Origin of the sequence: Bradyrhizobium sp. S3.12.5 (assembly GCF_040548225.1) — a bacterium.
Lineage (GTDB): Bacteria > Pseudomonadota > Alphaproteobacteria > Rhizobiales > Xanthobacteraceae > Bradyrhizobium > Bradyrhizobium cytisi.
In genome coordinates this window covers 1-54917 of sequence record NZ_JBEPRF010000029.1, presented here as the reverse complement: position 1 = coordinate 54917, position 54917 = coordinate 1, and the positions used below count along the sequence as shown (strand labels likewise).

54 protein-coding genes, 1 tRNA gene and 2 pseudogenes (1 of these 57 running past the window's edge) are annotated in these 54917 nt (G+C 64.5%); 36 read left to right on the top strand and 21 right to left on the bottom strand.

Translation table 11 applies throughout. The features are described from left to right. The 4 genes in view from ABIC09_RS32315 to hisC are tightly spaced (at most 56 nt apart) and all read left to right on the top strand, a layout consistent with a single transcriptional unit that may run on beyond the window. A protein-coding gene (locus ABIC09_RS32315) for an SDR family NAD(P)-dependent oxidoreductase (RefSeq protein ID WP_354111817.1) crosses the window boundary here: on the top strand, positions 1 to 354 show its final stretch. It extends 435 nt beyond the left edge of the window; 354 of the gene's 789 nt are visible here — the last part of the coding sequence; its start codon lies off the left edge, out of view; its stop codon occupies positions 352 to 354. Between the two features lie 9 nt (positions 355 to 363). Then, a complete protein-coding gene (locus tag ABIC09_RS32310) occupies positions 364 to 660 on the top strand; it encodes a DUF1330 domain-containing protein (RefSeq protein ID WP_354111816.1) in 297 nt (98 codons plus the stop codon). 56 nt (positions 661 to 716) lie between these two features. Beyond that, positions 717 to 2033 (top strand): chloride channel protein, encoded by a 1317-nt coding sequence (locus ABIC09_RS32305; RefSeq protein ID WP_354036642.1) that lies wholly within the window; start codon positions 717 to 719, stop codon positions 2031 to 2033. After that, on the top strand, positions 2030 to 3088 hold the full coding sequence (gene hisC / locus ABIC09_RS32300) for a histidinol-phosphate transaminase (protein ID WP_354111815.1): 1059 nt from the start codon (positions 2030 to 2032) through the stop codon (positions 3086 to 3088). The genes ABIC09_RS32305 and hisC overlap by 4 nt, the downstream gene beginning before the upstream one ends. A gap of 63 nt (positions 3089 to 3151) precedes the next feature. On the opposite strand, the gene ABIC09_RS32295 is transcribed toward hisC, so the two are convergent. Beyond that, the gene (locus ABIC09_RS32295) at positions 3152 to 4165 is read right to left on the bottom strand and encodes a zinc-binding alcohol dehydrogenase family protein (RefSeq protein ID WP_354111814.1); all 1014 of its coding nucleotides are present in this window, start codon (positions 4163 to 4165) and stop codon (positions 3152 to 3154) included. A 121-nt stretch (positions 4166 to 4286) separates the two neighbouring features. Here ABIC09_RS32295 and ABIC09_RS32290 point away from each other — a divergent pair, with 121 nt between their 5' ends. Then, on the top strand, positions 4287 to 4673 hold the full coding sequence (locus ABIC09_RS32290; RefSeq protein ID WP_354111813.1) for a winged helix-turn-helix transcriptional regulator: 387 nt from the start codon (positions 4287 to 4289) through the stop codon (positions 4671 to 4673). Between the two features lie 39 nt (positions 4674 to 4712). On the opposite strand, the gene ABIC09_RS32285 is transcribed toward ABIC09_RS32290, so the two are convergent. Then, positions 4713 to 6329: an OprO/OprP family phosphate-selective porin gene (locus ABIC09_RS32285; RefSeq protein ID WP_354111812.1), complete on the bottom strand. Its 1617-nt coding sequence runs from the start codon at positions 6327 to 6329 to the stop codon at positions 4713 to 4715. 313 nt (positions 6330 to 6642) lie between these two features. Between ABIC09_RS32285 and ABIC09_RS32280 the strand changes: the two genes are divergently transcribed. From ABIC09_RS32280 to ABIC09_RS32255, 6 genes are all read left to right on the top strand, one after another. Beyond that, complete coding sequence (locus tag ABIC09_RS32280) at positions 6643 to 8049, top strand: DegQ family serine endoprotease (protein WP_187434739.1); 1407 nt, start codon at positions 6643 to 6645, stop codon at positions 8047 to 8049. Then, entirely contained in the window at positions 8046 to 9383 is a 1338-nt protein-coding gene (locus tag ABIC09_RS32275; protein WP_354111811.1) for a replication-associated recombination protein A, read from the top strand. The genes ABIC09_RS32280 and ABIC09_RS32275 overlap by 4 nt, the downstream gene beginning before the upstream one ends. A gap of 52 nt (positions 9384 to 9435) precedes the next feature. Next, on the top strand, positions 9436 to 10650 hold the full coding sequence (locus ABIC09_RS32270; protein WP_354083743.1) for an RluA family pseudouridine synthase: 1215 nt from the start codon (positions 9436 to 9438) through the stop codon (positions 10648 to 10650). 312 nt (positions 10651 to 10962) lie between these two features. Further along, a complete protein-coding gene (locus ABIC09_RS32265; RefSeq protein ID WP_354111810.1) occupies positions 10963 to 11757 on the top strand; it encodes an ATP12 family chaperone protein in 795 nt (264 codons plus the stop codon). Between the two features lie 55 nt (positions 11758 to 11812). Next, positions 11813 to 13438, top strand: coding sequence for a flagellar hook-length control protein FliK (gene fliK, locus ABIC09_RS32260; RefSeq protein WP_354111809.1), 1626 nt, complete (start codon positions 11813 to 11815; stop codon positions 13436 to 13438). After that, the gene (locus tag ABIC09_RS32255) at positions 13435 to 13698 is read left to right on the top strand and encodes an EscU/YscU/HrcU family type III secretion system export apparatus switch protein (protein ID WP_148750359.1); all 264 of its coding nucleotides are present in this window, start codon (positions 13435 to 13437) and stop codon (positions 13696 to 13698) included. Before fliK ends, ABIC09_RS32255 begins: the two co-directional genes overlap by 4 nt. Positions 13699 to 13942: 244 nt before the next feature. On the opposite strand, the gene ABIC09_RS32250 is transcribed toward ABIC09_RS32255, so the two are convergent. The 4 genes from ABIC09_RS32250 to ABIC09_RS32235 form a co-directional block, all read right to left on the bottom strand. After that, positions 13943 to 14302 carry a hypothetical protein gene (locus tag ABIC09_RS32250; RefSeq protein ID WP_354083740.1) on the bottom strand — a complete coding sequence of 120 codons (360 nt, stop codon included), beginning with the start codon at positions 14300 to 14302 and terminating at the stop codon, positions 13943 to 13945. Between the two features lie 279 nt (positions 14303 to 14581). Then, positions 14582 to 15574, bottom strand: coding sequence for a dienelactone hydrolase family protein (locus tag ABIC09_RS32245; protein ID WP_354111808.1), 993 nt, complete (start codon positions 15572 to 15574; stop codon positions 14582 to 14584). Positions 15575 to 15643: 69 nt separating this feature from the next. After that, the gene (locus ABIC09_RS32240) at positions 15644 to 16240 is read right to left on the bottom strand and encodes a hypothetical protein (protein WP_354111827.1); all 597 of its coding nucleotides are present in this window, start codon (positions 16238 to 16240) and stop codon (positions 15644 to 15646) included. Positions 16241 to 16403: 163 nt separating this feature from the next. Next, positions 16404 to 16808: a DUF4260 domain-containing protein gene (locus ABIC09_RS32235; protein ID WP_354111807.1), complete on the bottom strand. Its 405-nt coding sequence runs from the start codon at positions 16806 to 16808 to the stop codon at positions 16404 to 16406. Positions 16809 to 16957: 149 nt separating this feature from the next. On the opposite strand from ABIC09_RS32235, the gene ABIC09_RS32230 reads away from it, so the two are divergent. Further along, positions 16958 to 18490 carry an acyl-CoA carboxylase subunit beta gene (locus tag ABIC09_RS32230; RefSeq protein WP_354111806.1) on the top strand — a complete coding sequence of 511 codons (1533 nt, stop codon included), beginning with the start codon at positions 16958 to 16960 and terminating at the stop codon, positions 18488 to 18490. A gap of 103 nt (positions 18491 to 18593) precedes the next feature. Further along, positions 18594 to 18941 (top strand): hypothetical protein, encoded by a 348-nt coding sequence (locus ABIC09_RS32225; RefSeq protein WP_354111805.1) that lies wholly within the window; start codon positions 18594 to 18596, stop codon positions 18939 to 18941. An 80-nt stretch (positions 18942 to 19021) separates the two neighbouring features. On the opposite strand, the gene ABIC09_RS32220 is transcribed toward ABIC09_RS32225, so the two are convergent. Continuing rightward, the gene (locus ABIC09_RS32220; RefSeq protein WP_354083736.1) at positions 19022 to 19669 is read right to left on the bottom strand and encodes a glutathione S-transferase family protein; all 648 of its coding nucleotides are present in this window, start codon (positions 19667 to 19669) and stop codon (positions 19022 to 19024) included. A 196-nt stretch (positions 19670 to 19865) separates the two neighbouring features. Continuing rightward, positions 19866 to 21824, bottom strand: a complete 1959-nt coding sequence (locus tag ABIC09_RS32215) for an alpha/beta hydrolase domain-containing protein (RefSeq protein WP_354111804.1) — start codon at positions 21822 to 21824, stop codon at positions 19866 to 19868. Between the two features lie 341 nt (positions 21825 to 22165). Here ABIC09_RS32215 and ABIC09_RS32210 point away from each other — a divergent pair, with 341 nt between their 5' ends. Further along, on the top strand, positions 22166 to 22459 hold the full coding sequence (locus ABIC09_RS32210) for a twin-arginine translocation signal domain-containing protein (RefSeq protein WP_148750435.1): 294 nt from the start codon (positions 22166 to 22168) through the stop codon (positions 22457 to 22459). A gap of 135 nt (positions 22460 to 22594) precedes the next feature. On the opposite strand, the gene ABIC09_RS32205 is transcribed toward ABIC09_RS32210, so the two are convergent. The 3 genes from ABIC09_RS32205 to ABIC09_RS32195 form a co-directional block, all read right to left on the bottom strand. Beyond that, positions 22595 to 22840 carry a GCG_CRPN prefix-to-repeats domain-containing protein gene (locus ABIC09_RS32205; RefSeq protein WP_128966804.1) on the bottom strand — a complete coding sequence of 82 codons (246 nt, stop codon included), beginning with the start codon at positions 22838 to 22840 and terminating at the stop codon, positions 22595 to 22597. Between the two features lie 209 nt (positions 22841 to 23049). Next, positions 23050 to 24057 (bottom strand): alpha/beta fold hydrolase, encoded by a 1008-nt coding sequence (locus ABIC09_RS32200; protein ID WP_354111803.1) that lies wholly within the window; start codon positions 24055 to 24057, stop codon positions 23050 to 23052. Between the two features lie 106 nt (positions 24058 to 24163). After that, a complete protein-coding gene (locus ABIC09_RS32195) occupies positions 24164 to 24862 on the bottom strand; it encodes an ArsR/SmtB family transcription factor (protein WP_354111802.1) in 699 nt (232 codons plus the stop codon). A gap of 167 nt (positions 24863 to 25029) precedes the next feature. Between ABIC09_RS32195 and ABIC09_RS32190 the strand changes: the two genes are divergently transcribed. Genes ABIC09_RS32190 through ABIC09_RS32180 form a run of 3 tightly spaced genes read left to right on the top strand, consistent with a single transcriptional unit; the run spans position 25030 to position 26574 of the window. Continuing rightward, positions 25030 to 25338 (top strand): NIPSNAP family protein, encoded by a 309-nt coding sequence (locus ABIC09_RS32190; RefSeq protein ID WP_209959875.1) that lies wholly within the window; start codon positions 25030 to 25032, stop codon positions 25336 to 25338. Positions 25339 to 25362: 24 nt separating this feature from the next. Beyond that, positions 25363 to 25713 (top strand): antibiotic biosynthesis monooxygenase family protein, encoded by a 351-nt coding sequence (locus ABIC09_RS32185; RefSeq protein WP_354111801.1) that lies wholly within the window; start codon positions 25363 to 25365, stop codon positions 25711 to 25713. 51 nt (positions 25714 to 25764) lie between these two features. Then, entirely contained in the window at positions 25765 to 26574 is an 810-nt protein-coding gene (locus ABIC09_RS32180) for an isocitrate lyase/PEP mutase family protein (RefSeq protein WP_354111800.1), read from the top strand. A 163-nt stretch (positions 26575 to 26737) separates the two neighbouring features. Here ABIC09_RS32180 and ABIC09_RS32175 read toward each other — a convergent pair whose 3' ends face one another. Further along, positions 26738 to 27130 (bottom strand): hypothetical protein, encoded by a 393-nt coding sequence (locus ABIC09_RS32175; protein WP_148750373.1) that lies wholly within the window; start codon positions 27128 to 27130, stop codon positions 26738 to 26740. 165 nt (positions 27131 to 27295) lie between these two features. Here ABIC09_RS32175 and ABIC09_RS32170 point away from each other — a divergent pair, with 165 nt between their 5' ends. Next, positions 27296 to 27940: a trimeric intracellular cation channel family protein gene (locus ABIC09_RS32170; RefSeq protein WP_354111799.1), complete on the top strand. Its 645-nt coding sequence runs from the start codon at positions 27296 to 27298 to the stop codon at positions 27938 to 27940. Between the two features lie 112 nt (positions 27941 to 28052). On the opposite strand, the gene ABIC09_RS32165 is transcribed toward ABIC09_RS32170, so the two are convergent. After that, on the bottom strand, positions 28053 to 29264 hold the full coding sequence (locus ABIC09_RS32165) for a cytochrome c (RefSeq protein ID WP_354111798.1): 1212 nt from the start codon (positions 29262 to 29264) through the stop codon (positions 28053 to 28055). A gap of 281 nt (positions 29265 to 29545) precedes the next feature. Here ABIC09_RS32165 and ABIC09_RS32160 point away from each other — a divergent pair, with 281 nt between their 5' ends. The 9 genes and pseudogenes from ABIC09_RS32160 to ABIC09_RS32120 all read left to right on the top strand — a co-directional run bounded on the left by ABIC09_RS32160 (position 29546) and on the right by ABIC09_RS32120 (position 42621). Next, complete coding sequence (locus ABIC09_RS32160) at positions 29546 to 33037, top strand: indolepyruvate ferredoxin oxidoreductase family protein (RefSeq protein ID WP_354111797.1); 3492 nt, start codon at positions 29546 to 29548, stop codon at positions 33035 to 33037. Positions 33038 to 33417: 380 nt separating this feature from the next. Continuing rightward, complete coding sequence (locus ABIC09_RS32155) at positions 33418 to 34575, top strand: thiolase family protein (RefSeq protein WP_354111796.1); 1158 nt, start codon at positions 33418 to 33420, stop codon at positions 34573 to 34575. Then, positions 34575 to 34985, top strand: a complete 411-nt coding sequence (locus ABIC09_RS32150) for a Zn-ribbon domain-containing OB-fold protein (protein ID WP_354083728.1) — start codon at positions 34575 to 34577, stop codon at positions 34983 to 34985. The genes ABIC09_RS32155 and ABIC09_RS32150 overlap by 1 nt, the downstream gene beginning before the upstream one ends. 132 nt (positions 34986 to 35117) lie before the next feature. Next, positions 35118 to 35978, top strand: coding sequence for a MaoC family dehydratase (locus ABIC09_RS32145; RefSeq protein WP_354111795.1), 861 nt, complete (start codon positions 35118 to 35120; stop codon positions 35976 to 35978). Positions 35979 to 36146: 168 nt separating this feature from the next. After that, a complete protein-coding gene (locus ABIC09_RS32140) occupies positions 36147 to 37025 on the top strand; it encodes an SDR family oxidoreductase (protein WP_354111794.1) in 879 nt (292 codons plus the stop codon). A 72-nt stretch (positions 37026 to 37097) separates the two neighbouring features. Beyond that, the gene (locus tag ABIC09_RS32135; RefSeq protein WP_354111793.1) at positions 37098 to 38051 is read left to right on the top strand and encodes a dihydrodipicolinate synthase family protein; all 954 of its coding nucleotides are present in this window, start codon (positions 37098 to 37100) and stop codon (positions 38049 to 38051) included. 4 nt (positions 38052 to 38055) lie between these two features. Then, a complete protein-coding gene (locus ABIC09_RS32130) occupies positions 38056 to 38850 on the top strand; it encodes an NUDIX hydrolase (protein WP_354111792.1) in 795 nt (264 codons plus the stop codon). A 78-nt stretch (positions 38851 to 38928) separates the two neighbouring features. After that, positions 38929 to 39843: pseudogene (locus tag ABIC09_RS32125) on the top strand (DMT family transporter). A 90-nt stretch (positions 39844 to 39933) separates the two neighbouring features. Beyond that, entirely contained in the window at positions 39934 to 42621 is a 2688-nt protein-coding gene (locus ABIC09_RS32120; RefSeq protein ID WP_354111791.1) for a PAS domain S-box protein, read from the top strand. Positions 42622 to 42629: 8 nt separating this feature from the next. Here ABIC09_RS32120 and ABIC09_RS32115 read toward each other — a convergent pair whose 3' ends face one another. After that, positions 42630 to 42980 (bottom strand): GrlR family regulatory protein, encoded by a 351-nt coding sequence (locus ABIC09_RS32115; RefSeq protein WP_354036594.1) that lies wholly within the window; start codon positions 42978 to 42980, stop codon positions 42630 to 42632. 262 nt (positions 42981 to 43242) lie between these two features. Here ABIC09_RS32115 and ABIC09_RS32110 point away from each other — a divergent pair, with 262 nt between their 5' ends. Beyond that, on the top strand, positions 43243 to 43740 hold the full coding sequence (locus ABIC09_RS32110) for a hypothetical protein (protein WP_148750386.1): 498 nt from the start codon (positions 43243 to 43245) through the stop codon (positions 43738 to 43740). A 50-nt stretch (positions 43741 to 43790) separates the two neighbouring features. Here the strand turns inward: ABIC09_RS32110 and ABIC09_RS32105 are convergent, their stop codons facing one another. Beyond that, the gene (locus ABIC09_RS32105; protein WP_354111790.1) at positions 43791 to 44177 is read right to left on the bottom strand and encodes a VOC family protein; all 387 of its coding nucleotides are present in this window, start codon (positions 44175 to 44177) and stop codon (positions 43791 to 43793) included. Between the two features lie 152 nt (positions 44178 to 44329). Here ABIC09_RS32105 and ABIC09_RS32100 point away from each other — a divergent pair, with 152 nt between their 5' ends. From ABIC09_RS32100 to ABIC09_RS32090, 3 genes are all read left to right on the top strand, one after another. Then, the gene (locus ABIC09_RS32100; RefSeq protein WP_354111789.1) at positions 44330 to 44887 is read left to right on the top strand and encodes a hypothetical protein; all 558 of its coding nucleotides are present in this window, start codon (positions 44330 to 44332) and stop codon (positions 44885 to 44887) included. 163 nt (positions 44888 to 45050) lie between these two features. Next, a complete protein-coding gene (locus tag ABIC09_RS32095) occupies positions 45051 to 45566 on the top strand; it encodes a hypothetical protein (protein ID WP_354111788.1) in 516 nt (171 codons plus the stop codon). 157 nt (positions 45567 to 45723) lie between these two features. Beyond that, positions 45724 to 45800 (top strand) — tRNA-Arg (locus ABIC09_RS32090). A gap of 166 nt (positions 45801 to 45966) precedes the next feature. On the opposite strand, the gene ABIC09_RS32085 is transcribed toward ABIC09_RS32090, so the two are convergent. Together ABIC09_RS32085 and ABIC09_RS32080 are read right to left on the bottom strand one after the other, a co-directional pair. After that, on the bottom strand, positions 45967 to 46932 hold the full coding sequence (locus ABIC09_RS32085) for an AraC family transcriptional regulator (RefSeq protein WP_354111787.1): 966 nt from the start codon (positions 46930 to 46932) through the stop codon (positions 45967 to 45969). Positions 46933 to 47158: 226 nt separating this feature from the next. Further along, positions 47159 to 47428: a hypothetical protein gene (locus tag ABIC09_RS32080; RefSeq protein ID WP_354111786.1), complete on the bottom strand. Its 270-nt coding sequence runs from the start codon at positions 47426 to 47428 to the stop codon at positions 47159 to 47161. 96 nt (positions 47429 to 47524) lie between these two features. Between ABIC09_RS32080 and ABIC09_RS32075 the strand changes: the two are divergent. Further along, positions 47525 to 47665, top strand: a pseudogene (locus ABIC09_RS32075) (host attachment protein); the annotation flags it as partial. Between the two features lie 33 nt (positions 47666 to 47698). Here ABIC09_RS32075 and ABIC09_RS32070 read toward each other — a convergent pair. Further along, the gene (locus ABIC09_RS32070; RefSeq protein ID WP_354111785.1) at positions 47699 to 47962 is read right to left on the bottom strand and encodes a hypothetical protein; all 264 of its coding nucleotides are present in this window, start codon (positions 47960 to 47962) and stop codon (positions 47699 to 47701) included. Between the two features lie 308 nt (positions 47963 to 48270). On the opposite strand from ABIC09_RS32070, the gene ABIC09_RS32065 reads away from it, so the two are divergent. The 3 genes from ABIC09_RS32065 to ABIC09_RS32055 all read left to right on the top strand — a co-directional run bounded on the left by ABIC09_RS32065 (position 48271) and on the right by ABIC09_RS32055 (position 50518). Next, the gene (locus tag ABIC09_RS32065) at positions 48271 to 48717 is read left to right on the top strand and encodes a hypothetical protein (protein ID WP_148750393.1); all 447 of its coding nucleotides are present in this window, start codon (positions 48271 to 48273) and stop codon (positions 48715 to 48717) included. Positions 48718 to 48806: 89 nt separating this feature from the next. Further along, on the top strand, positions 48807 to 49685 hold the full coding sequence (locus ABIC09_RS32060) for a DMT family transporter (RefSeq protein ID WP_354111784.1): 879 nt from the start codon (positions 48807 to 48809) through the stop codon (positions 49683 to 49685). Positions 49686 to 49774: 89 nt separating this feature from the next. Continuing rightward, positions 49775 to 50518: a hypothetical protein gene (locus ABIC09_RS32055; RefSeq protein WP_354111783.1), complete on the top strand. Its 744-nt coding sequence runs from the start codon at positions 49775 to 49777 to the stop codon at positions 50516 to 50518. 53 nt (positions 50519 to 50571) lie between these two features. On the opposite strand, the gene ABIC09_RS32050 is transcribed toward ABIC09_RS32055, so the two are convergent. Both ABIC09_RS32050 and ABIC09_RS32045 read right to left on the bottom strand, forming a co-directional pair. Further along, a complete protein-coding gene (locus ABIC09_RS32050; RefSeq protein WP_354111782.1) occupies positions 50572 to 50868 on the bottom strand; it encodes a histone in 297 nt (98 codons plus the stop codon). Positions 50869 to 51074: 206 nt separating this feature from the next. Continuing rightward, positions 51075 to 51734: a peroxiredoxin gene (locus ABIC09_RS32045; RefSeq protein ID WP_129272345.1), complete on the bottom strand. Its 660-nt coding sequence runs from the start codon at positions 51732 to 51734 to the stop codon at positions 51075 to 51077. Positions 51735 to 52126: 392 nt separating this feature from the next. On the opposite strand from ABIC09_RS32045, the gene ABIC09_RS32040 reads away from it, so the two are divergent. Continuing rightward, positions 52127 to 52705, top strand: coding sequence for a hypothetical protein (locus tag ABIC09_RS32040; RefSeq protein WP_354111781.1), 579 nt, complete (start codon positions 52127 to 52129; stop codon positions 52703 to 52705). A 58-nt stretch (positions 52706 to 52763) separates the two neighbouring features. Here ABIC09_RS32040 and ABIC09_RS32035 read toward each other — a convergent pair whose 3' ends face one another. Continuing rightward, positions 52764 to 54620, bottom strand: a complete 1857-nt coding sequence (locus ABIC09_RS32035) for an alkaline phosphatase family protein (RefSeq protein ID WP_354111780.1) — start codon at positions 54618 to 54620, stop codon at positions 52764 to 52766. Between the last annotated feature and the right edge of the window lie 297 nt (positions 54621 to 54917).

Sequence of the window (54917 nt, the reverse complement as noted above, 5' to 3'; positions counted from 1 at the left end):
CCCGTCGAGATGATCCACTACGGCACGACCAAGACCGCGCAGCTCTCGGTCGCGCGGGGTCTCGCGCAGCTCACCCGCGGCACCGGCGTCACCGTCAATTCCGTGCTGCCGGGTCCGACCATGTCGGAAGGCGTCGCGACCTTCGTGAAGGATCTCGCCAAGCAGAACGGTCAGTCGGTCGACGAAGCCGCGGCCAATTTCGTCAAGCAGCATCGCCCGAGCTCGCTGCTCCAGCGCTTCGCCAGCGTCGACGAGATCGCCAACATGGTGGTCTATGTCGCCTCGAAGGAGGCATCCGCAACCAATGGCGCGGCGCTGCGCGCGGAAGGCGGCATCGTCAACACCATCGCGTGAGGCCCGCCTGTGTCGGCCTATGTGATCTCCGAGGTGGAGGTACGCGATCAGGCTGCTATGGAGGCCTATCGCACGCTCGCGGCCCAAACCATCGCGCAATGTGGCGGGTGCTATCTCGTCCGCGGCGGTCCGGCCGAAGTGCTGGAGGGCGGCCCGCCGCCCAAGACCATCATCATCGTGGAGTTTCCCTCGATGGCCCGCGCGCGCGAATGGTACGCCTCGCCGGAATATGCCGCGGCGCTGAAGCTGCGGCAGACGGCGCTGGAGCGGCGACTGTTGTTCGTCGAGGGCGTGATCCCGGCCTAGCTGGTCTGCCCACTTGCCGCTTCAATTCGGAGCGCGACCGGCTAAAACGGGGTTACATGCTCTGGCCCCTCTCGACCCGCCACAAACGCCTGTTCAGGCTGACATCCGCGCGATGGCAGCGGCGGGCGATCTTTCTGCTTGGCGGGATCGCCGTCGGCGCTGCGGCGGTGGCGCTGGCGCAGCTTGCCGATCTCGCCCAGCACGCCTTTGTGCTCCTTCTGGCCAAGTCGCGCTATGCCGTACTGGCGGTGACGCCGCTCGGCTTTATGCTGTCGGCCTATCTGACCATCCGTCTATTCCCGAACGCGCAGGGCAGCGGCATTCCGCAGGCGATCGCCGCGCGGCATCTGACCGATCAGGCGGCGCGCGAGAGCCTGGTCTCGATCCGGGTCGCGATCGGCAAGATGATCCTCACCCTGTTCGGGCTCCTGTGCGGCGGCTCCGTGGGGCGGGAAGGGCCGACCGTTCAGGTCGGCGCTTCCATCATGTTCGCGCTCGGCCGGGTCTCGCCACGCCGCCAGCCCGGGCTGATTCTGGCGGGTGCCGCCGCCGGCGTGGCCGCGGCCTTCAACACGCCGCTTGCGGGAATCGTCTTCGGCATCGAGGAGATGAGCCGCGCTTTTGAGACGCGTACATCCAGCCTCATCATTGCAGCCGTCATCGCGGCCGGCCTGACGTCGCTCGCGCTATCAGGTAATTACGCCTATTTCGGCAGCAGCGCGATGTCGCTGGCGCGTGGCGCCGACTGGCTGGCCGTTCCGCTTTGCGGCGTGGTCGGCGGCCTCGCGGGCGGCCTGTTCAGCCGCGTTGTCATTGCCATGGCGCGCGGTTTCAAGAACCCGCTCGGACGCGCGATCAAGGGCCACCCGCTCTGGTTTGCATTTGCTTGCGGCCTCGCTGTCGCGATTTGCGGCCTGATGTCGGGCGACACGATCTATGGCACGGGTTATGTGCAGGTGAGGGAGGCGCTGGATCACGGCACGCCGCTGCCGCGAGACTTCGGGGTTCTCAAGCTCCTGGCCACCACCTTTGCCGCGATCAGCGGTATACCGGGCGGCATCTTTTCGCCGTCGCTCGCCGTCGGCGCCGGGATCGGCAGCAATATCGCCGCGTTGTTCCACGACGCGCCGCTCGGTGCGATCATGCTGCTCGGCATGGTCTCGTATTTCGCCGGCGTCGTGCAGGCGCCGATCACCGCCTTCGTGATCGTGACCGAGATGACGGACAATCACGGCATGGTCGTGCCGTTGATGGCGGCCGCGCTGATCGCGCATTTCGTCTCGCGGATGATCTGCGAGGAGGGTATCTATCACGCGCTCGCCAAAGGCTTCGTCGAGCGGGCGACGCGTCCGCGTGAGGGGGAAGCAAGATGAGCCGTTTCTGGAGCAGCTTGACGCATGATTTGAAGCCCTACGTGCCGGGCGAACAGCCTCGCATCGCGGACCTGATCAAGCTGAACACCAATGAAAACCCGCTCGGTCCCTCTCCGCGTGCGCTGGAGGCGATCCGCGACTCGGCAGCCGATACCCTGCGTCTTTATCCGGACCCGCAGGCGACCGCGCTGCGGGCCGCCCTGGCCACCTATCATGGTGTGAGACCCGAGCAGGTGTTCGTCGGCAACGGCTCGGACGAGGTGCTGGCCCATGCCTTCGTCGCCCTGCTGAAGCATGATGCCCCGCTGCTGTTTCCCGATATCACCTACAGTTTCTACCCGGTCTACTGCCGGCTGTTCGGCATCGCCTACGAGACCGTGCCGCTCGACCAGGCCATGCAGATCCGCATCGCAGATTACCGTCGGCCGGCCGGCGCGATCATCGTCCCAAATCCGAACGCGCCGACGGGGATCGCGCTGTCTCGCGCCGAGATCGAGACACTGCTGGAGCAGCATCCGGATGTGCCTGTCGTCGTCGACGAGGCCTATGTCGATTTCGGCGCCGAGACCGCGATTCCGCTGGTTGCGTCCCATCGGAATCTCCTGGTCGTGCAGACCATGTCCAAGTCGCGCGCGCTGGCAGGGCTTCGGGTGGGATATGCGATCGGCGATGCCGATCTGATCGATGGGCTGACACGCGTGAAGGACAGCTTCAATTCCTATCCGCTCGGCCGGCCCGCTCAGGCCGGCGCCATCGCCTCGCTGGAGGACGAAGCCTATTTCCAGCAGGGCCGCGTTCGCGTGATCGAGGGCAGGGAGCGGCTGACCCGCGGACTGAAGCGAGCTGGCTTCGAGGTGCTGCCGTCCCTGGCCAACTTCGTCTTCGCGCGCCATCCCGCCCATGAGGGTGCCGTGCTCGCGGCAGCGCTGCGGGAGCGGGCGGTGATCGTTCGCCACTTTACAGCTCCCCGCATCTCGGATTTTTTGCGGATCACCGTCGGCACGGATGAGCAGATCGACCGGCTGTTGTCGGCCTTGTCGCGGATAGTGGCCTGACCGTGAAATCGTAGGGTGGCAAAGCGACTTGTTGCCCACCCTACGCACCGACGTCGTGGTTGCTTACCACCCCTCCAGCACGATCTTGCCGCGCGACTTGCCGCTCTCGAGCAGCGCATGCGCGCGCTTGAGGTTGGCCGCGTTGATCGTGCCAAAGGTCTGGTCGAGCGTGGTGCGCAAGACGCCCTTGTCGATGAGGTCGGCGACGTCGTTGAGCAGATGATGCTGCGCGATCATGTCAGGCGTCTGGAATGAGGAGCGCGTGAACATCGATTCCCAGTGCACCGAGATCGCCTTGCCTTTGAATGCGCTCACGGTGAACTCCGCGGGATCGTCGATCAGGCCAAACTTGCCCTGCGGCGCCATGAATTCGGCGATCGATTTGTAGTGCTGCTCGGTGAAGGTGAGGCTCGCCACTAGAGCGACCGGCGGCAGCTTCAGCTTCTCGATCTGCTCCTTCATCGGCTTGCCGTGGTCGATCACCGCATGTGCGCCGAGATCGAGGCACCATTTTTGCGACTCCGGCCGTGTTGCGGTCGCAACCACGGTGAGGCCGGTGAGGCGGCGCGCGAGCTGGATAAGGATCGAGCCGACACCGCCGGCGCCGCCGGTGATCAGCAGCGTGCGCGGATCGACGCTCTTGCCGGGCACGGCGCCGAGGCGGTCGAACAGCAATTCCCACGCGGTGATGGAGGTGAGGGGAAGGGCGGCGGCCTGCGCGAACGAGAGCGACTTCGGCTTGTTGCCGACAATGCGCTCGTCGACCAGATGGAATTCGGAGTTGGTGCCCTGGCGTTGGATTGAGCCCGCGTAAAACACCTCGTCGCCCGGCTTGAACAGCGTGACGTCGGGCCCGACGGCATCGACCACGCCCGCCGCGTCGAAGCCCAAAATCTTGGTCTCGCCCTCGGGCGGGGCGGCGCGTTTGCGCACCTTGTAGTCGACCGGATTAGCCGAGATCGCCTTCACCGTGACGCGGATGTCGCGCCCCTTCGGTTCCGGTTTGGTGGTCTCGAAATCGATCAGCGCGTCCTGATCCTCGATCGGAAGCGATTTCTTGTAGCCGACGGCCTTCATGGCTTGTCTCCATCAGATGGCGTATTCGCCTGCTGCTCTAACTGTCGCCCTGGCTCCCATTTGGCAAGTACTGTAAATTCGGGGATATAGTCCCTGTATGGATACTATTGGGAAAGCACGCATGAAACGACGAGATTTTACCCGTCGTCCCGGCTGCTCGGTCGAGGCGACGCTGGATCTGATCGACGGCAAGTGGAAGGGCGTGATCCTCTATCACCTCCAGAACGGTACCCAGCGCTTTGGCGAACTGCGTCGCAGGATGCCCGGCATCACCCAGCGCATGCTGACAAAACAGCTTCGCGCGCTGGAGGAGGACAAGCTTGTCATCCGCAAGGTCTATGCCGAAGTGCCGCCGCGGGTGGAATACACGCTGTCTGAGCTCGGCGAAAGCTTGCGCCCAGTGATCGACACTCTGAAAGCGTGGGGTGAGGGCCATCAGGAGCGGCTGTCCTGCGCGCCGGCGCCTAAGGTCGAGCCCGTCGTCAAGAAGCCGAAGCGCGCTGCTTAACTTCCGGGAGCGGCCACGCCGCCCCCGGAATTGATCGCGTCAGAAGGCGAACTGCGTGCGCATTGCCACGGCGTCGAAGTTCGAGCCCGTATTCGCGAATGCAGTTGGCGGCAGCGTCTGTTTGGAGACGGTGCCATGCAGGTAATCGAGCATGAAGCGGACGTTACCGTTGACGTACCAGTTGAGCGCAAGCGTGTAGACGTTCTGGCGCCCACCCGCGACGCCGTTGGCGCTCGCAAGCTGATCATTGAGGTCGATCGTCGAGAAGCGTCCCGCGATTTCCCACGCGCCCCAGCCGCCGCCGTCGAGCGAGAACGGATGCGCCGGCTTGACACCGTTATAAGCGGCGTTGGCAGCGTTGTAGGTGTGGGTCTCGCCCGTCAGCACGTAGCCGGCCTGCGCGTAACCGCCCTGGAATTTCAGGCTCGGCGCGCCGACCAGTGGCACACCGGTATTGGCGGTGCGGTCGACATTGTACCAGAAATACTCGCCCTGGAGGATCAGCGGTCCGTAGGTCGCGGCCGCCTCTACGCTGTAGACCTGAGCGCCCGAGACATTGGCAATCGCACCGGTCGACACCAGCGTCGTCGGGTCGAGACGCAATTCCGGACGGTCGCTGAGCGTGACTGTCTGCGTGTTGGCAATGAGATTGCGCGGCGGCTGGATCAGCCATTGCGCGTCGGCGCCGATATGCACCGAGTAGTCCTTGCCGCTGATCGGGTTGCCGGCAATACGCGCCACCGCGCCATATTGCTCGCTCGTTCCCGCCGGTGCCGCGCTCGAGGCGGAATGAATCGCGCCGGTCGACGGTCCCGTGACATAGCCGCCGATCCAGAGCTGGTCGTTGAACCAGCGCGCGCCCGCCGCGGAGCGGAAGTCGCCTGCAGCGATGTTGGTCGCGACCACGCCGGGCGAGGCGCGCTCCATGAACATGATGTCGTTGGAGCTCGTGGCTTCGTCCAACGTGTACGGCAGGTCCATGATGCCGGCCTCGATGGCCATCCGGCCGCCGAACGGCTTCAGGCCGGTGTAGCTGAGATAGGCATTCTCCAGGCCGGAGACGCCGCCGCCCGGCAGCGAGCCGGGCGCTGCGCCGCCAAAACCGTCGGACGAGCCGCCGAAGTCGTAGACCAGCGCGAAATTCCAGTCGTTGAAGAATTTGCCGGCGAGGCCAATGCGTGCGCGACGGACATTCTCGCCGCTGTCGAGCTTCTGCGGGACGGTTGACGCCGTGTTGGGACGATAGTCGTAGCCGCCGACATCCCAGTGGACGCGGCCGGTGATGGCAACGCAGTTCGCCCCGTCGGATGTGCAGATGGTCGGCCGGTTGTTCGGCATCGTCACGATCACGCCGGCTGTCGGCGGCGCGCCCTTGACCGGAAACGCCGCATTGGCATTGGCCACGACGGCCTTCGCCTCGGAGCGTGCTTCGGCTTTCGCTTCAGCCTTCGCCTCCGCTCTGGCTTTCGCGGCGGCCGCCGTGTTCGCGGCAGTCTGGTTCTGGAGCTTGTCGAGCTTCTGCTCCAGCATCTTCAGCTGCTGCTTCAGGAGCGCGATCTCCTGATCGCTGTTGCTTGCCGATTGGGCCTGGGCCTGCGAGCCCGCCAGCGCACCGGCGAGACCAATCGCCGCGGCTGTTATTCTTGTCCTGCTCACGTCATGACTCCATCGTTTGACGATCTTCCCCAAGTCGTAACGGGAGAGCCTAAGAACGATCGATGACTGCCCCGCGACGCTACGCTCCGGTTGCGTGGTTCCCACTGGTGCAAATTCGTCGCAACCGAATCCACCGCGGCATAGAATGCTGGATGATGCGCGTCATGCCAATCTGTCGCGCCAGGCGGCTTGCGATTTTGCACGAAGGCTTGCAGGCCGGACACACCGGGACAGGGCCGAATATTGCCGCCCGGCGCCCTTCTATTGGGGGGCGAACGCGCCTATATTCCGGCGTCTTTTCCAAGAGGTAGGAATGTTTCGAGCGAACCGGACCGCCGTCGTCACGGCATTGTGCATAGCCTTTTCGGCCCACTTCTATCCGGCTGCGGCGCAGGACCGTCGTGTCCCGTCGTCGCCGGCCGAGTTGCGGCTGTCCTATGCGCCGATCGTGCAGCGGGTGCAGCCGGCGGTCGTCAACGTCTATGCCGCCAAGGTGGTGCAGAACCGCAATCCGTTGCTGGACGACCCGATCTTCCGCCGCTTCTTCGGCGTGCCGGGCCAGCAGCAGGAGCAGGTGCAGCGGTCGCTGGGTTCGGGCGTGATCGTCGATTCCTCCGGACTCGTCGTCACCAACGTCCACGTCATCGAGGGCGCCGACCAGGTGAGAGTGTCGCTGTCGGACAAGCGCGAGTTCGAGGCGGAGATCGTGCTGAAGGACTCCCGCAGCGATCTCGCGGTGCTGCGTCTGAAGGATAGCAAGGAAAAGTTTCCAGCGCTCGAATTCACCAACTCGGATGAGCTGATGGTCGGCGACGTCGTCATGGCGATCGGCAACCCCTTCGGCGTCGGCCAGACCGTGACCCACGGCATCATCTCGGCGCTCGCGCGCACGCAGGTCGGCATCACCGACTACCAGTTCTTCATCCAGACCGATGCTGCGATCAATCCCGGCAATTCCGGCGGCGCGCTGGTCGACATGAACGGCCGGCTTGCCGGCATCAACACCGCGATCTACTCGCGCTCCGGCGGCTCGCAAGGCATCGGCTTTGCGATCCCCGCCAATATGGTGCGCGTCGTCGTCGCCTCCGCCAAGAGCGGCGGCACGGCGGTGAAGCGGCCATGGCTCGGTGCGAAGCTGCAGGCGGTGACGCCTGAGATCGCCGAGAGCCTCGGCTTGCGCTCGCCGACCGGCGCGCTGGTCGCAAGCGTCGTTCCCAACGGTCCTGCAGCCAAGGCGGGGTTGAAATCCTCCGACCTCATCACCGGCATCGACGGCCAGGCCGTGGACGATCCCAACGCGTTTGACTACCGCTTTGCCACCCGTCCGCTCGGCGGCACGGCGCAGATCGACGTGCAGCGCGGCGGCAAGCCGCTCAAGCTGGCGATCGCGCTCGAGACTGCGCCGGATATCGGCCGCAACGAACTCGTTCTCACCGCGCGCTCGCCGTTCCAGGGCGCCAAGGTCTCGACCATCACGCCGGCGCTTGCCGATGAGCTGCATCTCGACGCCGACACCGAAGGTGTCGTGATCACCGATCTCGGCGGCGACAGCGCGGCGGCGAGTGTCGGCTTCCAGAAGGGCGACATCATCCTGGCCGTCAACAACCAGAAGATCGGCAAGACCGGCGATATCGAGAAGGCGGCGGCCGTAAGCCAGCGGCTCTGGCGCATCACTCTGGTGCGCGGCGGTCAGCAGATCAACGTCACGCTGGGCGGATGAGTCCGAAGCGACCACAGGAGACGCCAACTCTCTTTGCCGCGGCGGGGCTCGATCACGACGCCCCGCATCCGCTGCCGGACCGGCTGCGGCCGCGTGCGCTGTCGGAGGTCGTCGGCCAGGATCACATCCTCGGCCCCGACGGCGCGCTGACGCGCATGCTCGAGACGCGCACGCTCGGTTCGCTGGTGTTTTGGGGGCCGCCCGGCACCGGCAAGACCACGGTGGCGCGGCTGTTGGCGGATGCGACCGATCTGCATTTCGAGCAGATCTCGGCTGTGTTCTCCGGCGTCGCGGACTTGAAGAAAGCATTCGACGCCGCGCGTGCCCGTCGCGAGATGGGCAAGGGTACGCTCTTGTTCGTCGACGAGGTGCATCGCTTCAACCGCGCGCAGCAGGATTCGTTTCTGCCGGTGATGGAGGACGGCACCGTCGTCATGGTCGGCGCTACCACCGAAAACCCGTCATTCGAGCTCAATGCGGCGCTTCTGTCCCGCGCGCGCGTGCTGGTGTTCCGCTCGCTCGATGCCGCCGCGATCGAAAAACTGTTCGCGCATGCCGAGGAGGTCGAGGGTCGCAAGCTGCCGCTCGATGAAGAGGCGCGCGCAGTGCTGGTGCGCATGGCCGATGGCGACGGCCGCGCGGCGCTCACGCTTGCCGAAGAGGTCTGGCGCTCGGCGCGGGCGGACGAGATGTTCAATGCCGCGCAGTTGCAGGACATCCTGCAACGCCGCGCGCCGATCTACGACAAGTCGGCCGACGGCCATTACAATCTGATCTCGGCGCTGCATAAATCGGTGCGCGGCTCCGATCCAGATGCCGCACTCTACTATCTCGCGCGGATGTTAGACGCCGGCGAGGATCCACTGTTCCTGGCGCGTCGCGTGGTGCGCATGGCGGTCGAGGACATCGGCCTTGCCGATCCGCAGGCGCTCGTCATCGCCAATGCCGCCAAGGACGCCTTCGATTTCCTCGGCCATCCCGAGGGCGAGCTCGCGATCGCGCAGGCCGTGATCTATCTCGCCACCGCGCCGAAATCGAACGCGGTCTATACCGCTTTCGGCACGGCGATGCAGGTCGCCAAACAGGCCGGCTCGCTGCTGCCGCCCAAGCACATCCTGAACTCGCCGACCAAGCTGATGAAGTCGGAGGGCTACGGCGCAGCTTACGAATACGACCACGACGCCCCCGACGCCTTCTCCGGCCAGGACTACTTCCCGGAAGCCTTGGGCCGCCAGACCTTCTACGACCCGCCCGAGCGCGGTTTCGAGCGGGAGATCCGCAAGCGGCTGGATTACTGGGCCAAGCTGCGCAAGGAGCGGGGTGGCTCGCGCTAGAATCGGCCATTTCGCCGTGACGGGAGCCGGCTTTTAGGGTACGCAGGCAACCATGAGCCGCCGTATCAAGAGAACCAATCAAGAGCCCCGCTCGCGCGACGAGCGCAAGGAATCGCGTCCGTTCAAGGCGCGTAGCGCGAACAAGGCTGGGCCGCGTCCAGGCAGGAAGCTTGGCGCCAAGCCGCCGCGCTTTGCGGGCGAGCGCGCCGAGCGGCGTCCGCCCAAAACGGAGCTGGAGCAGGCCGCGCCGGTAAAGCCGGTCGAGGTGCTGCTGCCGACCAAGGTTCAGACCGTCAAGGTGACGGCCGATGAGAACAACATGCGCGTCGATCGCTTTCTCGAAGCGCGCTTTCCCGGCCTGTCGTTCTCCCACATCCAGCGCGTCGTCCGCAAAGGCGAGCTGCGCGTCGACGGCAAGCGCGTCGACAGCAAGGACCGGCTTGAGGAGGGACAGAGCGTCCGCATTCCGCCGCTGAAGCTCGATACGCCGAAGGCGGTGGGCGAGTTGTCGGAGGCTGCGCAAAAGACCCTTGCCGCGCTGAAGGAGATGACGATCTACGAGGATGACGACGTCCTCGTGCTGAACAAGCCCGCTGGCCTCGCCGTGCAGGGCGGCTCGGGCATGACGCGGCACATCGACCAGATGCTGGAGGTGATGCGCGATTCGAAGGGCCAGAAGCCGCGGCTCGTGCACCGTATCGATAGGGAAACGTCGGGCTGTCTTTTGATCGCCAAGACGCGTTTTGCCGCCTCGCATCTGACCGGCGCGTTCCGCTCGCGCTCGGCACGGAAAACCTATTGGGCGCTGGTGCCGGGCCTGCCGAAGCCGAAGCAGGGCCGCATCTCGACTTTCCTTGCGAAGGAGGAGAGCGAGGACGACACCATCATGCGCATCGCCCAGCATGGCGACGAGGGCGCGAGCCACGCGGTGACGTACTACGCGGTGGTCGAGACTGCCGGCAACAAGCTGACCTGGGTGTCGCTGAAGCCGGTGACGGGGCGCACCCACCAGCTCCGCGCCCACATGGAGCATATCGGCCATCCCATCGTCGGCGATCCCAAATATTTCAACATCGAGAACTGGCAGCTGCCGGGGGGCCTGCAAAACCGGCTGCACCTGCTTGCGCGCCGGATCGTCATCCCGCACCCGCGCGGCGGCGTCATCGATGCCACCGCGCCGCTGCCGCCGCACATGCAGCAGTCGTGGAATCTGCTTGGGCTGGACGCGAGCCGGTTCGATCCGATCGAGAACGCGCCGGAGGAGTAGGGAGCGCTGCTAGCCACAGTCATCGCCCGCGAAGAAGGCGGGCGATCCAGTATTCCAGAGGCCGGCCTTAGCGAGCTCGCTCTCATCACATCCGCCGCGGAGTACTGGATGCCCCGCCTGCGCGGGGCATGACAGCGGTGATTGTGGTTGCGACCGAAAGCCAGCATCTCAATTCCGAAACTGCTCCAAAAACGTCCGCCACAATGCCCGCAAGTTCCCTCATGCCCGCTCGCTTTATCGGCCGCCGATCTTACCTTAAAAGCCGATCTTACTTCAAAAGCCTGCATTCAGCGGCGGAGACCGAAAACTCACATGCGCGAATTGTTCGAAGAAGCAGCCGGCCAACCCCCGCCGGATCCGCGGGAATCGGCGCGTGCGTCCGCGCGGACGCCGCGGCGCAAGCGCTTCTACAAGGATGTGGGCATCGCCGAGGTCGAGGGCGGGTTCGCTATCACGCTCGACGGCAAGCCGATCCGGACGCCGTCTGCCCGCCAGGTGGTGATCCCCGCGCGGGGGCTGGCCGATGCCGTGGCCGCGGAATGGGCCGCGCAGGGCGAGGCGATCGATCCCGTGACCATGCCGCTGACGCGGATCGCCAACAGCGTGGTCGAGGGCGTGGTCGACCGCGTCGAGCTTGTCACTGATGATCTCGCAAAATATTTGGAGACCGATCTGCTGTTCTATCGCGCCGGCCACCCCGAGGGGCTGGTCGCCCGCGAGGCCGCGCATTGGGACCCCGTGCTGTTCTGGGCGGCGGAGGCGCTGGGGGCGCATTTCATCCTGTCCGAGGGGATCGTGCACGTGAGGCAGCCGGACGAGGCGCTCCGGGCCGCCCGCGCCGCGCTGCCGGGGGATGCCTGGTCGGTCGCCGCCCTCCACATCGTGACGACCCTGACCGGCTCGGCGTTGCTGGCGCTGGCGCTGGCCCATGGCGTGCGTGACGCCGGCCAGGTCTGGGCCGCCGCCCATGTCGACGAGGACTGGAACACCGACCAGTGGGGCGCGGACGAGGAGGCGGTCGCCCGCCGGGCTACCCGCCTCAGGGATTTCAACGCCGCCGCGGCGGTGCTGGCGGCCGTGAACCCGCCCGCGGCCAAAGGTCCTTAACGAGAGGTTTACGAGGGGACCTTAGGGTGGGAACAGCACTCCCTGGGCCCCTGAGATGCCGACGCCGATAAGCTCGATCGTTCCCGTCAGTGCCGCCAGCCCCTTGGCTGATGCGGCGACGCCCGATCTTGTGCTGCAGGCCGGCAGCGTCGTCGATGCCAGGGTCATCAGCGTGCTCGCCGACAATCTGGTGCGGATCGCGATCGCCAATCTGTCGATGGACGTGATGTCCGAGGTGTCGCTGACCCCAGGGCAAAATCTTCAGCTCGCGGTGTCGCAGAACGACGGCACGATTCGTCTCGCTGTGGTCAACGGAGCAGGCGAGGCAAGCGCCGATCAGGTCACGCTGACGCCGACGGCCGCCACGCTGGTCGACAGCCCGTCGCTTGCGCCATCCGCGACCGCGGCCCGCAATCCCCTGACGCCGACCGAGCAGGTCGCCGTCACCGCAGCATCGGCCGAGGCCGTGACCAAGCAGGGCAGCCAGGCACCGCTGTTCGCCAATCTCGCCTCCGTCGTGACCGGTAGCGATCTGCCTGATGGCCTGAAGCAGGCCATGCTGGACGTACTGGCGCAACAGACGCCGCTCAACACCGCGCTCGGTGGCGACGATATCGAATCCGCCTTCCAGAAGTCCGGCCTGTTTCTCGAGGCCTCGCTTGCCGCAGGCACGATGCCGCCGTCAGGCGCGGTGCCCGACCTGAAGGCAGCGCTGCTGGTGCTGCGCCAAACGCTGGCCGCAACATCAGGCACGCTCGAGACCAGCGCGCCACCGACACAGGCCGTTGCTGTTGCGACGAACGCCGTCACTACTCCGCAGGCCGAAAGCTCGCCGCCTCAAGCTGCAGGCGAGGCCGTGCAAGCGCCGCTGCCTGACGCAGAGATAGCCCAATCGCTGCAAATGCAGCGCAACGCCAATGTTGCGGCCGCCGTGCTTGCCGACATGATCGACACATCGCAGGCAGCGTTGCCGCGGACGATCTCCGCAGGCCTTGCCGCGAGCCTGCTGCAAGAGGTCACGCAAAACCTGCCGCGTCTGATCGGGAATGTGCCGGGCGCCATCAAGGCCGTACCTGACGGCCACGTCTTCGAAGCGGCCGCGCGTATGACCACGCCACCGCCGTTCCGCGGCGCGTTGCCGTCGCCGCAAGCGGTCGCCTCGCCATCGATCGCGCCGAATGCGCCGCTCGCCGCGACCGTGCGTCGCCTGCTTGACGACACCGATGCCGCGATCGCGCGGCAGACGCTGCTGCAGGTCGCCTCGCTGCCCGACCGGGCCGATGCCAGCGGCCATCGCATCGATCCGAGCGTGCCGCAATGGAATTTCGAGATTCCGTTTGCGACGGCGCAGGGCACCGCGATGGCGCAGTTCGAGATCTCGCGTGATGGCGGCAACGAGCAGGCCGATTCCGCCAAGCGCGCCTGGCGCGCACGCTTCACGCTCAATGTCGAGCCGAGCGGACCCGTGCACGCGCTGATCACGCTCAACGGTGACAAGACTTTCGTGCGGATGTGGGCCGAGCGGCCGGCGACGGCGCAGCAACTCCGCGCCGGGATCGGCGAGCTCAATCAGGCGCTGACCAAAGCCGAGCTCAAGCCCGGCGATATCGTCGTGCGCGACGGCACGCCGCCGCAAGCACCGCCGGCGCGTGCCGGGCATTTCCTGGATCGCGCCACATGAGCGAGGAGTCCAAGCTTGCAATCGCGCTGCACTACGAGAAGGGCAGCGGCGCGCCTGTTGTCGTCGCTAAGGGCAAGGGTACGATCGGCGCCAAGATCGTCGAGATCGCAAAAGCCCACGACATCCCGATCGAGGAGAACGAGATCCTGGCCGGCGCGCTCTCGAAGATCGAGCTCGGCGAGGAGATTCCGCCTGATCTTTATAAGGCCGTGGCTGAGGTTCTCGTATTCGTGCTGCGGCTGTCGGGGCGGGTGCGCTAGCGCATGAAGCTGGCGCGCATCTCTCCGCGCGTCATTGCGAGCGCAGCGAAGCAATCCAGAGTCCCTCCGCGGAAAGATTCTGGATTGCTTCGCTGCGCTCGCAATGACGGAGCATGTGGCCTCTATCCCAGCTTGAACAGAAGTGGGGTGCGCAAAGGCGCGTAGCGCTGTGCCCACCATGCCGCTGACGCAAGCGTGCCTTGCCGATATCGGCGCGATCTAGCTTAGCGGCGGCAGCGCTGGGCTAACGCCGTTCCAGCGCCAACGAAACGTTCGTGACGTTGGTGCCCTGCGGACGGATCGATACGGTTTGCCGTCCGCCGCGCGTTGTCAGGGACAGATTGGCGGAGAAGTTATCGCCCCGTGCGGCCGCGTCGACATGATCGCCGCTCGCGCGGCCCGAGATCGTGCCGGATGCGTTGCGGGTGGCTTCGCGCCACGACCCGGAAACGGCGCCGCCCTGATACTCGACGTCACCGGCGAGATCGAAATTGTAGCTCTCGCTCGCGCATCTCAGATTGAGGCCAAGCTGGGCGCTGCCGTTGGCGACATTGTAGGTTGCGCGGCAGCGCAGCCGCTCCTGCCCGCCGTCCGTCGTGCTCAATACTCCACTGCCAGACCATGAGCCGGCCATGGCGGCGAAGGGGGATGCGGCGCTGGCCGTACCAAAGGGGAGGCACAACGTCACCACAACTAACCCTGCTCGTGCGATAGTTGACCCAGACATCGCAGGATCTCCTGTCTCGATTGATGATCGTTTCAACGCGCGGAACCCGAAGCGGTTTCTCGGAGTTCCACGGAAGTCCGGCTGGATGGCGAGACGATTTGACCGCGCGGTCGATGCCCGGCTTCCCCCTGCGTACGTCGGAAGACCGGCGTCCGGCTACCCCAGCTTGAACAGCGCCTGGAGGAAATCGACCACCGCCTTGCGGGCCTCGGCAGCGGTCGCGGGGTTGCCGCCGACATGCGGGTTGAGCTCGAGGCAAGTGTCCTTGTAGGTGAAGGGCGCATTCGTATCGCCGTTCATCAGCACGCCGCTGTCGCCTTCCCTGATGTGGCAGTTGCGCACGGTCTGCGCGTTGGCCGACACCGTAACCGCGTTGACGCCGAGCAGGCCGCTGTCAAAGCCGTGCGCGCTGTCGGGGTATTCCGTGAGCACGACATCGCGCCCGGCCGCCTTGAGCCGGTCGACGAAGGCCTTGCAGCTCTTCACGGGATTATAATCGTCCGGTGTGCCGTGGAAGATGCGGATCGGGCGCGCCGCGACCTCGGTGTCGGTCTGATAGGTCGTCGAGCAATCCGGATAGAACGGAATGTAGGCCGCGAACTGCACGCCGGACTTGTTCCAGAGCTTGTTGAAGCGGTCGAGGCTCGCATACAGAGCCGCCTGTCCTCCGCGTGAAAAACCCATCAGCACGATGCGGTCAGGATCGACGCGGGGATGCTTCGCCAAAATCTCCAGCGAGTGGTAGATGTCGATGATCAGATTGAGCCGGCCGAGCAAGGCCTGGTTCGGCCCCGTCACCGTCAACCCGCGGCCGGTGAAACCATCGATCACGAAGGTCGAGATGCCCATGGCATTGAATTCGTGCACCCAGGCTTCGGTGGTGGCGCCGACGCCGCTCGAGCCGTGCATCAGCACCACGACCGGCATCTTGCCTGACCCTTGCGCGACGCGAAATTCGCCCGCAACCGTGACCGGCTTGCCGGCCGCGGCATCGCCGCTGAGGAATTGCTGGTCGGAGAGGGTGAGGGACGGGATCGGGAATATCTCGGTTCGGGCCGGAGCTTCCTTGGGAAGCGATTGAGCGCTGGCGAGCACGGTGGAAGCGCAGAGCGCAATGATCGCTGCAGCGACGCGGAATGCTGTCGGCATCGGATCCTCCCCTATGATCTGGGAAGTAGATCAACGGGAGCGCGCGCTGTCAATTTGCGCGCGGGCGCCTCACGTCTTGTCGGCCGTATTCTCCGCGGTCAGCGCCTGGTCGATGGCGAAGCCGCCGATCTCGCTCATCGCCTGTGAGATCACGTCGCCCTTCCGCGCAAAACCGCTGGAGAGATAGTCGAACTGGGTGCGCGCCAGCCGCAGCACCTCGATCGGCACGGAAACAACGGTCTCGTTGAAGCTGTCGACGGAGGCGCGCAGCGTGTCGAGCTCGGTCGAGAGCTTGCCAATATGGCTTTCCGCATTTTGCATCAGGCCGATCAGCTTGCCGCGCTCGGCGTCGAACGTGGCCCGCTCGGCGGCTGCGACCGAGGTCACCTCGGCAAGCTGCGCCCGCAGTGCGGCGATCTGGCTGACCATGGCGTCGGAGGCGAGCTCGGCGGCCTCGCGCAGCTCGGCATGGCGCGTGTTCTCTTCCTGTTGCTGGTGATAGAGCCGCTCAGCCGTCATCGCCCGCTGCGCCAGCGACTCGATCAGGCTTGCCGCGCGCAGCAGCATCTCGCCGTTCCGCCCCGACACCATGCTGGCCATCCGCCGCAGGAAACCGGTGGTCTCGGACGCGCTGTTCGGAAGCAGGGGAACGACCGTGGCGGACATGAGGTGATGCTTGCAGCCGGACGTGATGACCGCCGCCGTACCGACTGAGCTCACGCAACATTCGGCGCCTGATCGAAAGGGGAGCAAGCCTGAATCGGCAGGCCCGGTCAACCGGCCAGCGGCGACAAAATGGCCGCCATCCCGCCGCTAAAGCGCGCAAGCCTCAGGCGTCTTTCTGCCGGCCGATCCGCCCGAGATGAGTGAAGCCGAAGCCGGCCGAATATTTCAGGCCATAGCCCAGCGCCCGGTCGATGCCGATATGGGCGAGCCAGATCAAGGCGATGGACAAGGTGAGGGGCGAGGCGAAGCCGAAGCCCAGCGTCATCAGCGTCACCGGCGCCATGTAGCTGTGGGCGGCGTTGTAGACCAGCGCGCCAAATCTGGCGTCGGACAGATAGGCCAGGAAGCTCAGATCTGGCACGAAAAACAGCAGGGCAAAGACCAGCCAGGCGCCGCCCCAGACCGCGTAAAGCATCACCATCCCTACGAACAGGGTCAGCCCCTCCACGCGGAGCAGGATGTTGACGCCGCCTGTCGCAGCCCCGGTCTCGGCAGCTTGCTCGTCCATGGTCGCCTCCCAGGCAAAACTTTGTAATTCCTTGCGCTTTCACGCTGCGGCAAGGCAGCCCTGCGGCGCCGAAAGCCGCTTTCCGGCTTACAAAATGCCGTGTTAGAACCCCCGGCAATCGCATTTAGGCTAAGAACTGGCGGGAGCAAATGAAGAATATCCTGGACGCCCTTGAAGACCGTCGTGCCGGCGCAAAGCTCGGCGGCGGCGAGAAGCGCATCGAGGCGCAGCATGCCCGCGGCAAGCTGACCGCGCGCGAGCGCATCGAGCTGCTGCTCGACAAGGGATCGTTCGAGGAGTTCGACATGTTCGTCGAGCACCGCTCCACCGAGTTCAGCATGGAGAAGAACAAGATCCCCGGCGACGGCGTCGTCACCGGCTGGGGCACCGTCAACGGCCGCAAGACTTTTGTGTTCGCGAAAGACTTTACCGTATTCGGCGGCTCGCTGTCCGAGACCCATGCGCTGAAGATCACGAAACTCCAGGACATGGCGATGAAGGCGCGGGCGCCCATCATCGGTCTCTATGACGCGGGTGGCGCGCGCATCCAGGAAGGCGTCGCCGCGCTTGCCGGCTATTCCTACGTGTTCCGCCGCAACGTGCTCGCCTCGGGCGTGATCCCGCAGATCTCCGTCATCATGGGGCCCTGCGCCGGCGGCGACGTCTATTCGCCGGCGATGACCGACTTCATCTTCATGGTGAAGAACACCAGCTACATGTTCGTCACCGGCCCCGACGTGGTGAAGACCGTGACCAACGAGGTCGTTACCGCCGAAGAGCTCGGCGGCGCCTCGGTGCACGCCACGCGCTCCTCGATCGCGGACGGCGCGTTCGAGAACGATGTCGAGACGCTGCTGCAGATGCGCCGCTTGATCGACTTCCTGCCGTCGAACAACACCGACGGCGTGCCGGAATGGCCGAGCTTTGACGACATCGGCCGCCTCGACATGTCCCTGGACACGCTGATCCCCGACAATCCGAATAAGCCCTACGACATGAAGGAATTGATCCTGAAGGTCGTGGACGAGGGCGACTTCTTCGAGATCGCGGAGAGTTTTGCCAAGAACATCGTCACCGGCTTCGGCCGCATCGCCGGCCGCACCGTCGGCTTCGTCGCCAACCAGCCGATGGTGCTGGCCGGCGTGCTCGACAGCGATGCCTCAAGGAAGGCCGCGCGCTTCGTGCGCTTTTGTGATGCCTTCAACATCCCGATCGTCACCTTCGTCGACGTGCCGGGCTTCCTGCCGGGTACGAGCCAAGAATATGGCGGCCTGATCAAGCACGGCGCGAAACTGCTGTTCGCCTACTCGCAGTGCACGGTGCCGCTGGTCACTATCATCACCCGCAAGGCCTATGGGGGCGCCTTCGACGTCATGGCCTCCAAAGAAATCGGCGCCGACATGAACTACGCCTGGCCGACCGCCCAGATCGCGGTGATGGGCGCCAAGGGCGCGGTCGAGATCATCTTCCGCTCAGACATCGGCGACCCCGACAAGATCGCCGCGCGCACCAAGGAATACGAAGACCGCTTCCTGTCACCCTTCATCGCCGCCGAGCGCGGCTACATCGACGACGTCATCATGCCGCACTCCACCCGCAAGCGGATCGCGCGGGCGTTGGCAATGCTCAGGGATAAGAAGGTGGAAACGCCGGCGAAGAAGCACGACAATTTGCCGTTGTGAGGGGAGCGTAGGGCGAGTTAGCGAAGTGTAACCCGCCAACTTATCTGAATGAGGCGGATTACGGCTGCGCCTAATCCGCCCTACCATTGGCATGCTCGATCCAATGACCGAAGACGATCCGACCGACGAAATCTCCGACGTCGAAGCGCGGATCGAGGCACTCGCCGAGGTCGCGGAGCGCTGCCGGAAATACATCCTGGCGTCCAGGATCGCCATCGCCAGCGGTGCGGCTCTGCTGTTGATCACGATCCTAGGGCTGTTTGGATTTGGTCAGACCGCGGCGCTCGGATCGATCGCATTGATCCTGGGCGGCATCGTCTCGCTCGGCTCGAACGTCAGCACGTTGCGGCAGACGGATGACGCTATCCACGCCGCGGAAGCGCTTCGTGCGCAATTGATCGGCAGGATCGACCTTCGCGTGGTCGAAGACGCGCCGCTCAAGCTGATGTGAGGCGCCGCTGCGCGCCAGCCGCGATCGTTTCACCTCGGATGGCCAATCGCCGGTTCGTGATGAAATGGGCTAACCGGGCACTATATTTCGTCTGCCGCAGCGAAATGCGCCATCTGATCCGCATGGGCCTTCGCGAAAGCGGGGCGGCCCGTTGCTCGCGCCACGTACGCGCGGCAGGCGGGGCTGTCCGCGAGCCCGTCGAAGCGATCGACGAGGCGCAGCACGTCCGACATCAGGATGTCGGCGACGGAGAAGGACCCCGCCAGCCACTCGCGGCCCGCAAGCACCGGCTCGAGGTGCTTGAGCCGGTGGGCCCTCAGGAAGTCGTCGAAGAACTTCACGGCAGGCGAACCATCGTCGTTGCCGGTGAACTTGAAAAGCGACCAGGGCAGGCTTGCCATCTCCACGGAGTTGAGCGCTGCAAACAGCCATTCCGTCGCCTCGTTGCGACCGCGAGGATCGGTGGGCATCAGCTTGGCGCTGCGCTCGCCGAGATGCAGCAGGATCGCGCCGCTCTCGAAGATCGAGATGTCGCCATCGGTCAGCCACGGCACCTGGCCGAACGGCTGGTGCGCGAAGTGCTCGGCGTTTCTGGCGCGGAACGGCACGCTCGCGACGCGATAGGGCAGATCGGCCTCTTCAAGGGCCCAGCGCACGCGGAGATCGCGCACGAAACCGCGCGGGGCTTCGGGAACCCAGTCGAAGGTGGTCAGGGTGAGGTCGGGCATGCCGTGTCTCCGTGGTGTTTTGGCATAGGACGGATGGAGCGGGCGCGTTCCGACAGCGTGAGACCGTTTTTCTCCGCAGGCAAAGACCGGTAGGGTGGGCAAAGGCGCAACTGCGCCGTGCCCACCATCTGTTGGCCGGTGTCAGAAGAGGTGGGTACGCTCCGCTTTGCCCGCTCTACGGGGCACTGGGTTTTGCTTACTGCCCGAGCTTCGCCAGCTTGCCTTGCTTCGCCGCCTCGACCGCGCGCTCCGCGTCCTCGGGCAGCAGGATCCGCTCCGCCACCTGCCTTGCCGCCTCACGCTTTACCGCCGCCACATACGCGCCGTCATCGGCATAGCGCTCCGCGATCGACAGTCTGGGATCGTGCACTTCCTTGCGCGCCGCTTCGGTCGGTGCGAACGGCACCACCGCGCCTTGCAATGGATAGAGTGCGGTCGGGCCGAATCCTGTCGCGCGCGGATTCCAGGCGGTGTAGGTCGCGCGCGGTACGGCGAGCGCGAGCTGGCGAATGCCCGCGATCGCCATGCCGTCATCGTCTGCCTTGGGCACGAACACGGGATAGCGGCCGATCTCCTTCGGCGGCAGCACGCTCTGGTCGGAGAAGGCGGCCAGCGTATGGATGCCGGCATAGGGCAGGCCGGGGATGTCCGTCGGCACCGCGCCTTGCGCCGGCACCAGCGTGCCGTGGGCGCGCATGGGGACGCGGCTTGCGGGCGGTCTTGTGCCGTCACTGATCCATGCGTTGAGGTCGGTGAGCAGCGCGCGCATCGGCCCGCCCGCATGCATCGGGTTTTGCGGCAGCGACATCGCAGGCAGGCCTCTGCGCATGATATCGGTGGGTTCGGCGAAATGCGGTGTGCCTGATATCATGTAGGCGCGGACATTGTCGGGGAGGTCGAGGTGATTGCCGGCGAGATCGGTGACCAGCAGCGAGGCGTGCGAGGCCCACCATTCGTGCTCGCTGTCGGTCTGCATCACCTTCGGGCACGTCGCCGAGAGCGAGCAGCGGCGCAGCAGGCCGTCGGTCTTGCCGGAATAAGGATCGCTCAGTGTTGCGTAGGTGAAGGGGAAGAGGTCGGCCTGCCACGCCGGGTCTTGCATGTGGCGCGGGTTGCGGCCGGGCAGGCCGAAGCGGACATTGGTCGCCATCCGCCGCGTGCCGGCGACATGCGGCATCAGTCCGTCGAACACCGTGCGCCCCGAGAGGTCCTCGTTGAAGCCGAGATAAAGGAAGTCGCGCAGGAAGCGGCCGGATTGCGAGACGCCAAAACCGATGGCGCGGCTGACCGACGGATGCAGGCCGTCGAGCAGCGGATTGGCCTGCGTCTCGTCGTGGCGAAGGAAGCTGACGACGTCGCGCACGGCGGCATAGCCCATGCCGAGCGGCACCGGATCGTGCGCGGTGTAGGTGATCTCGTAGAGCGCGCCGGCGTCAAAGCCGTCGGGCCGGGAGATCTCCAGCGTCGAGGGATCAATAAGCTTGGCGGAGAGGCCGGGCGGCGTCTGCCGCGGATCGGCCCAGGCGGCGCGCACGGTGACCTTGAGGTTGGCTGCATCCGCAGCGGGCCAGGTCAGCGTCGCGCGCACCGGGCTGGTCGTGTTGTCGAACACGACTTCTTCGCGCGCGGGGCCGGTGACGCCCTTGAGCGCCGGGGCGGCCATCGCGAGTTGTCCCGGCTTGGAGAGGATGTCGCCCTGCCAGCCGACCCAGACCATCGTGTAACCTTGCCGGTGCAGGAAGCCGATGCCGGCATCCTCGGCCTTGTCCGCATTATTGGCGCCGGGCTGGGCGGAATCGTCGAACAATTGCGGCGCGAGCTTTCTGCCGCGATTGGGCACGTCCAGCAGCAGCGTGCCGTTGCCATGGGTGGGATCGGTCGGACGCAGGATCACGACGTCGGCGGTGGCTTCGACCTTGCCGTCGGCGTTGCGCGGAGCGAGTGCGAGATCGGTGATGACGGCATTGCGGTCGTCGGCCGGGTTCAGCGCGAAGGTCGCGCGCGCGGTGATGCGCTCATAGGTGCCGACGCTGCCAAAGCTGCGCCCCGAGAAGGCGGGCACGCGTTCCGTGATGTCGAAGCGGACGATCTCGGCGCGCGCAGCGAGGGGGAAGACGCTGGCGATCGCGATGATGCCCGTGATGATCCTGCGCATGGCCGGTCCTTCCCCGATGTCGCGCGCTCCTCATGTTCCGTCGCGCGGGCTTTTTGTTGCCGGCACTATAACCAGCTATGCTCTGGCCAAACAACAGGAGGAAATCCGATGCCCGCCGCCGACTTCGTCGTCCGCGCCATTGTCGCCGATGCCAGCAAGCGCGCCGCCTTCGTCACATTGAAGCGTTCGCGCGAGACGCTGGTGCTGGCGCAGGAATTTGCGAAGTAGGACGCGCTCCCGTCGCCTTTGCAATGAACCTGAACGCGCGATTCAGCAGCAGTTCATGTCGCGAGCCCGACACTTCCTTTGCATCACTTGATCGACCAAGCGGAGGACATGTCATGGAGCGCCGGAGTTTTTTGAAGCTAGCTTTGAGTGTCGCGGCCGGTGCCGCCACGTTCACGGCCGCCGCACAGGCGGCGCCATTGGCGCCCCAAATGCTCGGTGATCCCCGCATGCCGCAAGGCAATCCGGACGCTCATCCTGCCGTCACCAGCAGCGAGGAAGCAGCCCAACTCAAGCCGGAGCAGGTGCGCTGGGGCCACGGCCACTGGCATCATCGGCACTGGGGCTGGCGCCATCGTCATTGGGGCTGGCGCCGTCGCTGGCACCGCCGCCACTGGCGTCGCTGGTAACGCCGCGCCTGGACTGAAAAAGGGGATCGCGATTGCGATCCCTTTTTTGCTATGGGCGAATTGCTATGGGCCAAGCCTCTCAACAAAAAAGGCCGCGCAGCTTTCGCCGCGCGGCCATTTCGCAAGTGCGAGAGATCAGAATGGGCGGCAGCGACCGGCGTACCAGCGGAAGCCATAGGGGCACACGCGCGGACGCACGACGACGACCGGCGGAGCGACTACGACCGGGCCCGGGGCTACGACGACCGGGCCGCGCATCGGACGGCAGCCGCCATAGGGACCGCGGTACCAGCCTGGGCCGCAACCACCGGCGGCACTGGCCGCCTCGCTGAAGCCGACGACCGCGCTGGCGAGCATCACGGCGGCAAACAGATATTTCATTTGATCTTCCTTCTCGTCCTTCGGGGCAAGTTTATGGGGGTAGATTGTAGGGTTTGCGCGCTTGTGGCGCACAATGAATCAAAAGATACGATTCGACATGTTAATTTTTGCGACATGTCGGCACGGCGCGATCCAAACCTGCCAATCATGACCTGAATGCGGCATGAATATTCGCTGCGTACGGCCTTGCGCGACATGAATGGCGCTAGCTAGCGGCCGAGAAAGCCCAGCACCAACTCCCGGTACTTCTCCGGCGCCTCCAGGAAGACGAGGTGGCCCGTGTCCGGAATGACTTCAGCCCGCGCATTCGGCATCTTCGCCGCGAACGCTTTTGCCAGCTCGGCGTTCTGCCCCATCTTCGGCCGCAGCGCCTCCGGTGCGTTGGGCCGGCCCGGTGCGTTGTGGTCATCGGCGCCCATGATGAACAGCGTCGGCTCGGTAATCAGCGGAATCTCGTGCGCGACCGGCTCGCGATAGATCATCTGACCCGAAGAGACGAAGGCGCGCAGCCAGCGCGGATAATCCGGGCTGCCCTTGATATTGAAGCGGGCATCGATGAACGGCGTGATCGCATCGCCCGGCAGCTTGATCGCGTAATTGGTCTGGAGCTGTTTTCGATAGCCGTCGGCGGTAAGCTTGTCCTCGGTCTCGATCATCTTCTCGGTCGGCGTCGGCGGCACGTAGAGGCGGTAGTCTTCCAGGCCGATCGGCGCGGTCAGCACCAGATGGGCGACGCGGTCGGGATAAGCGCGCGCGATGCGCACGCCGAGCATGCCGCCGAGCGAATGCGCGATGATGTCGGCCTTGTTGATCTCCAAGTGATCGAGCAGCGCAATGGTGTTGCGCGCCAGCGTGTCGAAATGCAGTTCTCCCACCGGCTTGGAGGATTTTCCGAAGCCGATCTGGTCCGGCACCACGACGCGATAACCGGCCTCGTTGAGCATCTTGATGACAGGGGCCCAATAGCTCGACGGAAAATTGCGCCCGTGCAGCAACACCACGGTGCGGCCGTTCGGCTGCGCCGGCGCCACGTCCATATAGGCCATGCTGAGCTGCTCGCCGTCATTGACGACCGGAAGCAGGTGCACGGGATAGGGATAGGCAAAGCCTTCGAGCGCGATGCCGTAGGGCTCGCGTTGAGGCGTGTCGGCCGCGCGGGCGGCGAGTGGGAAAACGAGCAGGGTGGCGGCGAGGGCGGCCGGGAGGATGCGGATCATGGAGGTCTCTGACGGTCACGGAATGACCATTCGCATAAGCGCGTGCATGGCCGGGTCAAGCCCGGCCATCATGAGAGTGGAAGCTCACACGCAATTGTGTGCGTGATCACTCCTTCTCGCCGCCGAACAGCGCCGCAAACTGCTTCTCGCCCGTGCGGGTGAAATTCACCACGCGGCTGCCGGGCGTGGCGTCGCGCGCGGCCCATTTCAGCTCGGCGAAACGCTGCATCATCGCGGCACCTAGTGTGCCGGCGAGATGGTGACGCCGCTCGCTCCAGTCGAGGCAGGCTTTGCACACCGGGCGGCGCGGATGGCTGAGCATATCGGTCGAGATCTGCAAATTCTTGGCGAGGAAGCGCTCGCCCTCGGCGGTCAGCTCGATCTCCTGCTTCTTCTGCTTGACCAGGTTTCGCGTGCGCAGGCTATCTAGCATCTGCACGCCGAGATCGCCGGCCAAATGGTCGTAGCAGATCCGCGCGCGCCGCAGCGCCGGATCCTTCGGCCCGGTGCGCACCCGCATGTGCCCGGTGCGCGCCGCAAGGCCGGCAAGGCCTTCGAGCACGCCGGCGACGTCGTCGTCGGTGAGGCGGTAGTAGCGGTGGCGGCCCTGCTTCTCCGGCTCGACCAGCCTGCCGGCCTCGAGCTTGGCCAGATGCGAGCTCGCGGTCTGCGGCGTGATGCCGGCCTCCTGGGCGAGTTCGCTTGCGGTGAGCGCGCGTCCGTTCATCAGCGCCGTGAGCATGTTGGCGCGGGCGGGATCGCCGACCAGCGCGGCGACCATGGCGATGTCGGGTCCTGATTTCATGCTTCGATGGTAGCCGAAGCATTGCGGTCGGGCAAGGGCGTAGCTTTTCACCAACTCGTCATTGCGAGGCGCGCAGCGACGAAGCAATCCAGACTGTCCCTGCAGAGGGATTCCTGGATTGCTTCGCTGCGCTCGCAATGACGGAGGAAACATCAGGAGAGCCCCACATGTCCGTCACCGTCTTCATCCGCTACCAGCTCGATCCGTTCAAGCGCGCGCAGTTCGAGGAGTACTCGAAACGCTGGCTCACCATCATCCCGAAATGCGGCGGCGACCTGATCGGCTACTTCATGCCGCATGAGGGCACCAACAATATCGCGTTCGCGCTGATCAGCTTCGAGAGTCTAGCAGCTTATGAGGCCTATCGTGCGCGGCTGCGGCAGGATGCCGATGGCATGGCGAACTTCCATTTTGCCGAGGACAACAAATTCATCCTCGCGGAAGAGCGCACCTTCCTGCGCAAGGTGGTAGTGTAGGCCATCAACGATAAGGAGCCGCCCATGATCGCCGTGATCTTCGAAGTCTGGCCCAAGCCGGAACATCGCCAGGACTACTTCGACCTCGCGGCCGATCTGAAGCCGATCCTGCAAACCATCGACGGCTTCATCTCGGTCGAGCGCTTCGAAAGCCTGACCGAGAACGGCAAGGTCCTGTCGCTGTCGTTCTGGCGGGATGAGGTCGCGGTGCAAGCCTGGCGCAACACGATGGAGCACCGCCGTACGCAGGCCAAGGGCAGGGCGCAGATTTTTGCCGACTATCATCTGCGCATTGCCAGCGTCATCCGCGACTACGGCATGAATGATCGCGCGCAGGCGCCAAAGGACAGCCGCGCCGTGCATGATGCGCACTAGCGCTCGTGGGCGCGTGTGCCTATCTCTGCGCGGCCAACCAGGGAGAGAAACATGCATGTGACAACTGCTGACAAGCGCGCGAATTTCAGGAAGATGCACGAGAGCGGCTGCTTCATCCTGCCCAATCCGGTCGATGTCGGCGGCGCCAAGGCGTTGCAGCATCTCGGTTTCAAGGCAATCGCGTCGTCGAGCGCAGGCTTTGCCTGGACCATCGGCAAGGCCGACAACCGCGTCACCGTCGAGGACGTCTGTCAACATCTGGCGGCATTGAGTTCCTCCGTCGACATTCCCGTGAATGCGGATTTCGAGGGTGGCTTCGCGGTCGAGCCGGACAAGGTCGCGGACAATGTCGCGCGCGGCGTGCGCACCGGTGTCGCGGGCCTGTCGATCGAGGATTCCACCGGCGACAAGGACAAGCCGATCTATGATCGCGCACTTGCGATCGAGCGTATCAAGGCTTCGCGCAAGGCAATCGGCGACAGCGGCACGCTGCTGGTCGGCCGTTGCGAAGCGTTCTTATGGGGCGTGACCGATCTCAAGCTCGTCATCGATCGGCTCACGGCCTATGCAGATGCCGGCGCCGACTGTCTTTACGCGCCGGGTCTGAAGACGCGCGAGGACATCGCCGCCGTGGTGAAGGCTGTCGCACCAAAACCTTTCAACCTGCTGATCGGCGGCTCCGGCCTGTCATTGCAGGAAGCCGAGGATCTCGGCGTCCGGCGCGTCAGCGTCGGCGGCTCGCTCGCCCGCGCCGCCTGGGGCGGGTTCATGCGCGCCGCAAAGGAGATGGCGGAGAAGGGGACGTTTGCCGAGCTCGCAACCGGTTATCCCGGCGGCGAGCTGAACAAGATGTTCAGCTAGATAGAAACAAACAGCGGCGGGATGTTGTGTCCCGCCGCTCTTGCGTCCGCTCGACGTCATGCCCGCGAAGGCAGGGCATCCAGTAAGCCGAGGCCTATCGATCAATCGCTGCCGTCTCGGAGTACTGGATCGCCCGGTCAAGCCGGGCGATGACAGTGGTGCATTACTTGGCGCCGTCCGACGGTGCCTGAGTATCCGGGGCCGGCTTGCTTGGCGCCGCACCGGTGGTCACGCCCGGCGCGGTGTTGTTGCGCGGGGTCGCGTCACGCATGCCAGGAGGCGCAGCCGGGTTGGTCGGCGGCGCCTGCTGTGCGGTCTGGTTTGCCGGCGCGTTACTCGCCTGGTTACTGGTGCTGGTATTATTCAGCCCGTAGAACACGGCGCCCAGTATCAAGGCGACGGCCACGGCAAACAGGGCAACCTTGCCGCTGGAGGCGGGGCCCTCGCCAAGCTCGGGATCGGCCTGCAGGTCGGCGTCCCGGCGTGCCGCGCGAAGATACTCATCGTCGGCGAAGTTCGGGCGATACGGATCGTTGGGAAAACGGTCGTCAGCCATCGATTGGGTCTCCTCGATTATTGCGGCGAGACAACCCGGAGATGCGAGATTCTGTTCCGCGTCCCTTTATGCTTTCGTCGTATGTTGCCTCGCATCGGGAATCGGGAACCTGTTCATCCGGGAACCCCGACATAGGTTCCACTGCGGGACTGAGGGAACAAAGCGATGTGGAGCCTGCCGCCGAGCGATAGCGTGCTGCATTTCCTCTCCTTGGTCGCGGTCGCCGCGCAGGCCATGACGGCTGCACTCTCGGCTGGCCGCCGCAGCATGGATTGGTTAGGTGTCTGCTTCCTCGGCTGCATCACCGCGCTCGGTGGCGGCACGCTGCGCGATCTCTTTCTCGGGCATTATCCGCTGGCCTGGGTGCAAAACCCGATCTATCTCGCGCTGGCCGGCAGCGCCGCCTTCGTCACCATCCTGTTCGCCCGGCTTGTGCACCGGTTCAAGCTCGCCTTCATCGTGCTCGATGCCATCGGCCTCGTCGTCTTCACCATGACCGGCTGCGACATCGCCTGGCAGATCGATGCTTCGCTGCCGATCGTCATCGTCTCCGGCATGGTGACGGGCTGCGCCGGCGGGGTGTTGCGCGACGTGCTCTGCAATGACGTGCCGCTGCTGTTCCGCTCGGAGCTCTACGCCAGCGTCTCGGTGGTGACGGGGCTGTTCTATGCCACCGCTTTCGGCCTCAATCTCAACGCCGAGCTCTGGACCATTTTGACCTTCGTGCTGGGCATCAGCTTTCGCCTGCTCGCGGTGCGCTACAAATGGGATATGCCGAAATTCGCGTTCACGGGCGATGAGGAGAAGTAGCGGCTCTATTCACCGCTCCATCCGCGTCATTGCGAGCGCAGCGAAGCAATCCAGACCGCCGCCGCGCAAAGATTCTGGATTGCTTCGCTGCGCTCGCAATGACGGAGGAGAGCTACGGCCCCTGTCCGCGTGCCTTGGCCACTTGTGCGGGCGTCACCAGCGGGCCGGCATTGCCCCAGGAATTGCGGATGTAGTTCGTCACCGCCGCGATCTCGTCGTCGGACAATTGCCTGGCGTAGCCTGGCATCTCGCCGGTGTTCGGCGCCCGCGGCGTTGTCACGGTGTGGGCGCCGTCGAGGATGATGCGCAGGGTGGAGGACGGGTTGATCGATTGCAGCAGCGCATTGCCCGGCAGCGGCGGGTAGATGCGCGGCGCGCCGGAGCCGTCGGCTTCATGGCAGGCGATGCAGAGTTTTGCGTAGACGGCCTGGCCGGCGTTCATCTCGGCCTCGTCTGGCGGCGTCACCTTCGGCTCGCGCCGTACCGGCGGCAGGTCCTTCAAATAAACGGCGATCGCACGCACATCGGCATCGCTCATCTTCGAGGTCGAATTGACGATCACTTCCGCCATCGGCCCGTCGGCGTGGCTCCTCGCGTTGCGGCCGCTCTGCAGATATTCGGTGATGTCGTCCGCACTCCACGATTGCAGGCCGGTGCGGGCGGCGCCATCGAGGCGCGGCGCGTACCAGCCGCCGAGCTCGCTGCCCGCCAGCGCCTGCGCGGTCTTGTCCGCGCCAAAATAGTTCTTCGGCGTGTGGCAGGCGCCGCAATGGCCAAGCCCGGTGACGAGATAGCCGCCCCTGTTCCACACAGCGCTCTTGCTCTGGTCGGGTTCGAACAGGCCGGGTGTGAAGAACAGCAAATTCCAGGCCCGCATCAAGCCGCGATAGCCGAACGGCCAGCGCAGCTCCGGCGGCTTGTTGCGGCTGGCGACCGGCGCGAGGGTGCCGAGATAGGCCCGGATCGCCAGCGTATCGTCCTTGGTCATCCGGGTGAAGTAGGGGTAGGGGAAGGCCGGGTAGTAAAGCGAGCCGTCCGGCGCGATGCCGTAGCGCACGGCGCGGGTGAAATCGGCATCCTGCCAGGCGCCGATCCCGGTGTCGCGGTCCGGCGTCAGGTTCGGCGCATAGATCGCGCCGAAAGGCGTATCGATACGCTTGCCGCCGGCGAACGGTTTGGCGGGATCGGCGGTATGACAGCCGGCGCAGTTGCCGGCCTCGACCAATGTCTTGCCGTAGGCGATCAGCTCGGGCGATGGCTCAGCGGCAACGGCTGCACCCGCAACCGCACTGCACAAGACCAGGCCAACCAGAATCCTCCGCATCGTCGACCCTTCTTGCTGCGACTCATCAGCCCATTCGCATCATACGGGCGGCACGTCGTTTCGCGACGCCGGGCCATGGTGACACAAACTGAAAATCGCCATGCCTTTCCGGCCACGAAATTGCGTTTTTTTCCCGTCGTCGCCGAAGGCCCAGATTTGTGATGCGCCGCGTCAAATATCCGACATAGAGTGGCGGCGGTGGTCGGCGCGCCCTAGCTAAAAACGACGGGCAGGCAACGGCTTAATGAGCAAGGCCTGAGCAGGGCGGCAAAGAGGACAACATGGGCATCAACCAGGGTCCGATCAGTCTCGATCAAAAATACACCCAGGACACCGGCCATATCTTCACGACGGGCATCCAGGCGCTGGTCCGCCTGCCCATGGCTCAAATCCGCCGCGACCGTGCCGCTGGCCTCAACACCGCGGGCTTCATCTCCGGCTACCGCGGCTCGCCGCTCGGCGGCTACGACCAGCAGCTCTTCGCGGCGCGAAAGCATCTCGAGCAGTACAACATCAAGTTCCAGCCCGGCGTGAACGAAGATCTGGCGGCCACCGCCGTCTGGGGCTCGCAGCAGCTCAACCTCTCGCCCGGTGCCAAATACGACGGTGTCGTCGGCATCTGGTACGGCAAGGGCCCCGGCGTCGATCGCAGCGGCGACGTGTTTCGCCACGGCAACGCGGCCGGCTCCGCCAAGAACGGCGGCGTGCTGTGCCTCGCCGGCGACGACCATGGCGCAAAATCCTCCACCGTCCCGCATCAGTCCGACCACGCCTTCATCTCGGCGCTGATGCCGTATCTCTATCCCTCGAGCATCCACGAGATGATCGAGATGGGCCTGCTCGGTATCGCGATGTCGCGCTATTCGGGCTGCTGGGTCGGCATGAAGGTGATCACCGAGACGGTGGAGACCACCGCCGAGATCGACCTCACCGACGAGATGAAGCCTTTCATCATCCCACCCGATTTCGAGCTGCCGCCCGGCGGGCTCAATCTGCGCTGGCCCGACGACCGTTTCGAGCAGGACCGGCGCCTGCAGGATTACAAGGGCTTTGCCGCGATCGCCTTTGCGCGCGCCAACAAGGTCAACCGCGTCACCATGGATTCGCCGAACGCCCGCTTCGGCATCATGGCCTCGGGCAAGAGCTACGAGGACGTCCGCCAGGCGCTGCGAGAGCTCGGGATTACCGAGCAGGTCGCCGCCAGGATCGGTCTTCGCCTCTACAAGATCGGCATGCCCTGGCCGCTGGAGCCGGAAGGCGTGCGGCAATTCGCGGTCGGGCTCGAGGAGATCTTCATCGTCGAGGAACGGCGCGAGATCGTCGAGAACCAGGTCAAGCAGGAGCTGTTCAACTGGCGCGATGACGTCCGTCCGCGCATCGTCGGCAAGATGGACGAGCACGACAAGCGCTTCCTGACCTTCTCGGCCGAGCTCAGCGTCGCCTCGCTTGCGACCTCGCTCACCGAACGTCTCCTTCGACTTAATCTCAATCCTGAAATCGCGGAGATGCTCCGCGCCAAGGCCGACTGGTTCAATGGCCGCCAGGCCACCCAGATGCAGGCGACAGCGCCTGTCTCCCGCACTCCCTACTTCTGCTCCGGCTGTCCCCACAACACATCGACGAAAGTCCCCGAAGGCAGCCGCGCGCTGGCCGGCATCGGCTGCCACTTCATGGCGCTGTGGATGGACCGCTCGACCGAGACCTTTACGCATATGGGCGGCGAGGGCGTGCCGTGGGTCGGCATCGCGCCCTTCACTAACGAGAACCACATTTTCGCCAACCTCGGCGACGGCACCTATTTCCACTCGGGCCTTCTCGCCATCCGGCAGGCGGTCGCCTCCAAGACCAACATCACCTACAAGATCCTCTATAACGACGCCGTCGCCATGACCGGCGGCCAGCGTCATGACGGCGATCTCTCGCCGCAGCAGATCACCTTCCAGCTCCATGCCGAGGGCATTCGCGAGATCTATCTGGTCTCGGAAGCGCCCGACACTTATCCGGCCGACACCATCGCACCCGGCGTGAAGAAGTATCACCGCGACGAGCTCGACAACGTCATGAAGATGTGCCGGGACTACAAAGGCACCTCGGCCATCGTCTTCGTGCAGACCTGCGCGGCCGAGAAGCGCCGCCGCCGCAAGCGCGGCCTGATGGAGGATCCCGCGCGCCGCGTCATGATCAACCCGGCCGTGTGCGAGGGCTGCGGCGACTGCTCGGTGCAGTCGAACTGCATCTCGGTCGAGCCGCTGGAGACCGAGTTCGGCCGCAAGCGCGCCATCAACCAGTCGTCCTGCAACAAGGACTATTCATGCCTCAAGGGGTTCTGCCCGTCCTTCGTCACCATCGATGGCGGCGCGCCGCGCCACCGTGCGCCGGCCGAGCTCGCTGACATCGGCGCGCTGCCGGAGCCGGCCTCGCGCCCGACGCTCGACAAGCCCTACAACATCGCGGTCGGCGGCGTCGGCGGCACCGGCGTGCTCACCATCGGCGCACTGCTCGGCATGGCCGCGCATATCGAGGGCAAGGCCTCGATGATCCTCGACATGTCCGGCCTCGCGCAGAAGGGCGGCGCGGTGCTCAGCCACGTCCGCCTGTCGGATCATCCGGCGGAGGTGACGTGCTCGCGCATCGTCACCGGCACCGCCGATGTCGTGCTCGCCGCCGACGAGGTGGTCGCGGTCGCCAAGGACACGATCTCGCTCTGCGACACCACCCGCACCCGCGGAATCATCAACAGCCACGTCATCCCGACTGCCGATTTCGTCCTCAACCGCGACTTCAACTTCCAGACCCGCAAGCTGAACGGACTTTTGGAAACGGCGCTACACAAGGACTCCGTCTTCTTCGACTTCACCAAGCCGGCCGAGCAGCTGCTGGGTGACAGCATCGCCACCAACATGATGATGATGGGCTTTGCCTATCAGAAGGGCCTGCTGCCGCTGTCGGCGGAGGCGATCGAGCAGGCGATCGAGGTCAACGGCGTCTCGATCAAGATGAACAAGGAAGCCTTCCGCCTCGGCCGCCTCGCGGTCGCGGACCCCGCGCGCCTCGCCGAGATGCTGAAGGGGACGGACGAGGTTGCGGCACCCAAGACGTTGGATGCCATGACGCTGGACGAGGTCATCGCGCATCGCGCCAAGCATCTCGCCGCCTACCAGAACGGCCGCCTGGCCAAGCGCTATCGCAAGCTGGTCGATCAGGTCAGTGACGCTGCCAAGCAGGGCGGCTACGACGAGGCGCTACCGCGTGCGGTCGCGATCAACTACGCAAAGCTGCTCGCCTACAAGGACGAGTACGAGGTCGCGCGGCTCTTCACCGATGGCGCCTTCGAAAAACAGCTCCGCGACCAGTTCGAGGGCGACTTCAAGTTCAGCTTCAACCTGGCCCCGCCGATCCTCAGCCGCGGCGTCGATGCGCTCGGCCGCCCGAAGAAGCGTGCCTTCGGCCCGTGGATGCTGAAGGCATTCCGCGTGCTGGCAAAATTCAAGTTCCTGCGCGGCACGGCGCTCGACATCTTCGGCCGCAGCGCCGACCGCAAGCTCGAGCGCGATTTGATCACGGGCTACGAGAAGGACGTCGCCACCGTGCTCGGCCTGCTGTCGCCGCTCACGATCGACACCGCGGTCGAGCTGTTGTCACTGCCGGACCGCATCCGCGGCTACGGTCCGGTGAAGGAGAAGGCGGTGGCGGACGCCAAGGCCCGCTACGCCCAGCTCGCCGCGGATTTGGCGAGCCCGCCGCCGGCGCCGAGGCAGATCGCGGCGGAGTAGGGGCTTCGTAGGGTGGGCAAAGGCGCAAAGCGCCGTGCCCACCATCTCACCAACATTGCGGTCTGAAGAGGTGGGCACCTTCGCTTTGCCCACCCTACGATTTCCTGTTTGAAATCAACCACCGTTCTACTGTGCATGGGGTTGTTTTCGACCAATATGGTTGTTCCGATAAAAAGAAAATCGCTTGTGCCGTCGGGCAAAACACCTTTAGGGTTTTGACTGTGGTGTCCGTCATTGCGAGCGCAGCTCCGCGCCCGTTGCCACCTCACTTGCGCCAACCCGCTACCCTCTCGCCCGACGGAATATTTCCGCGCTTGCCAATCCGCCCAGTGCGGTTCAGAAAAACGAAGCAACAAGAAACGCGAGCGGAGACCTCTGTTTTGACCATTAAGGGCAAGGCCTACATTGCCGGGATCTACGAACACCCGACCCGGCATGCGCCGGACAAATCCACTGCCCAGCTTCACGCCGAGGTCGCGAAGGGCGCGATCGAGGATGCCGGGCTCAGTAAGGACGATGTCGACGGCTATTTCTGCGCGGGCGACGCGCCCGGCGGCGCCTGGCCGATGGTCGATTATCTCGGCCTCAACACCAAGAAGCTCCGCCACGTCGACTCGACCGAGACCGGCGGCTGTTCCTACATCATCCATCTCGGCCACGCGGCTGAGGCGATCGCGGCGGGCAAGTGCTCGATCGCGCTGATCACGCTGGCTGGCAAGCCGCGCACTGGCGTGATGCCGCCGCGCGCGGCCGGCGCGGAAGCCGATTTCGAGTCCGCTTACGGCGCGACCACGCACAATGCCTATGGCATGTGTGCCATGCGTCATATGCACGACTATGGCACCACCTCGGAGCAGCTCGCCTGGATCAAGGTCGCGGCCTCGCATCATGCGCAATACAATCCGCACGCGATGCTCAAGGACGTCGTCACCGTCGAGGACGTGCTGAACTCGCCGATGATCTCCGATCCCTTGCATCGCATGGATTGCTGCGTCGTCTCCGACGGCGGCGGCGCGCTGATCGTGACGACGCCGGAGATCGCCAAGAGCCTGAAGAAGCCGCTGGTCAAGCTGATCGGTCATGGCGAGGCGATGAAGGGTCCGCGCGGCGGCAAGGATCTTGATCTCACCTACTCCGCCGGCATCTGGTCCGGTCCGCGCGCGTTCGAGGAAGCCAGCATCACGCCGAAGGACATCAAATACGCTTCCATCTACGACAGCTTCACCATCACGGTGCTGATGCAGCTCGAGGACCTCGGCTTCTGCAAGAAGGGCGAGGGCGGCAAGTTCGTCGCCGACGGCAATCTGATCTCGGGCGTCGGCAAGCTGCCGTTCAACACCGACGGCGGCGGCCTCTGCAGCAACCATCCCGTCAACCGCGGCGGCATGACCAAGATCATCGAGGCCGTCCGGCAGTTGCGCGGCGAGGCGCATCCGAAAGTGCAGGTCAAGAATTGCGATCTCGCCATCGCCCACGGCACCGGCGGCCTTTTGGGCGTTCGCCACGCCGCCTCGACCGCCATTCTGGAGCGCGTGTGATGGTAGATGCAAAAAAATATCCGGCCCCGGTCACGAACCCCGAGACCGCGGCGTTCTGGGACGCGGCCAGCCGCGGCAAGTTCATGATCAAGCGCTGCACGGCCTGCGGCGAAGCGCATTACTTCCCGCGCTCGATCTGCCCGTTCTGCTATTCCGACAAGACGGTGTGGGAAGAGGCCTCGGGCGAAGGCACGATCTACACCTGGAGCCTGATGCGGAAGTCGCCGACCGGTCCATATGCGATCGGTTACGTCACGCTGAAGGAGGGCCCGTCGGTGCAGACAAATTTTGTCGACTGCGATCTTGAGAAGCTGAAGATCGGCCAGAAGGTGAAGGTGGTGTTCAAGCCGACCGACGGCGCCCCGCTGCCGTTCTTCACGCCGGCCCAGCTAGCACGGTCCTCATCCTGAGGAGCTTGCGAAGCAAGCGTCTCGAAGGATGGCCACGACAAAGAAGCGTTTCGGGCATCCTCATGGTTCGAGACGGCGCAAGAGCGCCTCCTCACCATGAGGATGAGAAACCACCGGGAGGAAACCAACAAAATGTCCGCCAGATACGAAGAACTCAAAGGCCTGAAAAACATCGGCCAGAAATATGGCTACAGCGATCGCGAGGTCATGCTCTACGCTTACGGCATCGGGCTCGGCGCTGATCCCATGGACGAGAACGAGCTCGCCTTCGTCAACGAAGGCACGCTCACGCCGCGGCCGTTGAAGGTGGTGCCGACCTTCGCTTCCGTCGCCGCGTGGGGCGCGGGGCCGGGCGAAATGAATCTCAACCGCGTCATGGTGGTCGACGGCGAGCGCGACATCACCTTCCACCAGCCGCTGCCGGTCGCCGCCAACATCACCGCCGATTCCTCCGTGGTCGAGGTCTACGATAAGGGCAAGGACAAGGGTGTCGTGATCAGCCACCAGACCGTGCTGAAGAACGAGAAGGGCGAGAAGCTCGCCACGCTGGTTGCCTCGCGCTTCGCCCGCGGCGACGGTGGCTTCGGCGGTCCGAACCTGACCCAGCCAGATCCGCACAGGATTCCCTCGCGCGCGCCCGACAAGACCATCGACATCGTCACGCGCCCTGACCAGGCGCTGATCTATCGCCTCTGCGGCGACCGCAATCCGCTGCATTCTGATCCGGAGTTTGCGAAGAAGGCCGGCTTCCCGCGTCCGATCCTGCACGGCATGTGCACCTACGGCATCACCTGCCGCGGCGTGCTGCAGACCTATGCCGACTACGACGCCAGCGCGTTCCGCCAGCACGTCGCGCGGTTCTCCTCGCCGGTCTATCCCGGCGAGACCGTGACCATGGAGCTCTGGAAGGACGGCAACACGATCTCGTTCGAAGCCAAGGTGAAGTCGCGTGGCGTCACCGTGATCAAGAACGGCAAGACAGTCTTAGGTTAGGGGGGCTCTCATGCCCCGGACGCAGCGCAGCGCTCCTTCAGCGGTGCGCTGCTGAGCCGGGGCCCAGAGCCGCCCAAGGAAGAAGAACTGGGTCCCGGCGCTGCGAAACAGCGTTTCACGCTGCATCGCGTCCGGGACACAAAACAACAAAAGCAGGGAGAAGCCACCATGGGACTACTCGACGGCAAGGTTGCGCTGGTCACCGGCGCGGGCGGGGGGCTCGGTGAAGCCTATGCAAAGCTGTTCGCGCGGGAAGGAGCCTCGATCGTCGTCAACGACCTCGGCGGGCCCCGCGACGGCTCCGGCGCCGACAAGTCGATGGCGCAGCTCGTGGTGGACGCGATCAAGGCGGAGGGCGGCAAGGCGGTCGCGAATGGTGCCGACATCTCGACCATTGAAGGCGGCCAGTCGGTGTTCGACGACGCCATCAAGCACTTCGGCCGCGCCGACATCCTCGTCAACAATGCCGGCATCTTGCGCGACCAGACCTTTGCCAAGGCTAGCGAGTCCGACTGGGACAAGGTCATCAAGGTGCATCTGAAGGGCACCTTCTGTTGCACCATGCCGGTGTTTCGCTGGATGCGGGAAAATGGTGGTGGTGTCATCGTCAACACCTCCTCGACCTCGGGATTGATCGGTAATTTCGGCCAGAGCAATTACGGCGCGGCCAAGGGCGGCATCTGGGGCCTGTCCAATGTGCTGGCGATCGAGGGCCGGAAGTACAACATCCGGGTCTGGACGCTGGCCCCGGGCGCGCTGACCCGCATGACCGCAGACCTGCCCCGCTATAAGGAGAACCCCGGCGCGGCGCTGGGGCCGGACGGCATCGCGCCGGCCGTGCTATACATGGTCAGCGATTTGTCGGGCGACCAGACCGGCAAAGTGCTGGGCGTGTCCGGGCCCCGCGGCGTGCGCGAAATGCGGATGATGGAAATGGAAGGCTGGAAACCGCCGCACTCGGGCTGGAACGCCCAGGACATCGCCGATCATGCCAAGGAGATCTTCTTCTCCGAGGAGCAGATCAAGATGGGTGCGCGGCGGTTTTAGCCACACTGTCATTCCGGGCCTGTCCCTTCGGGCCATCCCGGAATGACGAATAGAGAGAGACAAGGTAAGACGATGAAACTGACCGCCGACGCCAAGGGCACCTTCGCAATCGCGCCGACGCCGTTCCACGATGACGGAAGGATCGACGAGCGCTCGATCGACCGCCTGACCGATTTCTACGAGGAGGTCGGCTGCGACGGCGTCACGGTGTTGGGCATTTTGGGTGAGGCGCCGAAGCTCGATGCGGCCGAGGCCGAGCAGGTGGCGGTGCGCTTCGTCAAGCGCGCCAAGACAATGCAGGTGATCGTCGGCGTCTCCGCGCCGGGCTTTGCCACCATGCGCTCGCTGGCGAAGGCCTCGATGGACGCAGGCGCCGCCGGCGTCATGATCGCGCCGCCGCCCTCGCTCCGCACCGACGACCAGATCATCGGCTATTACAAGCAGGCGGCCGAGGCGATCGGTCCCGACGTGCCCTGGGTGCTCCAGGACTATCCGCTGACCTTGCAAGTGGTGTTCACGCCGGCCGTGATCCGCAAGATCGTCACCGACAATGCGAACTGTGTGATGCTCAAGCACGAGGACTGGCCGGGTCTCGAAAAGATCTCGACCCTGCGCAATTTCCAGAAGGACGGTTCGCTCCGTCCGCTCTCGATCCTCTGCGGCAATGGCGGTCTCTTTTTGGATTTCGAGATGGAGCGCGGCGCCGACGGCGCCATGACCGGCTACGCCTTCCCCGAGCTTCTGATCGACGTCGTGAACCTCTCCAAGGCCGGCAAGCGCGATGCCGCGCATGATCTGTTCGACGCGCATCTGCCGCTGATCCGCTACGAGCAGCAGCCGGGTGCCGGCCTTGCCGTGCGCAAGCACGTGCTGCAGAAGCGCGGCATCATCGCCTCCAGCGCCCAGCGCAAGCCCGGCGCGACCATCACGCCGGCGGCGAAGGCGGAGGTCGACTACCTGCTGTCGCGCGTCGCCCGCGTCGACAAGCGCGCCAATCTCGGCCCGCAATCGAGCGCCGCAGGTTAGTTGAATGCCCGAGACATCAGCATCGCGTCCCGCGTCGACGATCCTCCTGCTGCGCGACGCAGCAAAGGAAGTTGAGGTCTTCATGATGGTCCGCCATCATCAGATCGAGTTCAACTCGGGCGCGCTGGTGTTTCCCGGCGGCAGCGTCGATGCCGGCGACAACGAGATTGTCGCCCGCGCCGACCTTTATTCTGGCGGCGAGGGCCTGAGCGAATCCGATCGCGGCTTCCGTATCGCCGCGATCCGCGAGACGTTTGAGGAAAGCGGCATCCTGCTGGCGCGTTCGAAGGGCTCGAACACGCCCGTTGATGCCAGGCGCGCCGGCGAGATCGCCGATGCGCATCGCGTCGCGCTCAACGAGCACAAGATCAGTTTCATGAGCATCCTGGCCGACAATGGCCTCCAACTCGCGCTCGACACGCTGGTGCCGTACGCACACTGGATCACGCCGGAGAGCATGCCGAAGCGTTTCGACACCTGGTTTTTTCTTGCGGCAGCACCGCCCGACCAGCTCGGCGCGCATGACGGACGGGAGTCGACCGACTCGATCTGGGTCTCGCCGCGCGAGGCTGTCGAGGGCGGCGAGAGCGGCCGCTTCAAGCTGCCGTTCCCGACCACGCGCAACCTGATCCGGCTGGCCAAGCAAGGCAGCGTGAGCGCCGCGCTAGATCATGCCAAGGGCATGTCGATCGTCACGGTGATGCCGGTCATGACCAAGACCGAGAGCGGCCGCCAGCTCCGCATCCCCCGCGAGGCCGGCTATGACGGCGAGGTGTTCGAGGTCGGCGCGGTCGGCTGACACAGTTCGACGCACGACGAACTATAGCGCTCCCGGTCGCTGTATGTTCCGTCCACTGAAAGCTGGACGGAGCGCGCGATGGATAACCGGCAGGACGCCAACATTGCCGTCGAGCTGACGCTGCTGATCGCGCTCGCCACGCTCTGGGGCGGTTCCTACACCTTCATCAAACTCGGCGTCGCCACCATCCCGCCGGTCACGCTGATCGCCGCGCGCACCACGATCGCAGGCCTGCTGCTGCTCGTCGTCATGTGGGCGAGGGGCATCAGGATTCCCAGGGACGTCGCGACCTGGCAGCGCTTCGCGTTCCAGGCCGTGCTCAACAGCGTCATCCCCTGGACTCTGATTGCTTGGGGCGAGCGCCATGTCGATGCTGCGCTGGCTACCATCCTCAACTCGGCCGGCCCGATCTTCACTTTCCTTCTCACCGCGGTCGTCACCCGCCATGAGGCCACAACCCCGCGAAAACTGTTCGGCGTGGTGGCCGGCATGGCCGGCATCCTGCTGATCGTCGGCGTCGATGCGCTCCACGACATCGGCAGCGGCCTCGTCGCGGAAGCCGCGATCGTTGCCGCCACCATCTGCTACGCTTGCGCTGCGATCTTCGGCCGGAGCTTCAAGGGCCTCGATCCCTTGGCGCCCGCGGCCGGCTCGCTGCTGGCGGGCGCGGCCGTGCTGATCCCGGCCTCGCTCGTGCTCGAAGCGCCCTGGGCACTATCGCCCTCGCTGAGCTCGGTCCTGGCGCTGCTCGCGCTGGCGGTGTTTTCGACTGCAGCGGCGTTCGCCATTTACTTCCGCCTGATCCAGACCCTCGGCTCGGTCGGAACCACCGCCCAGGCCTATCTCCGTGTCCCGATCGGGGTCGCCATCAGCGTCGCCTTCCTGGAGGAAACCCTGAGCCAGACCGCCTGAATTGGCTTGGCCTGCGTCGTCCTCGGCGTTGCCGCCATGACGGTCCCGGCTCGGCGCCCGGCTGTTGCTAAACCATCATGAAAAACAACTGCTTCCCAATGTCGGAGGCATGTTCCCCCGGAGCCGCGATACAGCGTATATTAGGGGTGTATGGAGTCCGGTTCCGCCCCAATGCCCGTCGAAACGCCACCGAATCTGCCGCCGAATCGATCGTTTTCGCTGTCGATCGGTCAGATGACGTTCGGCAGCTTCATTCTGGTGCTGGCGGTAATCATCGTCACCTCGACCGCCAGCGTGATCGCGATCCGGCATATCGACGCCACCTTCGCCGAGCTGCAGCGGCTGCAAAGCGTCGGCGATCTGGCGGAAGACATCGACCGCCGCATGAACGACCTGCGGCTCGCCGCGCGTGACTTCGTCACCGATCCCGGTGCCGGCATCCAGTTCAAGCAGGTGGGCGAGGCCGCCTCGACCCTGAGCGACATCCTCAAGAAGACCCGTATCGATCTTGCCCCTGAACAGCAGGACATGATCGACGGCGTCTCCGAGCGGCTTGCGACTTATCGCAGCGGGCTGGAGCGGATCTCGACCCTGATCGATCGCCGTGCGCAGTTGCTCGCCGGGCTGCCGCCGCTGCGCGACCAGTTCGATGCGGCGGTCTCCGAAAGCGGAGACCGCGATCTCGCCGCCCGCCTGTCGGAGGCGCAGAGCCGGATCGCGCTCGGGCTGCTCGCACGCAACCCGTCCGCTGCCGAACAGGCCGCGCAGGGCATGCTGGCGATGGACATCGCAGATAGCAGGCTGAAGGCGGCCGTGAACAATTACGCCGATGCCCTCGTCGCGGTCGCTGTCCGCGAACGGCAGATCGCCGATATCGACCGCGAGGTGCTGGGAACCGAGGGCCGGCTGATCGGCCGCGTCACCGAATTGCTCCGTGACGTCAGCGACCGCCGCGGCCACGTGCTGTCGCGCGATTTCGCCCGGACGCTTGCGGAGGCGCGCTGGCAGAGCATCGTGCTCGGCAGCATGGGTGTGTTGATCGGCATACTCGCCGCGGGCTTCGTGGTGCGCCGGACGGTGCGTCCGCTGGCCCAGATCGCGCGCTCCATTCGTGCCCTTGCGGCGGGCGAGAAGAATACGTCGATCCCGTCGGCCGATCTCAACAACGAGATCGGCGACATCGCACGCGCGGCAGAGGTGTTCCGTCGCGCGTTGGAAGAAGCCGACACCGCACGAGAGGCAGCCGTGCGAGCGCTCACCGAGCAGCGGCTGGCCGAGGAAAGCTATCGCAAACTGTTCGAGGGTTCGGTCGACGGCATCTACGTGACGACGCCGTCCGGCGACCTACTCAACGCCAATCCGGCGCTGGCGCGGATGATGGGCTATGACAGTCCGCAGCACCTGATCGACAGCATCAACGATATCGCCCACACCATCTACGTCGATCCCGAGGCGCGCGTCGAGTATCAGCGGCTGATGCACCGCGACGGCATGGTGCGTGAGTTCGAGTATCAGGTGCGCCAGCGCAGCGGCAACATCCTCTGGCTTTCCGACAGCGCAACCGGGGTGCGGGACGAGCAGGGCAGGATCGTCCGCTACGAGGGCACGCTGCGCGACATCACCGACCAGAAGCGGGCGGAAGACGCCATCGCCGAAGGCCGCCGCCTGCTCCAGCAGGTCATCGACACCGTGCCGGCCGTCATCAACGTCAAGGACCGCGACCTGCGTTACGTGCTGATGAACCGCTACATGGCCGGCATCTTCGGCATCGAGCCGGGCGATGCGCTCGGTCGCACCACCGCGGACCTGATGTCGCGCTATGGCGCGGCCAAGACCGACGAGAACGACAAGCGCGTGCTCAGTTTCCGCAAAGGTCTCGGCTTCTACGAGGAGGAGTACAAGGATTCCTCCGGCAACATGCGGCAATGGCTGGTCAACAAGCTGCCGCTGCTTGATGCCGAGGGCGAGATCGAGCGGATCGTCACCGTGGCGCTCGACATCGGTGAGCGCAAGCGTGGCGAGCAGGAGATGCGGAAGGCGAAGGACGCCGCCGAGACCGCGCTGCGCAATCTGCGCGAGACGCAGGCCTCGCTGATCGAGGCGGAGAAGCTCGCGGCCCTCGGTCGCCTGGTCGCCGGCGTCGCGCACGAGGTCAACAATCCCGTCGGCATCAGCCTCACGGTTGCCTCTGCGCTGGAACGCAAGACCGCGATCTTCAGCGCCGAGGTCGAGCGCGGCGAGCTTCGCCGCTCGACACTGAACGACTATCTCAACACCAGCCGCGACGCGTCCTCGCAGCTCGTCTCCAATCTCAACCGCGCAGCCGAGCTGATCCAGTCGTTCAAGCAGGTCGCGGCCGACCGCAACTATTCAGACCAGCGCACGTTCGATCTCGCCGACCTCACCGAGCAGGTGGTGATGAGCCTGCGCCCGGGCCTGCGCAAGCAGAACCTGACGCTCAACGTCGAGTGCCAGCCCAACCTCACCATGAACAGCTATCCCGGCCCGTACGGCCAGGTGCTGACGAATCTGTTCCTGAATTCGGTGGCGCACGCCTTTCCGGACGGACGTCCGGGGATCATCGACATTCGGGTGCGCGAGTCCGGCAAGGACAATGTCGAGATCATCGTCGCCGACAATGGCTGCGGCATGTCGCTCGACGTGCGTCGCCGCGCCTTCGATCCGTTCTTCACGACGCGGCGCGACCAGGGTGGCACCGGTCTCGGATTGCACATCGTCTACAGCATCGTGACGAACCGGCTCGGCGGGCGGCTCGACCTCGATTCCGAGACGGGCGAGGGGACCCGCATTCAGATAATCCTGCCGCGCACAGCACCGCTCGAGCAGGCTGCGGAATAGTCGGCGGCCTAATCGATATCGGCGAGCTTGTGCAGGGTGGCGCCAAAGATCTGGCTGGCCTTTCCGACGAGAGCGGTGCCCGTCATATCACCCCGCGTATCGGTGAAGGTGCCGCTGACGCCAATGCCGACTGCCGTTGGGCCGCCGAACAGAGGATTGTCGTCGCCGCGCGGGGAGGTGTGCCGTTGCACCAGCACCTCGCCCTTGAAGGTGTTGTCCTTCACCTTGTAGCTGCCGGTGTAATAGAGATAGGCATCGCCGCCAAGAATCTGGCCGTCGCGGAAAAGAATCACGCCGCTGCCCTTGCCGACTCGACCGTCGAGCAGGGTCACGTGAATCGAATAGAGGCCGTTCTTCATAACGTCCCGTCGGCCGGCCGCCATCGCCCAATGGCGTAACCAGTGAAGCTTTTATGCCAAAGCGCAACCCCTCGCGCAACGCGGCAGTTTTGCCGGCGGTGGTGTCCCGTGCCGGCACGCGAACCGTAATTGTCCCAGCTTGTGTGTGACGCGGTTATGACGGTCTCATCCTACAGCGAGGCCAGTCGTTGCGAATCAGAGTTGGCCCGCGAAATGCATAACCATCGTTGCACTGGCCGCGGGGTGCTGGAGCAAGACGAACGTGAGCAACTGGATCGATTCCGGCGGCGATGAGCCGCATTTGTACAGTGCGCGTCCCACGAATTGCGAAACACAACGACGGCGGATCGGCCGTCCCACACGGTGGCGAAGCGCGGCAAGTCTTGCTTGCGCGCTGGCGCTGATCGCGCTGGTTGCTCCGATTGGGCACGCACGCGATCGCGGCCAGTTTGTCAACACCAGTACAGAGCTGAAAGCCTGGTTCGACGGCTTGCGCAGCGGCAAGGGGCCATGCTGCTCCGATGCCGACGGTTCCGCGATCTCGGACTCCGATTGGGAGAGCAAGGACGGGCACTATCGTGTCCGCATCCCGCGCCTCGGCTACGTGATCGAGGGCCGGGAGCAAGAGCTCGTCTGGGTCGACGTGCCTGAGGAGGCCGTGATCTCGGAGCCCAACCGGGTCGGACGCACCATGGTCTGGCCGATCTACGGCTACATGGGCGTCACGATCCGCTGCTTTATGCCAGGTAGCATGACTTAGCCGGGCGCTCGCGCACCCGGCTTATCCTCGATCTCAGATGCGGCGCTGCGTCAGGTATACTTCTTGTCGCGCTCGAGCAGCTCGATGGAGATGCCTTCGGGGCCGCGGATGAAGCAGATGCGGACGCCAGACCGGATCGTGGTCGGCTCGCGGGTGAATGTCACGCCCTTGGCCTTGATCTCGGCGGCGACGGCATCGATGTCCTTCACCGTGAGCCCGAAATGGTCGAGGCCCTGATGGGGGTGCGGGGGCGGCGGGTTGACGGCGCTCTCGCCCTCCAGCGGCGCGATGAAGATCCTTGCGCCGCCCAGGTTCACGTCGATGCGTCCCGGCGCGCGCACGATTTCGCCGCCGAGGATATCGCGCAGCCACGCCGCGGTCGTTTCCGGATCGGGGCTGCGCAGATGGATGTGATCCCAGGTGACGACGACTGGCATTTCAATTCCTCCCGATAGGGCCTTCGCGGTGTTGCAGGGCATGTTAGCGATCCCGATCGATGATCGCTACCGTGGCTCCTATCCGAGATTCGCGCGGTTGTTGGAACCTTAGTTCGCTTCACGGATTGAGGAAGGAGGCGAGTGACGCACCCATGAACGCAGGGTTTGGCCGGATCGGACGGGGAAGCTTCGCTGGCAATGGCGAGGACCCGCCGCGGCGCCGGCCCCCAACTAGTATCTGGCTCAAGCGAGGCCTGTTGTGGCTGCTGGCTATGCTCGTGGTTGGCGGTGCCGTCTGGCTGCTGATGCCGCCCTCCGAAGGCAATGTCGCGCAATCCGAGCCTACGAAATTGGCGCTGGCAAGCATCGATCCAGCCCCCCCGACAACCGCCTCAGATACCTCCACTGCGGAGGCGGCCGGGCTCGACCGGATGACGATCTCATCGCAGACCTGGCGGCGCGGCGGGCTCGGCTCGAAGGCACTTGTTACGTTTACCGTGCGAAATGACAATGAGTATGCCGTAAGAGATGTCGAGATCGTCTGCGCCTTCATGCGGCGCGACGGCAGCCATCTGACCGACCGCAGCCGTGTGCTGGCCGATATTGTCGGCATGAAGAGTCGCAAGACCTTTGCGCGCGTCCCCGTCGGATTCGTCAACGTGAACGCCGATCAGGCGAAGTGCTCGCTGGTGACGGCGCGGCGCGCCTAAAGGGCCTCCACATTCCGCTAGCGGAAAAGTTACCGTCCTTGCCCCTTGGTGGAAAAACTTGGCGTTGCCATTTGAACCGAACGGCTGGGCCCAGGAACCAATTAAAGGATCGCCTGTTAAGGCGGTTAGTCCACGCGGGGATGCGGGGGGCGGAGCGCGGCCAATGCCCATCTTTCGCTATTTCATGTTCGTCGGTGGAGCTCTGCTCGCCCTGTTGTTCGTGGCTGATTTCGTTTGGCCGACGTCGCCGGTTGCGCAGGTCGTTGCGGGTGTAAGCTACGATCAGCCGTTGATCCGGATCCGGTCCGATCGCCATCCGCCCGAACGCGTCGTGCTCGACACCAGCCAGCCGACCGTTGCCGCGCCGGTGACGAAGACGGCTGCCGTCGCGGCACCTCAGCCGACCGCGCAGGCGGACGTATTGGCTGAAATGTCGGCAAAGACGCGGGTGCGCGAGACCTTTGCTCAGTTCACGCCGAAGGGCGACGTGGCGGCGGCCAGGAAGGTCGACGCCAAGCCGCAGGGTCAGGTGGCTCAGACGACCCAGGCTCAGCAAGTTCAGGTCCCAGCCCAGCGCAAGCGCAAGGTGGCCCGGGCGCGTCCGGCGCCTCAGCGTGGTCAGCCGATGATGCTGGTCGCACAGCAGCCGCATTTCGGTCTTTTCAACACGACCTGGTAACAGCGCGCCTCTGTCCTGCCTCGATAAAGGCGGGGAGGGCTTTTTATTGTTCGACCTCTCTGCTAATTCGTACCGATCCGAGCGTCGCAGATCAGCTGGCCTCCCAGCCTATGTCCGCGACGCTTCGGTTTGTGGCCCAATACGCGGGGCCATCAGGGCGCTCGTAGCTCAGCTGGATAGAGCATCGGATTTCGATTCCGAGGGTCGGAGGTTCGAATCCTTCCGAGCGCGCCATTTGTCAAATGTCCAGACCGTGGCCAGATCCTTCAGCGCTTCGCTCCGCAAGCCTCGCCCCGGGTTTGGCGGCGCATTGCTCGGACTGGCCAACGCGACTCGAAGGATCGCATTCCGCAGCAGCCTCACGCGCAAGCCGGGCAGGCACTGCGCAGTGCGGTTGTGATCAGTTGGCCGGAAGACCGGTTTGCCGGGCCCGCGTCAGAGTGTCCGAGGGCGCTTCGTGGAAGGTCGCCCGGTACGCTGCGGCAAACTCGCCGAGGTGATGAAAGCCCTGGGCGCGCGCGCACGAGGCGACCGACGCACCACCGCTCCTGAGAAGCTGCGTGCGGGTGGCCCATAGCCGCTTCAGGCGGATGTATTGATGCAGGCTCATGCCGCGCACCTTGGCCACCGCACCGCCGAGGGTCCGGATCGAGACGCCGAACTCACCAGCAAGCTCGGCGGTATAGATCGGGGAGGTCGGATAAGCAGCGACGTAATCGTCGATCCGCTGCACGAGCCTGGCAGATCGCGCGCCCGCATTCGGGGCGCTACGCTCCGACAGCGGATTCGTTCGAAACAGGTCATCGAAGGCGAGCAGCAGCCCCTCCTGGAGATGGGCGGCGGCTTCCGTGGTCTCGAACATCTGCGGCGCGACCGATGCGGTCCTGAGGATGTCTTGCACAAGCTGCCGCGCGTAGAGATGAGCGGCGGGGTCTGCGATGCGAACCCGCAATGCGTCGGCCCGATCGAACCATCCGCGATCCCTGAGCGTGGGCGAGAACATGATCAGCGCATGATGATTGATCTGGGGCTCGACGAAGTGGCAGTCATGGTAGCCACGCAGGGCAATGAAGAAGCGCGAGTCGATATCCATTCCGCTCGAGCTGGCGCGCAGATCATCGCTCATCGGCAGGATCACCATGCCGCCCGGCGCGCGGTAGGCGGTGTCAAGGATACGCGCAAACGATCTCGCGACGATAATCCTGCATGCCGGCAGGTTCACGATCGCCCGCGCGGCTGCGAAATTGGCAACGTCGAGCGGAATGCTCCGGGCGTCTTCCAGCGACTCAGCCGGTCGAAACGCGTCGACGTCGGTAAACCGGGTCAGCTGGAGCGCGGAGGACGGGGCGAGAGCGTCGAAGAACATGCGTCTGGCCGGATGCTGCAATGTGACAATAAAATGAACGTCGGTACATGGCCATCAATGGCGAAACACGACGATTCAGTAAACAGGATTCAGTGCCGTAATATTGCGGACATCATGCCACGAGGGGCTATCGGGTCGATGTCACCGTCAACGGTCTCGGCTCATCGGCTGACCGGTAGTGAGGTCTTTTCGCAAAAGTGAAGGGGCCCCGAGGGCCCCTTCAATCTTACCAGCGGCGATAGCGGGGGCCATAATAACGCGGTCCGTAATAGCGGGGACCGTAATAGCGCGGCGGCCCATAATATCCGGGGCCGTAGCCGTAGACGTTCGGCTGCCACCAGCAGCGTCCCCAGGCGTTGCAGACCATGCGGACCTGCTCGACGTCGGAGACCTGCGGCGTCGTAGGTGCAGGCGCAACGGGCATGGCCAATGCCGACGATGATGCCGCGATGGCACCGAACAGGGACGCGGCGACGAGGCCGATCTTAAGCTTCATGATGTCTTTCTCCACTTACGCAATACAGAATATCGAAGTTGTTCTGATCAAATTGTGGCAGCAGCCTCGCTGAACGGCACGACACCGCGCTCAGCGTCGCGTGCGCTGGGCATGATCCGCACCGACTATTCGGATACGGTGCGCAGGGCGCTCGGAGGCAAGGTCGGCAAGGACCTCGTCAAGCTGCCGGTCTATGAGATCGAGAAGCAGGCGCTGCTGTCGGGGGCCGCCAAGTAGGCCGGCCGCCACAAGACGCCGCCGCGGCACCCCTCAGTAGCAGGGGTGCCGCCGGCCATCCTGGCCGACATAGGCGGCCGCACTCTGATAGCAGTGGTTGGTCGACGGGCCATCGTAAAAGGCGAAGGTGCCGGGGGTGATACCCGGGCCGTAATTGTGCAGATAGCTGATCTGGTAGGGCAGTGGGTTGGCGTAATAGCGATGGTACCGGTGGTGTCCCCGTGCCTCCGCAAGGCCAGGGGCTAGGATTGCGGCCGACAGGGCAGCAACCGCGGCTACAAGCTTCAACTTGCTCATCTCGATTCTCCGGAACCCGCGCGACTAAGTCTGCCATCATCTATAGCCGTTTCGGGTTGCCGGGGCACCCGTCCCAGGCCCGGAAATCGGGGCAAATCCAGCAGATTCCCCGGTGGGTGTGACAGAATTGCCGGAACTGGGCTCGAAGCCTGCCCATTTTTGGCCTTTTGGGGATGCTTAACGAATTCCCCACACAAGTATGGCCAAAGAGAATTCGGATTAAGATTCCTTCCGCCGGCGTCCTGGGGTTTTCCTTGGGGGCTCTTCGAGGCCGGTTCATTCCTGCAAGGTTTCGTCGTCACGCCGCCATGCGCATCACGCTCCTCAGCCTGCTGTTGCTCTTCGTCGCTGCTGCCACGCCAGCGCGCGCCGAGCTGCATATCACCCGTGACCATGGCGGTTACGTCGAGGAGTACAAGGTCAGGTACAAGCGCGTTCGCGACAAGGGCGAGCGGGTCATCATCGACGGCATCTGCAACTCAGCCTGCACGCTGGTGCTCGGCATCGTGCCGATGAACAAGATCTGCGTGACGCCGCGCGCAAGCCTCGGCTTCCACCAGGCGTACTACGACAAGGCCTTCACCTTCGGCATGAAGATCACCAGTGCGGAAGGGACGTCCGACCTGATGTCGTACTATCCTGATACGGTGAAGGACTGGATCCGCCGCAACGGCGGACTCACCACCGACATGAAGAAGATCAAGAACGGTGTCGAGCTCTGGAAGATCATCGATCCCTGTCCGGAAGAATGGTGATCGGCTGATCTGAGCCGTCGTCTTCCTCGCAGCGCAGCATCCGAAATTCGCATTGCCGCACCGCCCCCGCTCGGGCAATGAGGACGGCAATGAATCATAATCAAGATCATTTGGCCGCGCGGGCGGCACCGGTGCTGTTCGTGCTGCTCTGGAGCACCGGCTTCATCGGCACCAAGTACGTCATCAACAATGCCGATCCATTGACCTACCTCGCCATCCGCATGGCGGTGGTGGTCGGCTTGATGACGATCATTGCAGGCGTTGCCCGTCCGAAATGGCCCGATCGCATCGGCATCGCGCACAGCGCGGTCGCCGGCATTCTCGTCCACGGCTTCTATCTCGGCGGCACCGCGATTGCGATCGCCCATTCGATTCCGGCGGGACTCTCAGCGCTCATTCCGGGCCTGCAGCCGATCCTGACCTCGACCATCGCCAACCGCTGGCTCGGCGAGAAGGTGACGCCGGTGCAATGGGGCGGACTGCTGCTCGGTCTTGGCGGCGTGGCGCTGATCCTGCACAACCGCCCCATGACCGGCGAGGCCGGGCTCGGCTGGCTCGCTTCGGTGGTCTCGCTGATCAGCATCACGCTCGGCACGCTCTATCAGCGCCGCTATTGCAACCACATCGACTGGCGCGCCGGCAACCTCGTCCAGTATGTGGCCGTCACGATCTTCTTCACGGTCGGCGCCTTCCTGTTCGAAGATCGTGTCGTGCACTGGACGCAGGAGTTCGTGCTCGCGCTCGGCTGGCTTGCGGTCGCCCTCTCGATCGGATCGATAGGCCTTTTGTACTGGCTGATCCGCCACGCCGCTGCGACGTCGGTTGCGAGCCTGTTCTACCTCGTGCCGGCCGTCACGGCGCTGATGGCCTATCTGCTGTTCGGCGAGAAGCTCGATGCGCCGGCGATCGCCGGCATGGCGATGTGCGCGGCCGCGGTATTCGTGGTCAACCGGCGCTTCGGCTCGTAGGCGCCGCTGCCGGAATACATCCCTGACGTGCAGGCCGCGTTCGTGCTAGGCTTGCCGCATTTCAGTTTCCCTTTCACGCGGTGATTTCCATGAAGAAGGCGAAGCGCGCGCTGCTCGGCAGATCCCTGAAGCCGGTTCGGATTGCCTGCATCAACTACGCCAGGGAGTCGATCAACGACCGTGAGATGAGCCAGCTCACCGCGGCGCTCCAGAAGTGTTACGACAAGCATTTCCTGCCGGTGTGGGGCTATCCGGTCGACCTCTATGTCACGCGCAAGCCGAAGGCCACCGACTGGCAACTGGTCTATTTCGACGATGCCTTGCACAAGAACATGCTCGGGCGCCATGAGCTGACCCATCGCGGCCAGCCGATCTCGAAGATCTTCGTCAAGGCACTGGGTGAGGAGCCGATCAGTGTGGCGGCGTCGCACGAGCTGTTCGAGATGGTGCTCGACCCCATGGCCAATCTCTGGGCTGAAAAGAATCCGAACACCCAATATGCCTATGAGGTCTGCGACGCCGTGGAGGAGGATTCCTTCGACGTCGACGGCTTGCCGATGTCGAACTTCGTCTATCCGTCCTGGTTCGAGCCATTCAAGCATCCCCGCGGCACCGAGTTCGACCACAAGGGAACGCTGAAGGCGCCGTTCTCGATGACCGAGGGTGGCTATGTCATCAAGAAGGTCAACGGGAGGAAGGTGATCAAGGCGTTCGGCTCACCCGCAAAGCGGCGGCGCTTCAACGCCGAAGACCGGCGCGGCCATCGCAGCGAATTTCGCGATCCGAAGGGAAAGCACCATCCGGGCCGGCGCGCGTCGAAGCGGAGAGGGTAGGGCCTGTAGAGGAGACGTCTCCGGGCGCGCCCGCACCCGGAGACGCGCTGCGATCAGCGCTTGGCCTTCTTTTTCTTCTTCGCCGTTTTCTTCGCGGTTTTCTTGGCCGTTTTCTTGGCTGCTTTCCTGGCCGTCTTCTTCACGGACTTCTTGGCTGCCTTTTTCGACGACTTCTTGGCGGCCTTTTTGGCCTTCTTCTTGGAAGCCTTCTTCGGCGCGACTTTCTTCGCAACCTTCTTGGCGGCCTTCTTCACCTTCTTCGCGGCGGTGACTGCGGCGTCCTTGGTCACGTCCACGGCGCTGGTGATCGTCTCCATCGCCTGCTCGGTGATTGGCTTATCGTCGTCCATATCGTGTCCCCCACGGTTCGCATGGAGCGATGACGATAGCGGGTTTCACAATAGTGTCAAAGCAACGCTCAACGTTTGCGGAAGCGGCGAGCGCGCGCTCGCGTCCCTTGGCATGATCGAGGATCGGTTGCTGGGGCGCGGTGGTGACCGCGGTCTCGTCGACCGCGGGTCTATTGGTGGCGGATCGTGTGACCGGATAACGGTCCTTATTTCGGCTGCGGCACGATCCGGATGTAGGGCTTCGGTTCCTTCCAGCCCTGCGGGTAGATGGTCTTGGCCTCGTCGTTGGAGACCGAGCCCGCAATGATGACGTCCTCGCCCTGCGACCAGTCGGCCGGCGTCGCGACGCGATGCTTCGCTGTGAGCTGGAGCGAGTCGATCACGCGCAGGATTTCCTGAAAATTCCGGCCCGTGGTCATCGGATAGACCAGCACCAGCTTGATCTTCTTGTCCGGCCCGATGATGAAGACGTTGCGAACGGTCTGGTTGTCGGCCGGCGTGCGGGTGAGGGGATCGCCCGAGGTCGAGGCCGGCAGCATCTCGTAGAGCTTCGAGACATTGAAATCGGTGTCGCCGATCATCGGGTAGTTCGGGGCGGCGCCTTGCGTCTCCTTGATGTCCTCCGACCATTTCGAATGGCGGTCGACCGGATCGACCGAGAGGCCCATCAACTTGACGCCACGCTTGTCGAACTCCGGCTTCAACTTGGCGAGAGCGCCGAGCTCCGTCGTACAAACCGGCGTGAAGTCCTTCGGGTGCGAGAACAGCAGGGCCCAGCTGTTGCCGATCCAGTCGTGGAACTTGATCTTCCCTTCGGTGGTCTCGGCTTCGAAGTCGGGTGCGGTGGTGCCGATCGGAAGTGTCATGGTTCTACCTCATCGCATTGAATTTGCTTGGGAATTACTGTCTGGCCGTCAGCATCATTATAGGGCCTCGGCGAGGCCAAGTGAACGCCAAGTGAACCGCTTCAAGTAAAATGTGAATTCCTTCTCTGAAGAGCCGATCTCCTAGCATCTTTCTGTTACAGGGGCACCTGCGGCGAAGCATCTCGACCCGGGATGACGGGGCTGGATTGCCCCGATAAAGCCTTTTATGACCCGCATCACGCTCGCCCGACGCTCTCCGGAACCGAAACGGTCCTCATAGCGACTAATCGGCAACCATTGAGAAAAGTCGCGATCCCCATATCGAATCGTTAACCACCCCTTTACGCCCGCATGAAAATGCTGGTCGATCAGAAGAAATCTGGAAGTGAACTATGTCCGCCGCACTGCCCAAGTCCGTTGAGAAGTCCGTTGAGTCGCCGTCCCTCGAACCGTCCTGCCGCGATACCGCGGCCCATGCGCTCTCCATCGTGCGCGACGGCGTGATCACGGGCGAAGGCCCAACCACGAAGGGCCGGATGCACTTTTCCCGCTCGCTCGATGCCGATGACACCGCCTGGTGCGTCCGTATCCTGACCGCCACCGCCGTCAACGACCAGCCGGTCAGCCGCGCCGAAGCCGAGGCGCTGTTTGAGATCAACGAAGCCGCGACCGAGCGCACCGATGGTGGCCGGTTCGACGATCTGCTTGCCAAGGCCGTGGCCCATTACGCCGCGAGCGCCTCCGGCCTGAAGGTGCCGCCGCGCAACGTCGCGCTGGTGCAGGACATCGAGAGCTGGGCACCGGCCTATGCCTCGAAGGTCAACAGCGAGATGCTGGAGTGGATCGCCGGCCAGATGCGCGGCAAGCGTCACAACAACCGTCGCCTGATGGCGATGGTGGCGACCTTCCTGGGCGCCACCGCCTTGCCTCTGGCGGGCCAATTGCCGAACGTGTTCGACATTGGAATGTAAGAACTAAGGACCAAGACATTCCCGCGCCCCTTGCGAGACGCGAAAAAGAGGGGCGGGGTTATTTCCCCGCCGTTTTTTGTTTGCCGGCGTCCGGCTCGAGGCCGAGGGTGCGGCCGGGGAAGCCGGCGGCATCGAAATAGCGTTGGCTGCCGACGCGCTGGACGTTGAGCACGGTCTCGAGACCGTTCTCGGACTTCTTCTTCGACTTCTCCACTGCCTTGAACGCCTTCGGCACGATGCCGTTGGGCAGCGCCTCCGACATCACCCGGCCGACGAGGCCGCCGTTCTCCGAGCCGCGCAGGCCGAGGAGCTGAGCCGCAGTCATGCCGACGTCGGCATTGCTGACCGGCAGCTCGTCGACGAAGCCGGCTTTGAAGTCCGGACCGATCGCAGCCATGAAGTTGTAGGTGTCGCCACGGCTGAAGCTGCCGTGCATGCCCTGGCCCTGGCGCAGCACGGTGTCGGCCACCTGCACCGAGCAGTTGGTCGGCGCCTCGCCGCACTCGCTGGCATAGGAGCGGAAGTTGACCACGATCGCCGGCGTCGGCGTTGCCGCCTTGCCGCGCAGATTGATGCTCGACAGCGGCAGGGTGCCGGGGAAGCGACCGAGCTGGTCGTCGACGAACAGGCCGGAGACGTAGTCCTGCTCCATCAGCGCCTTGATGGTCTTGGCTGCCAGCTTCTTGTCCTTATTCGGCAGGTAGATCAGGTCCGAACCGCCATTGGTGGCGATGACGAGGTCGGGCTTGGTCGGATCCTTGCCGAGCACGCCGTTGCCGGCCTTCGGATGGGCGTTGCCGGTGACGGCGGCGTTCTTGTCGTTGGGGTCGAACAGCGGCAGGTCCAGCGCTTTCGCAAGGTCGATCGCCAGGAATCCCATCGGCAAAAAGTCCTTCGGCGTGTCGTCGTAGCTGAGCTTGGCCGAGGGGCTGGTCTTGCTCTCCTTGGAGATGGTCGAGAAGCCGTGGTCGGCCTGGATCATGATGTTGGTGTTGGCGGAAAGGCCAAGCTCGTCGAGTGCCTTGCGGATCTGGGCGAGGTTGTTGTCGGCGTTCTTGATACCAGCCATCGAGGTCGGCCCGTTGATGCCTGGCAGGATCTGGTTCAGGCTGTCGCCAGTGTTGTGCTGACTGCCATCGGGATCGCGCGACCAGAAAACGAGGACGAACGGCTTGTTGCGTGCCTTGAACATCGGCAGCAGCACCTTGGTGGCGACATCGGCGAAATAAGCCTGCTGTGCGACGTTGGCGACGGTGGTGCCGGGCGTCTTGGCATCGCCCGCCTTGGCATTGTCGCCGCGCGACGGCGCGGCGAGGGCAAGGCCGGCCTTGGTCAACGCCGCCTTCACCTCGTCCGACAGCGGTACGCCAATCTTGGTGCCGGTGGCGTCGTCGAACACGACCGAATGCAGGCCGGGCTTGTCGGGATGATCGGTGTGGTCCCACTGGTAGGTCGGACCGTGCTTGCCCAGCGCGGCGGTGCTGAAGCCCTTGTCGCGGGCCATCTTCAACACGGTCTCTTCGTTGAGATAGTCGCCCTTGAAATGCTCGTCGATGTCGCCGAGCACGGCGTCGTTCTCGATGAAGGGGACCACGGTGTCGCCGGCGGGCACCGAGGTGTAGTTGGTCCAGATCGTGTTGGAGAACACGCCGGTGTCGCCGAGATAATGGCCGGTCGACATCGCCGAGCCGTTGGCCATGGTGAAAGTCGGGAACAGCGAATGCGAGTTCTTGAAATTGACGCCCTTGTCGCGGACCTCGGCCATGGCCGGCGCGGTCTCGGGGGTGATCTTCAGTGCGCGCAGCCCGTCGGGAATGAACAGGATCAGGTTGCGGGGCGTGTTGTTCTGGGCGGAGACAAATCCGGTGGAAAGCACTGTCAGTCCGGCTGATAGCAACACCAGTGAACGGCGCATCAAAATCTCCTAGCGGTGAGGCGGCTTGGCCGCCGAACCGCGGCCCCCGGCAATCGTTTAGTTTTGCTGCGTGACGGTTTTGTTACAAGAGCGAAAGTACATGCAGAAGTGACGGGAAGGTGGCCACGCGTCCACGGATTTATCGTTGCTGGGTACGGACGCCGTCGTATCCCGGACGCGCTGCAATGCGTCGCATTGCTGCGCAGAGCCGGGACCCAGGAAGCGACACAGTGCGCTGCTGCATGGGCCCCGGCTCTGCAGCGCACCGCTGAAGGAGCGCTGCGCTGCGTCCGGGGC

What these genes read in the sequence shown, in the direction of transcription:
- ABIC09_RS32305 (WP_354036642.1), top strand. Translation starts at nt 717, where the DNA reads ATGCTCTGGCCCCTCTCGACCCGCCACAAACGCCTGTTCAGGCTGACA.
- hisC (WP_354111815.1), top strand. Translation starts at nt 2,030, where the DNA reads ATGAGCCGTTTCTGGAGCAGCTTGACGCATGATTTGAAGCCCTACGTG.
- ABIC09_RS32295 (WP_354111814.1), bottom strand. Translation starts at nt 4,165, where the DNA reads ATGAAGGCCGTCGGCTACAAGAAATCGCTTCCGATCGAGGATCAGGAC.
- ABIC09_RS32290 (WP_354111813.1), top strand. Translation starts at nt 4,287, where the DNA reads ATGAAACGACGAGATTTTACCCGTCGTCCCGGCTGCTCGGTCGAGGCG.
- ABIC09_RS32280 (WP_187434739.1), top strand. Translation starts at nt 6,643, where the DNA reads ATGTTTCGAGCGAACCGGACCGCCGTCGTCACGGCATTGTGCATAGCC.
- ABIC09_RS32275 (WP_354111811.1), top strand. Translation starts at nt 8,046, where the DNA reads ATGAGTCCGAAGCGACCACAGGAGACGCCAACTCTCTTTGCCGCGGCG.
- ABIC09_RS32270 (WP_354083743.1), top strand. Translation starts at nt 9,436, where the DNA reads ATGAGCCGCCGTATCAAGAGAACCAATCAAGAGCCCCGCTCGCGCGAC.
- ABIC09_RS32265 (WP_354111810.1), top strand. Translation starts at nt 10,963, where the DNA reads ATGCGCGAATTGTTCGAAGAAGCAGCCGGCCAACCCCCGCCGGATCCG.
- fliK (WP_354111809.1), top strand. Translation starts at nt 11,813, where the DNA reads ATGCCGACGCCGATAAGCTCGATCGTTCCCGTCAGTGCCGCCAGCCCC.
- ABIC09_RS32255 (WP_148750359.1), top strand. Translation starts at nt 13,435, where the DNA reads ATGAGCGAGGAGTCCAAGCTTGCAATCGCGCTGCACTACGAGAAGGGC.
- ABIC09_RS32245 (WP_354111808.1), bottom strand. Translation starts at nt 15,574, where the DNA reads ATGCCGACAGCATTCCGCGTCGCTGCAGCGATCATTGCGCTCTGCGCT.
- ABIC09_RS32240 (WP_354111827.1), bottom strand. Translation starts at nt 16,240, where the DNA reads ATGTCCGCCACGGTCGTTCCCCTGCTTCCGAACAGCGCGTCCGAGACC.
- ABIC09_RS32235 (WP_354111807.1), bottom strand. Translation starts at nt 16,808, where the DNA reads ATGGACGAGCAAGCTGCCGAGACCGGGGCTGCGACAGGCGGCGTCAAC.
- ABIC09_RS32230 (WP_354111806.1), top strand. Translation starts at nt 16,958, where the DNA reads ATGAAGAATATCCTGGACGCCCTTGAAGACCGTCGTGCCGGCGCAAAG.
- ABIC09_RS32225 (WP_354111805.1), top strand. Translation starts at nt 18,594, where the DNA reads ATGACCGAAGACGATCCGACCGACGAAATCTCCGACGTCGAAGCGCGG.
- ABIC09_RS32220 (WP_354083736.1), bottom strand. Translation starts at nt 19,669, where the DNA reads ATGCCCGACCTCACCCTGACCACCTTCGACTGGGTTCCCGAAGCCCCG.
- ABIC09_RS32215 (WP_354111804.1), bottom strand. Translation starts at nt 21,824, where the DNA reads ATGCGCAGGATCATCACGGGCATCATCGCGATCGCCAGCGTCTTCCCC.
- ABIC09_RS32210 (WP_148750435.1), top strand. Translation starts at nt 22,166, where the DNA reads ATGGAGCGCCGGAGTTTTTTGAAGCTAGCTTTGAGTGTCGCGGCCGGT.
- ABIC09_RS32205 (WP_128966804.1), bottom strand. Translation starts at nt 22,840, where the DNA reads ATGAAATATCTGTTTGCCGCCGTGATGCTCGCCAGCGCGGTCGTCGGC.
- ABIC09_RS32200 (WP_354111803.1), bottom strand. Translation starts at nt 24,057, where the DNA reads ATGATCCGCATCCTCCCGGCCGCCCTCGCCGCCACCCTGCTCGTTTTC.
- ABIC09_RS32195 (WP_354111802.1), bottom strand. Translation starts at nt 24,862, where the DNA reads ATGAAATCAGGACCCGACATCGCCATGGTCGCCGCGCTGGTCGGCGAT.
- ABIC09_RS32190 (WP_209959875.1), top strand. Translation starts at nt 25,030, where the DNA reads ATGTCCGTCACCGTCTTCATCCGCTACCAGCTCGATCCGTTCAAGCGC.
- ABIC09_RS32185 (WP_354111801.1), top strand. Translation starts at nt 25,363, where the DNA reads ATGATCGCCGTGATCTTCGAAGTCTGGCCCAAGCCGGAACATCGCCAG.
- ABIC09_RS32180 (WP_354111800.1), top strand. Translation starts at nt 25,765, where the DNA reads ATGCATGTGACAACTGCTGACAAGCGCGCGAATTTCAGGAAGATGCAC.
- ABIC09_RS32175 (WP_148750373.1), bottom strand. Translation starts at nt 27,130, where the DNA reads ATGGCTGACGACCGTTTTCCCAACGATCCGTATCGCCCGAACTTCGCC.
- ABIC09_RS32170 (WP_354111799.1), top strand. Translation starts at nt 27,296, where the DNA reads ATGTGGAGCCTGCCGCCGAGCGATAGCGTGCTGCATTTCCTCTCCTTG.
- ABIC09_RS32165 (WP_354111798.1), bottom strand. Translation starts at nt 29,264, where the DNA reads ATGCGGAGGATTCTGGTTGGCCTGGTCTTGTGCAGTGCGGTTGCGGGT.
- ABIC09_RS32160 (WP_354111797.1), top strand. Translation starts at nt 29,546, where the DNA reads ATGGGCATCAACCAGGGTCCGATCAGTCTCGATCAAAAATACACCCAG.
- ABIC09_RS32150 (WP_354083728.1), top strand. Translation starts at nt 34,575, where the DNA reads ATGGTAGATGCAAAAAAATATCCGGCCCCGGTCACGAACCCCGAGACC.
- ABIC09_RS32145 (WP_354111795.1), top strand. Translation starts at nt 35,118, where the DNA reads ATGTCCGCCAGATACGAAGAACTCAAAGGCCTGAAAAACATCGGCCAG.
- ABIC09_RS32140 (WP_354111794.1), top strand. Translation starts at nt 36,147, where the DNA reads ATGGGACTACTCGACGGCAAGGTTGCGCTGGTCACCGGCGCGGGCGGG.
- ABIC09_RS32135 (WP_354111793.1), top strand. Translation starts at nt 37,098, where the DNA reads ATGAAACTGACCGCCGACGCCAAGGGCACCTTCGCAATCGCGCCGACG.
- ABIC09_RS32130 (WP_354111792.1), top strand. Translation starts at nt 38,056, where the DNA reads ATGCCCGAGACATCAGCATCGCGTCCCGCGTCGACGATCCTCCTGCTG.
- ABIC09_RS32120 (WP_354111791.1), top strand. Translation starts at nt 39,934, where the DNA reads ATGCCCGTCGAAACGCCACCGAATCTGCCGCCGAATCGATCGTTTTCG.
- ABIC09_RS32115 (WP_354036594.1), bottom strand. Translation starts at nt 42,980, where the DNA reads ATGAAGAACGGCCTCTATTCGATTCACGTGACCCTGCTCGACGGTCGA.
- ABIC09_RS32105 (WP_354111790.1), bottom strand. Translation starts at nt 44,177, where the DNA reads ATGCCAGTCGTCGTCACCTGGGATCACATCCATCTGCGCAGCCCCGAT.
- ABIC09_RS32100 (WP_354111789.1), top strand. Translation starts at nt 44,330, where the DNA reads ATGAACGCAGGGTTTGGCCGGATCGGACGGGGAAGCTTCGCTGGCAAT.
- ABIC09_RS32095 (WP_354111788.1), top strand. Translation starts at nt 45,051, where the DNA reads ATGCCCATCTTTCGCTATTTCATGTTCGTCGGTGGAGCTCTGCTCGCC.
- ABIC09_RS32085 (WP_354111787.1), bottom strand. Translation starts at nt 46,932, where the DNA reads ATGTTCTTCGACGCTCTCGCCCCGTCCTCCGCGCTCCAGCTGACCCGG.
- ABIC09_RS32080 (WP_354111786.1), bottom strand. Translation starts at nt 47,428, where the DNA reads ATGAAGCTTAAGATCGGCCTCGTCGCCGCGTCCCTGTTCGGTGCCATC.
- ABIC09_RS32070 (WP_354111785.1), bottom strand. Translation starts at nt 47,962, where the DNA reads ATGAGCAAGTTGAAGCTTGTAGCCGCGGTTGCTGCCCTGTCGGCCGCA.
- ABIC09_RS32065 (WP_148750393.1), top strand. Translation starts at nt 48,271, where the DNA reads ATGCGCATCACGCTCCTCAGCCTGCTGTTGCTCTTCGTCGCTGCTGCC.
- ABIC09_RS32060 (WP_354111784.1), top strand. Translation starts at nt 48,807, where the DNA reads ATGAATCATAATCAAGATCATTTGGCCGCGCGGGCGGCACCGGTGCTG.
- ABIC09_RS32055 (WP_354111783.1), top strand. Translation starts at nt 49,775, where the DNA reads ATGAAGAAGGCGAAGCGCGCGCTGCTCGGCAGATCCCTGAAGCCGGTT.
- ABIC09_RS32050 (WP_354111782.1), bottom strand. Translation starts at nt 50,868, where the DNA reads ATGGACGACGATAAGCCAATCACCGAGCAGGCGATGGAGACGATCACC.
- ABIC09_RS32045 (WP_129272345.1), bottom strand. Translation starts at nt 51,734, where the DNA reads ATGACACTTCCGATCGGCACCACCGCACCCGACTTCGAAGCCGAGACC.
- ABIC09_RS32040 (WP_354111781.1), top strand. Translation starts at nt 52,127, where the DNA reads ATGTCCGCCGCACTGCCCAAGTCCGTTGAGAAGTCCGTTGAGTCGCCG.
- ABIC09_RS32035 (WP_354111780.1), bottom strand. Translation starts at nt 54,620, where the DNA reads ATGCGCCGTTCACTGGTGTTGCTATCAGCCGGACTGACAGTGCTTTCC.